Here is a 50,704-nt window from a genome sequence, read left to right as displayed (position 1 = left end):
CGGTCTCGGAGGGGGTCGGGGCGGCGGAGTCCATGGTCGCGAATCTAGCCCGGACGGCCGACACGGAGGGGCCCGCCGCACCGCTCGCCGGCGCGAGTCGACCCCGCCGGCGGCGCCCGTGTAACGATCTGGTGAACCGCGCGCGACCCGGCGGAGTGGCGGCTCCGGCGCTCGGATACTCTCTCCCCTGGCGGGACCCGAGCCGCCGCAGGGAGAGTGGTGGCGTGCCCAGGGACAGGACCGGCGCCGTCGTGCGGGCTCCCCGTCACAGTGCCGTCCCGCTCCCGCCCGCGGCCTCCCGCGCAGCCTCCTCGAGCGGCGTCCTCGCCGAGACCGGCCCCGTCGAGCCGACCGCCGTCGCACCCTCGCACCGCCGGCCGATGGGCGACTCCGGCCACGATCTCTTCCCCTTCGTGCTCGACGCGGCGGCCCTCGGCCGCGACGACGGTGCCGCGCTGCTCGAGCGCTACGCGGCGTGGGGCGGCAACGGCGTCGTCGTCACCGACTCGAGCCTCGCGGAGGGCGTCGGCGGCTGGCCCGCCGGACACCGCGACCGGGACCGCTTCCTCCTGATCGGCCGCTTCGCCGCTCCGGTCGGCGCGCCCGCGACGCCGCGTGCGCTCGTGGACCGTGTCGAGGGGGCGCTGCGCCGCCTGCGCACCGATCGCCTCGACGTGCTGGCGGTCCGCCCCGACGGGGCCGGGCGCCTCGACGAGCTCCTCAGCGCTGTCGACGTGCTGCTGGCGCGCGGGCTGGTGCGGTCGGTGGTCGCCTCCGGGTTCTCCCCGGAGGAGCTGTTCGAGGCGCGCGTCCTGGCCGCCCACGGGCTGCCCCGCCTCGCCGGCGCGGAGGTCCGCTGGAACCTGCTCGAGCGGCCCGGCTCGGAGGGCGATCTCGGCCTCGTCGCCGCCGGCCAGGGACTCGCCCTGCTCGCGACCGTCCCCCTCGCCCACGGGTTCCTCCGCGGCGCCGAGCGCACCCGCCGCGAGCTCGGCCGCCTGCCCGACGGGGCACTCGCCGCCGCCCACCTCGGGCGCCGCGGACGCCGGGTCCTCGCCGTCCTCGACGCGATCGGTGCCGAGCTCTCGGCCGCTCCCGCCGCCGTCGCCCTGGCCTGGCTGCTCGGCCGGCCGCGGCTGACCGCCGCGACGGTCGCCCCGCGCTCACCCGCCGACGTGGACGCGCTGGTGCGCGCGGTCTCGCTCGAGCTCGACCCCGGACACCTGGCCGCGCTGGAGCGCGCGCGCCGCTGACCGCGCCCGTCCGCGACGCCCCCTGCACCTCTCCCGCCACGGCGCGACAGCCCGGCTCGGGGCGCCGTCGCGGTGGCCTAGGGTGGGCACGATGAATCACGGAGTCGCACTGCCCCTCGACCAGCCGGAGACGTCAGTCCGGGCCGCAGGCGGATCCACGGTCCGCCGCTCCGTCCTCCCGAGCGGTGTCCGCATCCTCAGCGAATCGGTGCCCGGCGCCCGCAGCGCCACGATCGGCTTCTGGGTCGCCGCGGGTTCGCGCGACGAGCGGCCCGGCCGCCCCGCGACTGCGGGCGAGCCCGCCGTGCCCTCCAACGTCGGCTCGACGCACTTCCTCGAGCACCTGCTGTTCAAGGGCACGCAGAAGCGGTCCGCCCTCGACATCGCCGTGTCCTTCGACTCCGTGGGCGGGGAGCACAACGCTCTCACCGCCAAGGAGTACACCTGCTACTACGCCAAGATCCAGGACCGCGACCTCCCGATGGCGGTCGAGGTGATCGCCGACATGGTGACCTCGAGCCTGATCGATCCGGACGAGTTCGAGACCGAGCGCGGGGTCATCCTCGAGGAGCTGGCGATGGCGGACGACGATCCGGCCGACGTGGCGGGCGAGAAGCTGTTCGAGGCCGTGTTCGGCGACCACCCCCTGGGCCGCCCGATCGGGGGCACCGCCGCGACCATCGGCGAGGCCACCCGGGACGCGGTCTGGGCGCACTACCGCGCCGCCTACCGCCCGCGAGACGTAGTGATCACCGTCGCCGGCGCCGTCGACCACGAGGCGCTCGTCGCGCTGCTCCAGCGGGTCCTCGTCGCCGACGGCTGGGACCTCGGCACGGCGGCCCCGCCCGTCGAGCGGCGCGTCGGCGGCCGTGCGTCCTACACCCGCGGCAGCGCCCTGTCGGTGGTGCACCGCCCCACCGAGCAGGCGAACCTGCTGGTCGGCTTCCCCGGTCTCGCCGCGGGCGACGAGCGGCGGATGACGATGGGCGTCCTCAACTCGATCCTCGGCGGCGGCATGTCCTCGCGGCTGTTCCAGGAGGTACGCGAGAAGCGCGGCCTGGCCTACTCCGTCTACTCCTTCGCCCCGTCCTACTCGGACGCGGGCCTCTTCGGGCTCTACGCCGCGTGCACCCCGGCGAAGGCGGGGACGGTCGCCGAGCTCCTGCTCACCGAGTTCCACCGCCTCGCCGAGGACGGCGTCACCGACGACGAGCTCGCCCGCGCCCGCGGCCAGCTCTCGGGAGCGGCGGCGCTCGCGCTGGATGACTCCGACACCCGGATGTCGCGCCTCGGACGCGCCGAGCTGACCTTCGGCGAGTTCGTCGACCTCGACGAGAGCCTGCGCCGACTCGCCCTCGTCGGCGCGGAGGACGTCCAGGCACTCGCGGCAGACTTGGCCCGGGGGCCGTCGTCGATCTCGGCCGTCGGCGCGGTCGACGAGTCGGCCTTCGCCGGGATCGCCGGGATCGAGAGCGCCTCCGCGATCTGATCCGATCGTCGAACGCCCGCTGACCGCGCACCGCCGCGCCGCACCAGGGAGGACCCCGTGTCCCACTACATCTACCTCGTCCGCCACGGCGAGCAGCAGGACGCCGAGCACGGCATGCCGGACGGCCCGCTCTCGGCCCGTGGTGAGCGCCAGGCGAGGCTCATCGCCGAGCGGCTCGGCGGAGTCCCCTTCACCGGAGCGTGGCACTCGCCGCTGCGCCGGGCCGAGGAGACGGCCGCGCGCTTCCAGACGCTTCTGCCGAGCCTGCCGCTCCAGCCGTCCTCGCTGCTGTTCGACTGCATCCCCTCGGGGCCGACCCCGGACATGCCCAAGGCGTTCGAGCCCTTCTTCGGCAGCGTCACCGCGGCCGAGATCGAGGCGGGGCACGCGCAGATGCAGGACGCGGTGGCCGAGTTCCTGGCGCCGTCGCGCGAGGACCGCCACGACCTCCTCATCACCCACAACTTCGTGATCGGCTGGTTCGTCCGCCACGTGTTCGACGCTCCGGACTGGCGGTGGCTGGGGCTCAACCAGGCCAACTGCGGGCTGACGATCATCCGCGTCCGCTCCCGCAAGCCGCCGGTGCTCGTCGTGCACAACGACCTCTCGCACCTGCCCGTGGAGCTGCGCACCGGCCTGCCCGAGGCCCAGCCGTACTGAGCTGCGGGCTACGCTGAGTCGGTGACTACCTCCGTCGCCGTGGTCGGCGCGTCCGGCCGACTCGGCTCGTTCACCTGCTCGCTCATCGAGGCGTCGAGCGAGTTCTCGCTCGTCGCGCGGCTCGGCTCGCGGAGCGATCCCGCCGAGATGCTCGCGGCCGACGTCGTCGTCGACATGACCGTGCCGGCCGTCAGCCAGCAGATCGTCGACTTCGCCGTGGCCAACGGGAGGAAGGTGCTCGTCGGCACCTCCGGCTGGACCGGCGACCGGATCGCGGCCCTCCGGCGCAGCGTCGCCGAGCAGCCGGAGGCCGGCGTCGTGATCATCCCCAACTTCTCGCTGGGCTCGGTGCTCGCGACCGCGCTGGCCACCGTGGCCGCGCGCTTCTTCGACGCCGCCGAGATCGTCGAGACCCACGGCGCCCGCAAGGTCGACTCGCCCTCCGGGACCGCGGTCCGCACGGCCGAGCTGCTGCTGCGCGCCCGGGCCGAGCTCGGTCCGGTGCAGGCTCCGCACACCGACCAGCGGGCCCGCGGCCAGCAGGTCGCGAGCGTCCCGGTCCACAGCCTCCGCCTGCCCGGAGTGGAGGCGCGCCAGGAGGTCGTCTTCGGCGGCACCGGCGAGACGGTCACCATCCGGCACGACACCACCTCGCAGGCGTCCTACGAGCAGGGCGTCCTGCGCGCTCTCGACGCGGTCCGGACGACCTCGGGCGTGGTAGTGGGCCTCGACGCGCTGATCGACCTGCGCGCCGCCTTCGACGCCGCGCCTCTCGCCGAGCGGCCGGTCGACGAGCAGCCCGTCGTCGACCGGACTCCGTCCGGCCAGGCCGCTGCAGCGACGAGCACCCCGTGAGGACCCGCGTCGGCGTCGTCCTGATGGCGGTCCTGCTGGCCCTCTATCTGTTCGTCTGCCTGCAGTACTCCGTCGTCGCCTTCGCCGCGGCGACGGTGCCCGGCATCGTGATGGGCGTCGGCCTGCTGATCCTCGGCGCCGTCGGCGTCTGGGGGCTCGTGCGCGAGCTGCTGTTCGGGCTCCGCGCCGAGAAGCTGGCCCGTCGGCTGGAGGGCGAGAACGCGCTGCCGCAGGAGGTCCTCGACTCGCGGGCCAGCGGGCGTCCGCTCCGGGAGGAGGCGGACGCGCTGTTCCCGCAGTACGCGGAGGAGGTCGACGCGCAGCCCGGGAGCTGGCGCGCCTGGTACCGCCTCGGCCTCGCCTACGACGCCAGCGGCGACCGCAAGCGCGCCCGAGGCGCCATCCGCAGGGCCATCGCGCTGGAGCACGAGGCTCCGGCCTGACCGCTCGGCCGCGACTCGAGCGCGGCTCTCCGGGCGAGGACCGCTCGGGCGCCCGGGATCAGGCGAGCACCCACTCCAGCGCCGCGCCGACCGTGCGGTGGCGGAACTCGAAGCCGTCGTCGAGCAGCCGCTGGGGGACCAGGCGCTGGCTCGAGAGCAGGAGCTCGTGCCCGGCGTCGCGCAGCGCGAGCTCGATGATCTTCTCGGGGACGGCCAGCTTGAACGGGCGGTGCAGCTGCTCGGCGAGGGTGCGCATCACGTCGTTCGCGGTCGCCGGCACCGGTCCGGCGAGGTTCACCGGGCCCGAGAGCGAGGACGTGAGCAGGTGGCGGATCGCCGCGGCCTCGTCGTAGAGGCTGATCCAGGGCCAGGCCTGATTGCCGCTGCCGAGGGGTCCGCTGAGACCGAGCTTCGTCAGGGGCAGGAGCGGCTTGAGCGCGCCGCCGTCGCCGAGGACGAGCCCGGTGCGAGCGGTGACCACCCGCGTGGCCTCGGGCGCGAGGTGGGCGGCCTTCTCCCAGCGGTCGACGACATCGGCGAGGAATCCGTCGCCACGCGAGGACTGCTCGGTGAGCTCCTCGCCCGGGCGGTCTCCGTAGTAGCCGACCGCGGAGGCGTTGATCAGCGTCGTCGGCGGGGTCGAGGACATCCGCATCGCGTCGGTGAGGGTCTGCGTGGACTGGATCCGCGAGTCGAGGATCTCCCGCTTGTAGGACGCGGTCCACGGCAGGCGGCTGATCGAGGCGCCGGAGAGGTTGATCACGGCGTCGACGCGGTCGAGCACGCTGAAGTCGAGCATGTGCGAGGTGGGCGCCCAGTGGAACTCGTCCGGACTCGACGGCGCGTGGCGCACCAGGCGCAGGATCTCGTGCCCCTCGGCGCGCAGCTGGCGGGTCAGCTCGGAGCCGATCATCCCGCTGGCGCCCGAGATCAGGACGCGGAGCCGGGGAGCGGACGCGTCCGGCCGGGCCGAGGGCAGCTCGGACGGCGTCGACACGTGCTCGCCCGGCGTGCGCGCGGCGCGTCGCGGCGAGCCGGAGTCCGTGGTCCCGTCGTGGTCGGAGTGCCGTGCGGATGAGTCGCTCATGGTGCCTCCCGGAGCCGGTCGCGGGCCGCCCGCGAAGCGGACCCAGCCTAGAGCCTCACGCCCGGGAGCCGGCCGAGCGCCCGACCAGGCCGGCCCGCGCGAGCACGAGGTAGAGCTCGCAGCCCAGGCAGAGGCCGAACACGGCGTTGAGGAAGGCGGCGAGGAAGGCGACGGCCGCGGCGACCGGAACCGATCCCGGGACGCCGGCGACGTGCAGGAGGACGCCGGCGCCGGTCACCACCAGGCCGATCAGCTGGGCGAAGCGCGGCGGGCGGGCGTCCTCCCACTCGCGCGGCGGTGCCAGGTGCGGCCGGACCACCCGGCGGAACAGCACCGCCCAGGGGCCGGAGCCGACGCCGCGCGCGGCCGACCAGGCGAAGAGGGCGGCGAGCGCGAGCAGCAGGAGGAAGCCGGGCTGGGAGAGCCGGCCGTCGAGGTCGGCCCGGGCCGCGGCCGCGAGCCCGAGGCCCACGGCCGTGAGGAGGAGTGCGGCGGTGACTCCGGCGGCGACCCTCGGGCCGCGGGGATCGACGGTGCCGGACGGGGGAGTGGCGCCGGTGGTGGAGGGGGAGCGGGTGCTCATCATGTCTCCTGGAGTCGGTCGAGCTCGATGGTCAGGGCGGCGCGGGTCGGAGCGCCGCCGATGCGGCTGCGCGGCACTCCGTCTCGATCGAGCAGGAGGAGCGTGGGCGTCTGCCGGACGCGGAAGCGCGCCGCGAGGTCGGGGCGGTGCGTCAGGTCGACGTCGAGGTGCGCCAGCCCGGGCCGCTGCTGGGCGAGCTCCCCGAGCATCCGTCGCACTGCAGGGCACCGCGTGCAGACGTCGGTCGAGAACTGCACGACTGTGGCCCGGGTCCCGAGCACTGCGCCGGGGACGAGCTCGCCGGGGTCGATCGCGGGGTCCTGGCGCGAGGGGGCGCTCGCGACGCGCCCTGAGCGGGCCCGATGGACAGCCCCGAGGACGACGCCCAGCACGACGAGGCCGAGCAGTGCGGCGAGGATCGTCACGGGCTCCATCCGAGAAGCGTAGGTCGGCGCGGGCGCTGCGCGGACGACTGTTTCGGGATGTGACGACGGCCGCGGTCGGAGCGTGGTCTAGGTTCGATCCGTGACCGAACAGAGCAGCCTCAGCGCAGACCCGAGTAGTCCCGTCTTCCGCAGCGATGTCGTCGTCGAGCTGGTCCGCGCGAGCGCCCACGACTCCGACGTGCTGTTCGCGGCCCGCGTCTCGACCCAGGGCGAGAAGACGCTCGCCGAGGCGCTCGACGGCGAGGAGTCCGACGCCGAGTTGCAGCGCAAGCGCGACCGCGGCCTGATCAACTACCTCATGCGCGACCGCCACGGCTCGCCGTTCGAGCACAACTCGATGACCTTCTACGTGCAGGCGCCGATCTTCGTCTTCCGCGAGTTCATGCGGCACCGCATCGCCTCCTACAACGAGGAGTCGGGCCGCTACCGCGAGCTCCGTCCGGTCTTCTACGTGCCCGGCCCCCGCCGCAACCTCGTGCAGGTCGGCAAGCCCGGCGCCTACTCCTTCGAGCCGGGCACCCCGGAGCAGGCCGAGCTCGTCGCCGAGGAGACGCGCCGCGTCAGCACGCAGGCCTACGAGTCGTACCGGCGGATGCTCGGCGAGGGCGTCGCCCGCGAGGTCGCCCGGATCGTCCTCCCGCTGAACATCTACTCGTCGATGTACGTCACGCTCAACGCCCGCTCGCTGATGAACTTCCTCTCCCTGCGCACCAAGCGCGAGGACTCGACGTTCCCCTCCTTCCCGCAGCGCGAGATCGAGATGGCGGCCGAGCAGATGGAGACGCACTTCCAGGAGCTGATGCCCCTCACGGCCGCCGCCTTCACAGCGAACGGCCGCGTCGCCCCGTAGCCCGCCGCCCGGCGAGGACGAGCGGGCCGTCCCGCCTGATCCGCCTGCTGCCGTCCGCGCGGGCGGCTCCGGGAACCTCCTCCCGGCGGCGCGGCGGCGACCCGCTACCCTGGCAGCGTGTCAACTCCGGAGAATCCCTTCGGCCAGGTCCTGGTCGCCCTGGTCACCCCGTTCACCGCCGACGGCGAGGTCGACTGGCCCGGTGTCGAGAAGCACATCGACGACTGCATCGCAGCGGGCGCGGACGGCATCGTGGTCACCGGGACCACGGGCGAGACCAGCACCCTGACCGACCCGGAGAAGATCCGCCTCGTCGAGGTCGGCCGCTCGGTCGCCGGGGGCCGCGCCAAGATCATCACGGGAGGCGGCTCGAACGAGACCGCCCACGCCATGCAGCTCGCCCGTCAGAGCGAGAAGGCCGGCGCCGACGGCAACATGATCGTCACCCCGTACTACAACAAGCCCACGCAGGCGGGCGTGCTCACCCACTTCCGGATGATCGCGGATGCGACGGACCTGCCGGTCATCCTCTACGACATCCCCGGCCGCACCGGCGTGCCGATCCGCTACGAGACGATCCTGCGGGCGGCCAAGCACCCGAACATCCTGGCCGTGAAGGACGCGAAGGGCGATCTCTCCGAGGTCAGCCGCGTGCTCAACCAGACCGACCTGATGTACTTCTGCGGCGACGACGCGAACGTGCTCCCCGAGCTCGCCATCGGCGCCACGGGGCTCATCGGCGTCACCGCGAACATCGCCGCCGCGCCGTACCGCACGATCGTCGACGCCGTGAACGCGGGCGACCTCCACGCGGCCACCCGCGCGCACCAGCAGCTCGAGCCGCTCGTGCGCGCCGTGATGACGCACGTCCCCGGGACCGTCGCCGCGAAGTACATCCTGCACGGCCTCGGCCGCATCTCCTCGCCGCGCGTGCGGCTGCCCCTGGTCGGCCCGGAGGAGTCGGAGGCGGCGCTCATCGAGGACGAGCTCGGCCTGGTCCGCGACATCCCGGGCGTCGACTTCCGCAACTTCCGGCCCGACCGCAACGCCGCGGCCGGCGGCGCCCTCCCGAAGGTCGCCGGCACCACCCGCTGAGCCCGAGCGGCACGTCCCGAGAAAGCACCGCTGGAGAAGGAGGGCGCATGCCCGGTCCCGTGATCATCCCCGCCCCGCTCGCTCCGGGAACGCTCCGGATCATCCCTCTCGGCGGCCTCGGCGAGATCGGCCGCAACATGACCGTCTTCGAGATCGACGGCAGGCTCCTGGTCGTCGACTGCGGCGTGCTCTTCCCGGAGGAGGACCAGCCGGGCGTCGACCTGATCCTCCCGGACTTCACGCCCATCCGGGACCGGCTCGACGACATCGTCGGAGTGGTCCTCACCCATGGCCACGAGGACCACATCGGCGCCGTCCCCTACCTGCTCCGGCTGAAGCGCGACATCCCGCTGATCGGCTCCACCCTCACGCTCGCCCTCGTCGAGGCGAAGCTCAAGGAGCACCGGATCACGCCGTACACGCTCACGGTGAAGGAGGGCGACGTCGAGAACCTCGGGCCCTTCGAGCTCGAGTTCGTCGCCGTGAACCACTCGATCCCGGACGCGCTGGCCGTGTCGATCGTCACCGACGCGGGCTCGGTGCTGCACACCGGCGACTTCAAGATGGACCAGCTGCCGCTCGACGGCCGGATCACCGACCTGCGCGCCTTCGCCCGCCTCGGCGAGGAGGGAGTCGACCTGTTCATGGTCGACTCCACCAACGCCGACGTCCCCGGCTTCACGCCGAGCGAGCGCGACATCGGCCCGGTCATCGAGAGCGTCATGGCCAGGGCGACCCGCCGCGTCATCGTCGCGAGCTTCTCCAGCCACGTGCACCGGGTGCAGCAGGTGCTCGACGCGGCCCACGCCACGGGCCGCCGCGTGGCGCTGCTCGGCCGCTCCATGGTCCGCAACATGCGCATCGCCGCGGATCTCGGCTACCTGCACGTCCCTCCGGGAGTCCTGGTCGACATGAAGAAGTCGGGCGACGTCCCCGAGGACAGGATCGTCTACATGTCCACCGGGTCGCAGGGCGAGCCGATGGCCGTCCTCAGCCGGATGGCCAACCTCGATCACCAGATCGAGCCGGGGGAGGGCGACACGGTGATCCTCGCCTCCAGCCTCATCCCCGGCAACGAGAACGCGGTGTACCGGGTCATCAACGGGCTCACGCGGCTCGGAGCGACCGTCGTGCACAAGGGCAACGCGAAGGTGCACGTGTCCGGGCACGCCGCGGCCGGCGAGCTCCTCTACTGCTACAACATCCTCAAGCCGCTAAACGTGATGCCGGTGCACGGCGAGTACCGGCACCTGGTCGCGAACGCGCAGCTTGCGCGCGAGACCGGGATCGCGGAGGAGAACACGATCATCGCCGAGGACGGCACCGTGATCGACCTGCTCGACGGCAGGGCGACCGTCGTCGGACGGCTCGACCTGGGGTTCGTCTACGTCGACGGATCGTCGGTGGGCGAGATCACCGACGCCGACCTCAAGGACCGGCGGATCCTCGGCGAGGAGGGCTTCATCTCGATCATCGTGGTGGTGGAGGCGGGCACGGGGCGGATCGTCGTCGGCCCCGAGATCCACGCGAAGGGCTTCGCGGAGGACGACAGCGTCTTCGACGAGGTCAAGCCGCGGATCGCGGCCGCGCTCGAGGAGGCGGTGCGGAACGGGGCGAGCGATCAGCACGCGCTCTCGCAGGCCGTCCGTCGCGTCGTCGGCCGCTGGGTCAACACCTCCTACCGCCGCCGGCCCATGATCGTGCCGCTCGTCATCGAGGCCTGAGCCTCCCGGCCGGCGGCCGATCGGCGCCGGCCGTCGCGGCGCGGGTCACCGGCCCTGACGGGGGCGGCGGGTACGGTGGCCTCATGGCGACCAGTACCAAGACGACCTCGCGCGGGCGCGGCAGCGCGACTCCGCGCTCCGGCGCGCCGCGATCCGGCCGGGGCTCGGGCAAGGCGGCCGCCGAGACGAAGACGGTGGCCTTCGAGTCCGCCCCGCGCACCAACCCCGCCGTGCGGCTCTGGATGGCGCTGGCCCACCTCGCGGGCGGCGCCGCCCGCGCCCTCGGTCCCGAGCGGCTGGCGAAGGAGGAGCGCCGCGACGGCGTCCCCTTCCTGCTGCTGCTGCTGGCCGTCGCGGGCGCGGTCGTCGAGTGGTTCCTCGCGACCGACCCGGTCGCCCTGGTGCTCGACGCGTGGAGCTTCGGCGGCTTCTTCGGCCGTGTCGCCTACGTGCTGCCGGTCGTCCTGCTCCTCTTCTCCCTCTGGCTCTTCCGGCACCCCCGGTCCGTCGACGACAACGGACGGATCGGCGTGGGCGTCATCACGCTGCTCGTCGCCTCCGCCGGCATCTGCCACGCGCACCTCGGCCTGCCGCAGCCCGGCCAGGGCATCGAGACCATGGCGGCAGCGGGAGGCGTCCTCGGCTGGCTGGTGGGCGCTCCGCTCGCGGCGATCGCCACCGTCCCCGGCGCGACCGTGCTGCTGTCGCTCGTGATCCTGCTGTCGCTGTTCATCATCACCAAGACCCCGCCGAACCGCATCGGCGCGCGCTCGCGGGAGCTCTACGGCTACCTCTTCGGCGCCCCCGTGCTCGACGACGAGGAGCGCGCCCGCCTCAAGGCCGAGCGGGCCGCCGCCAAGGCCGCGGCGAAGGCGGAGGCCGAGCAGGAGGAGGACGCGCAGCAGGACGGCGGAGAGCTGCCCTGGTGGCGGCGCACCGAGTCCGGGCGCGAGGACGAGCCGACCGTGCAGACCGAGCTCCCGATCGACTCCTTCACCGAGGTGCTCGAGGGCACCGCGCCCGCCCGCGGCCGCGCGAAGGGCTTCGACACCGCGCTCGAGGAGCGCGACGACGAGGCCCACCCGCCGACCCGCTCCTACGCCACCGAGGTGCTGGCCGAGGCCGAGACCGCCGAGGCGGCGCTCGCCCGCTTCGAGCAGACGGGCGCTCCCCGCGGCGCGACCGGCGTGGTCGACGACGACGCGACCGAGGTCATCCGGCTCGACCGCCTCGATGTGGCGCCCGCCGTCCCGATCCCGCCCGTCATCGAGACCGGCCCGATCGCGCCCCTCGCCGAGGAGGATCCGACCGCCGGCTTCGACTCCTCGTTCGAGGACGACGCGCCGTACCGCCTCCCCTCGGCGGCCGCCCTCTCGACGGGCACGCCCTCCAAGGCGCGCTCGGCGGCCAACGACGAGATGGTCCGCGCCATCACCGAGGTGCTGCAGCAGTTCAACGTGGACGCGACGGTCACCGGCTTCTCCCGCGGCCCGACCGTCACCCGCTACGAGATCGAGCTCGGCCCCGGCGTCAAGGTCGAGCGCGTCACCGCGCTCAGCAAGAACCTCTCCTACGCCGTCGCCAGCAACGAGGTCCGGATCCTCTCCCCGATCCCGGGCAAGAGCGCGATCGGCGTCGAGATCCCCAACACGGACCGCGAGATCGTCTCGCTGGGCGACGTCCTCCGCTCGCCGGCCTCGACGACGTCCACGCACCCGATGACCATCGGCGTCGGCAAGGACGTCGAGGGCGGCTACGTCGTGGCGAACCTCGCCAAGATGCCGCACCTCCTGGTCGCCGGCTCCACCGGCTCCGGCAAGTCCAGCTTCGTCAACTCGATGATCACGAGCCTGCTGATGCGCGCGCGCCCGCAGGACGTGCGGATGGTCCTGATCGACCCCAAGCGCGTGGAGCTCACCATCTACGGCGGAGTGCCGCACCTGATCACTCCGATCATCACGAACCCCAAGAAGGCCGCCGAGGCGCTGCAGTGGGTCGTGAAGGAGATGGACATGCGCTACGACGACCTGGCTTCGTTCGGGTTCCGTCACATCGACGACTTCAACGCGGCCGTCCGCGCGGACGAGATCAAGCTCCCGGCGGGCAGCAGCCGCGTCCTCAAGCCGTACCCGTACCTCCTCGTGGTGGTCGACGAGCTCGCCGACCTGATGATGGTCGCCCCGCGCGACGTCGAGGACTCGATCGTGCGGATCACCCAGCTCGCGCGCGCCTCGGGCATCCACCTCGTGCTTGCCACGCAGCGGCCGAGCGTCGACGTGGTGACCGGCCTCATCAAGGCGAACGTGCCCAGCCGCCTCGCCTTCGCGGTGACCAGCGTGACCGACTCGCGGGTCATCCTCGACCAGCCGGGAGCCGACAAGCTCATCGGGCAGGGCGACGGCCTCTTCCTCCCCATGGGCACCAACAAGCCGATGCGCGTGCAGGGCGCCTGGGTCCGCGAGGACGAGATCGCGAAGGTCGTCGAGCACGTCACCCGTCAGGCGCAGCCCGAGTACCGCCAGGACATCACCGTGCAGGCGCAGCGCAAGGAGATCGACTCCGACATCGGGGACGACCTCGAGCTGCTGGTCGCGGCGGCCGAGCTCGTCGTCAGCACGCAGTTCGGCTCGACCTCGATGCTGCAGCGCAAGCTCCGCGTCGGCTTCGCCAAGGCCGGCCGACTGATGGACCTGCTCGAGTCGCGCGAGGTCGTCGGCCCCTCCGAGGGGTCGAAGGCCCGCGACGTGCTGGTCACCGCCGAGCAGCTGCCGGGCGTCCTCGCGCGGATGCGCGGCGAGGACCCGGGCGAGGGGCCGGCCGCGCCGTCCTCGGTCGCCCCGGATCCGTATGCGGATCCGCTGGCCGAGCCGACGGGGCCCGCCGCCACCGACTACCACGACGACGACGAGGGGTCCGGCGAGGACGCCTGGACGCTGACGGGACGCGAGTGACCGTCCCGGTCGCCCGCACTGCGAGGAACGGCGGAGCACGATGACCCACCCCACCGCACCGGCTCCGGCCGCGTCGGGCAACTGGAACCTGCCGAACGCGATCACGGTCCTCCGGATCCTGCTGGCGCCCGTCTTCTTCTGGCTCCTGCTGGCCGACGGGGGGCAGGACGGCGGGATCCGGATCGCCGCGGCGCTCCTCTTCATCGTCGCGATCGCCACGGACGGCATCGACGGGCACATCGCCCGGAGCCGGGGCCTCGTGACCGATCTCGGCAAGCTCCTGGATCCGATCGCCGACAAGGTGCTGACCGGTGCGGCGCTCGTCGGGCTCTCGATCCTCGCGGAGCTGCCGTGGTGGGTGACGATCGTCATCCTGGTGCGCGAGATCGGCATCACCGTCTTCCGGATGGCCGTGCTCTCGGACCGGGTGATCCCGGCGTCACGGGGCGGCAAGCTCAAGACGATCGTGCAGTCGATCGCGATCTCCCTCGCTCTGCTGCCGCTCTGGGCCGTCCTCGGCGAGTGGGTCCACTGGCTGAACGGGATCACGATGACAACCGCGGTGGTGCTCACGGTCGCCACCGGGATCGACTACCTCGCCGACGCCGCCCGCCAGAGCCGGGCCGCCCGGTCGACGCGGTGACGGCCGCGCAGCTGATCGCCGAGCTCCGGCGGCGGGGTGTCGACCTCGCCGTCGCGGAGTCGCTCACCGGCGGCGCGCTCAGCTCCGCCCTCGTGGAGGTGCCCGGCGCCTCCGCCGTGTACCGCGGGGGAGTGGTGAGCTATGCCACCGACCTCAAGGACCGGCTCCTCGGGGTCGACGCGCGCGTCCTCGGCGAGCGGGGGCCCGTCGATCCCGGAGTCGCCGTGCAGATGGCGCGCGGAGCGTCCTCGCGGCTCGCAGCCGACGGGCGTCCGACGCTCGGCCTGGCGACGACGGGGGTCGCCGGTCCGGATCCGCAGGGGGATGCGGCCGTCGGCACCGTCTTCGTGGCGGCCGTGCTCGGCGAGGACGAGCTCGTCCGTGAGCACCGGTTCGACGGCGACCGCGCCGCGATCCGCGCCGCCTCGGTCGACGCGGCTCTCGCCCTCGGCGCGGAGCTGATCTCCCGCGGCCCATGAGGCGGATACCCAGCCGGGGCCCTTCGGGAATCGGAATGCGCCGCATTGCGGCCCGGTTACAACTGGTGTCGCTCACACGCAAAGTCCAGTCATCCGGTATTAGAGTCGACACCATACGAACCGGGTAGTGAACAGCTATCCGGTTCTCTCGTCCCAGCCCCCCGATCACCCGCTCCGGAATCTCCGGCGCTCGTGCTCGCGGTGCAGGTGCACGACATGCGGTTGACGTGGAGAAGGAGGGTCCAGTGGTTCTAGTTCGTCAGGAGATCGGCGATGTCCTCAGGGACTTTCGCCTGCAGAAAGGTCGTACGCTCCGTCAGGTGGCGAGCAAGGCGAGCGTTGCGCTCGGCTACCTGAGCGAGGTCGAACGCGGTCAGAAGGAGGCCTCCTCGGAGATCCTCGCCTCTGTCGCCGACGCCCTCGACACCCCCATCTCGGTGATCATGCGCGAGGTCGGCGATCGTCTCGCCGTCATCGAGGGCATCGACACCATCCCCGACACCATCCCGGCCGACATGGTCGCAGGCTTCGACGCGGACCTCGTCACGCAGTAGTCGGCCCCCGTCCCCTCCACTCACCGCACCCGCTCCACGCGAAGGGCGCCCAGGCTCCGGCCGGGCGCCCTTCGGCGTTCCCGGGGGAGTGCGGCCTCCGGGCAGCGGCTACCGTGGACGCATGCGCTTGAGCGAGTTCCGGCAGCTGGTGGACGACGAGTTCGGCGGCGCCTATGCCCGTGTCCTGGTCTCGGACCTCGTGCTGACCGAGCTCGGGGGCCGCACCGCCGAGCGCGCCCTCGCGGACGGAGCGGAGCCGCGCGAGGTCTGGCTCGCCCTCTGCCGCGCCAACGACGTCCCGGAGGCCCGGTGGCACGGCGTGGATCCGCGGAAGCGCCACCGCTGACGCTCCCGTCGCCGAAGCCGTGTTCGACACGCCGACGGCTCGTGCTCGAATCCGTGTTCGAACGGGTCTAGGCTCCTCCACAGAAGCAGGAACGGCCCCGTCTCCACGGAGTCGCTCTCGCTCGGCCCCGATGTCGGTGGTCGGGCGTACCGTCGGAGACACCTGAACGGACCTGCTTCACCGCCTTGTCGCAGCCGGCCGGCACTGTCACTCCGACAGCCACCGGCATGTCGCGACAGCCTGTAGGCGACACCACCACGAACACGAGAGCGAGACGGCCATGCCCAGTTCCTCCGACCGCGAGAAGTCCCTCGAGACCGCACTCGCCCAGATCGACCGCCAGTTCGGCAAGGGCGCCGTCATGCGCCTCGGAAGCGACGACCGCGCTCCCGTCGAGGTGATCCAGACCGGTTCGATCGCGCTCGACGTCGCGCTCGGGATCGGCGGGCTCCCCCGCGGCCGCATCGTCGAGATCTACGGCCCAGAGTCCTCCGGAAAGACCACCCTCACGCTGCACGCGATCGCGAACGCGCAGCGCAACGGCGGCATCGCCGCCTTCATCGACGCGGAGCACGCGCTCGACCCCGAGTACGCCAAGAAGCTCGGCGTCGACATCGACTCCCTCCTCGTGTCGCAGCCCGACACCGGAGAGCAGGCGCTCGAGATCGCCGACATGCTCGTGCGCTCGGGCTCGATCGACCTCATCGTGATCGACTCCGTCGCGGCCCTCGTGCCGCGTGCCGAGATCGAGGGCGAGATGGGCGACTCCCACGTCGGCCTGCAGGCCCGCCTCATGTCCCAGGCGCTGCGCAAGCTGACCGGCGGACTGAACACCACGAACACCACGATGATCTTCATCAACCAGCTGCGCGAGAAGATCGGCGTCTTCTTCGGAAGCCCCGAGACCACGGCGGGCGGCAAGGCGCTCAAGTTCTACGCGTCGGTCCGCCTCGACATCCGCCGCATCGAGACGCTGAAGGACGGCACCGACGCGGTCGGCAACCGCACCCGCGTCAAGGTCGTGAAGAACAAGATGGCCCCGCCCTTCAAGCAGGCCGAGTTCGACATCCTCTACGGCGTCGGCATCTCCCGCGAGGGCAGCCTGATCGACTTCGGTGTCGAGCACGAGATCGTCCGCAAGTCGGGCGCCTGGTACACCTACGACGGCGACCAGCTCGGCCAGGGCAAGGAGAAGGCGCGCCAGTTCCTCATCGACAACCCCGATGTGGCCGCCGAGATCGAGAAGCGCATCCTGGTCAAGCTCGGCGTGATCGTCGACCCGAACGCGGCCGTCGAGGCCGCGCCGGTCGCGATCGAGACCAAGCAGCCCGTGCGCAAGGGCGCCTAGCCCGTGGCGGAGAAGGCCGCGGAGGGGGCGAAGGGCCGCCCCGTGGCCTTCCTGCCCTGGGTCGACCGGGGTGCGGCGGGCGACGACGGCTGGGCTCCGGCGGCGCCGGACGCCGACGGGGCCGGGTCGCTTCCGGATCCGTCCGGAGCCGGAACGCCGCGTACCAGTGCTGCCGTGGTGGCCGCAGGCGGGTCGGAAGGCTCCGCCGTCGGGGGCGCCGCGTCTCCGGCCTCCGAGCGGATCGCCGAGCTCTCGGCTCATGTCGCCCGGCGCGCGCCGGCGTTCGTTGAGAACGCGGACGACGAGGACGACGACGACGCGATCGAGATCCCGGAGGAGATCGATCCCGAGCAGGTCGCGGATCGGATCGTACGGGGGCTCTCCCGCAAGAGCCTCTCGGTCGCCGAGGTCGAGGCGCGCCTCTACACGGAGGGCGTCGCCGAGAAGGACGCTCTCGAGATCCTCGAGCGCTTCACGCGCTTCGGCTACCTCGACGACCTCCGCATGGCGGAGCAGCTGGTCGTCTCGCTCCGTGACCGCAAGAAGCTCGGCCGCTCCTCCATCCAGCAGGAGCTGCGCGCGCGGAAGATCGACCCCGAGGCGATCGCGTCAGCGCTCGACGAGCTGGACGGCGACGACGAGTACCGCACGGCGCTCGAGCTCGCGCGCAAGCGCCTGCCGAGCCTGCGCTCGCTCTCCGACGAGGTCGCCGAGCGCCGGCTCACGGGATTCCTCGCGCGCCGCGGCTACGCCGGCGGACTCGTGCAGCGCGTCGTCCGCGAGACGATCCGCAAGCCGGGGTCGAGCGTCCGCTTCCGCTGACACGGCGAGCCGGGAGCGGTCCGACCGGAGCGTAGAATCCCACACCATGAGCACGCTCGGTACCGCCCCGTCGCCCGTCGCCGAGACCCGGCCGAGGACCTACGAGGTCCGTACGTTCGGGTGCCAGATGAACGTGCACGACTCCGAGCGGCTGAGCGGTTCGCTCGAGGCGGCGGGCTACGTGTCCGCCGATGGAGCCGAGGCCGACGTCGTCGTGATCAACACCTGCGCGGTGCGCGAGAACGCCGACAACAAGCTCTACGGCAACCTCGGCCACCTCGCGTCGGTGAAGCGCCGACACGAGGGGATGCAGATCGCGGTCGGCGGCTGTCTCGCGCAGAAGGACAAGAACGTCATCCTCGACCGTGCCCCGTGGGTCGACGTGGTCTTCGGCACGCACAACATGGGCGCCCTCCCGAGCCTGCTCGAGCGCGCCCGCCACAACGACGAGGCGCAGCTCGAGATCCTCGAATCGCTCGATGTCTTCCCCTCCACGCTCCCCACGAAGCGCGACTCGACCTACAGCGGCTGGGTCTCGATCTCGGTCGGCTGCAACAACACCTGCACCTTCTGCATCGTCCCCTCGCTCCGCGGCAAGGAGAAGGACCGGCGTCCCGGCGACGTGCTCGCCGAGATCCGGGCGCTCGTGGACGACGGCGCGATCGAGGTCACCCTTCTCGGCCAGAACGTGAACTCCTACGGCGTCGAGTTCGGCGACCGCCAGGCGTTCTCGAAGCTGCTCCGCGCGGCGGGCACCATCGACGGGCTCGAGCGGATCCGCTTCACGAGCCCCCATCCCGCGGCCTTCACCGACGACGTGATCGACGCCATGGCCGAGACGCCGGCGGTGATGCCGCAGCTGCACATGCCGCTCCAGTCCGGCTCCGACCGCGTCCTCAAGGCGATGCGCCGCTCCTATCGCTCCGAGAAGTTCCTCGGGATCCTCGACCGGGTCCGCGATCGCATCCCGCACGCGGCGATCAGCACCGACATCATCGTGGGCTTCCCCGGCGAGACGGAGGCCGACTTCCAGGAGACCCTGCGCGTGGTCGAGGCGGCCCGCTTCGCCTCCGCCTTCACCTTCCAATACTCCATCCGGCCCGGCACCCCGGCCGCGACGCTGCCCGACCAGATCCCCAAGGCGGTCGTCCAGGAGCGTTACGAGCGGCTCGTAGCCCTGCAGGACGCGATCAGCGAGCAGGAGAACCGCACGGTCGTCGGCCGAGAGGTCGAGGTCCTCGTCGCGACCGGCGAGGGCCGCCGCGACACGGAGACGCACCGGCTGAGCGGACGCGCCGAGGACAGCCGTCTGGTGCACTTCGACGTGCCCGAGGGCTCCGAGCCGCCGCGTCCCGGAGACGTGGTCTCCGTCCGGGTCACCCGTGCCGCCCCCTTCTACCTCCTGGCGGATTCGCCCGACGGCGCGCCGCTCCGCATCCGCCGCACCCGCGCGGGCGACGCCTGGGACCGGGCGCAGACCGAGTCCTGCGGAGTTCCGGCCGCCCCGGGCGCGAGCGGGGCGCCCCGGGTCTCGCTGGGCCTGCCGTCGCTGCGCGTGCGCGACGCCGGCACGCTGACGACGCCGATCTACGACGCCCTCGATGGCGAGCGCTGAGACCGGAGCCCCCGATACCGCGCCGGAGCTGATCGCGGTCGTCGGCGCGACCGGCACGGGCAAGTCCGACCTCTCGCTCGATCTCGCCGAGGCGATCCGGCAGGACGGCGGCGCCGCTGAGATCGTGAACGCCGACGCGATGCAGCTCTACCGCGGGATGGACATCGGCACCGCGAAGCTGCGCGCCGACGAGCGGCGGGGCGTCCCGCACCATCTGCTCGACGTCCTCGACGTGACGGAGGAGGCGTCGGTCGCCCGCTACCAGAGCGAGGCGCGGCAGGTGATCGAGAGCGTGCTGGCGCGCGGGGCGACGCCGGTCCTGGTCGGGGGTTCCGGCCTGTACGTCTCCAGCGTCGTCTTCGAGTTCTCGTTCGCGGGCACCGACCCGGCCGTCCGGCGCCGGCTCGAGGAGACCGCCGAGCGGGAGGGCCTGGGCGCCCTCGTCGAGCGGCTGCGCCGGATCGACGCCGGAGTGGCCGAGCGGATCGGTCCGCACAACACCCGGCGCATCGTCCGCGCGCTCGAGATCGCGGAGCTGAACGGCGGGAGCACGCACAGCGCGCTGATGTCCGACGAGCCGGTTCCGTGGCGCCCCGCCTCGATCCTGTTCCTCGAGGCTCCGCGGGAGGAGCTGGTGCAGCGCCTCGACCGGCGGGTGGAGCGGATGTGGGCGGCCGGGATGCTCGACGAGGTCGAGCGGCTCGTCCCCCTCGGCCTGGAGCGCGGCGTCACAGCCGGGCGGGCCATCGGGTACGCCCAGGCGCTCGCCCAGCGTGCCGGCGTCCTCCGCGAGGAGGAGGCGATCGCGGCGACGCAGGCGCTCACGCGCCGCTACGCACGTCGGCAGAACAGCTGGTTCCGGCGCTACGCCGGCGCCCACCGGCTCCCGTACGACGCGCCGGACCTGGTGTCGCGGGCGCACGCCGCCGCCCAGGCCGCCGCTCCCGCTCCTCGCTAGGCTGTGCGCCATGACGATCGAGCTGCACTTCACCAAGGGCCAGGGCACCGGCAACGACTTCGTGCTCTTCAGCGACCCGGACGGTGAGGTCGACCTCTCGCCCGCGCAGATCGCGATGATCTGCGACCGCCACTTCGGCGTCGGCGCCGACGGCGTCATCCGTGCCGTCCGCTCCCGCGCGATCCCGGAGGGCGCCGCGGCTCTAGCCGAGGAGAGCGAGGCGGAGTGGTTCATGGACTACCGCAACGCCGACGGCTCGATCGCCGAGATGTGCGGCAACGGCATCCGCGTCTACGCCGCGTTCCTGCTCGCGGGCGGCCTCGCGGCGCTCGAGCCCGGCGACACCCTGCCGATCGGCACCCGCGCCGGCGTCCGCGACGTCACCCGCAGCGGTGCCGGGTTCCAGGTCGACCTCGGCCGCTGGGAGCTGGCGGGCGGCGAGCCCCTGGTGCGGGCGAAGGAGCTCAAGGTCGCGCGCCCCGGTCTCGGGATCGACCTCGGCAATCCGCACGTGGTCGTCGCCCTCAGCAACGACGAGGAGCTCGACTCCGCCGACCTCTCCTACATCCCGCAGCTCGACCCGGAGCCCGAGGACGGCGCGAACGTCGAGTTCGTGGTTCCCGGCGAGCCCCTGGTCCACGACGGGATCGGGCGGATCCGGATGCGCGTGCACGAGCGCGGCAGCGGCGAGACCCTGAGCTGCGGCACGGGTGCCGCGGCGGCGGCACTGGCGGTGCGCTACTGGGCGGGAGCGCGCGCTCCGCAGGCCTGGCGCGTGGAGGTCCCGGGCGGCACGCTCGGCGTGACGATGTTCGCGGCGGAGGAGGGCGAGCACGTCGGGCTCTCCGGCCCGGCCGACCTCGTCTTCACCGGGACGATCCGGATCGACTGAGGACCCGGTCAGGCCAGGCGGGTCGTCCGCAGCACGCGGAAGCCCTTCGCCGAGGAGACGCGCTCCACGTCGAGCCGCCCGGCGAACGCGGCGCCCAGCCAGGTCTGGAGCGAGTCGGAGCCGAGGTTTCGCTGCACGACGAGCCAGGCGTCCGCGCCCTCCTCGAGCCGCGGCAGCCAGCGTTCGAGCAGGAGGTGCAGCTCCTCCTTGCCGATGCGGATCGGCGGGTTCGACCACACGGTGCGGAAGCGGACGTCGTCGGGAACATCCTCGGGCAGCACGGCGTTGACATTGAGGACGCCAAGTTCCTCGCAGTTGCGACGGACCAGCTCGAGCGCCCGCTGGTTGACGTCGACCGCCCACACCCGGGCGTCGGGGGAGGCGAGGGCGAGCGCGAGGGCGATCGGGCCCCAGCCGCAGCCGAGGTCCAGCAGGTCCCCGTCAGCGGGGGCGTCGGGCACCGCGTCCAGCAGGACGCGCGTGCCGAGATCGACGTGACCGGGGCTGAACACCCCTCCTGCCGTCGTGACCTCGAGGTCGCGGCCGGCCAGGCGGGCCTGGATCCTGCGGGGCCGGAGGTCGCCGTCGGGAGTACTCGAGAAGTAGTGCTCGGCGGCCATGAGAAGTGAACCTATCAAGACCTGAGGAGTTAGTGTTATCCGGATGACGGAAGACCTGAACGAGACCGACACGACCGAGGCCGTGGACGTCGTCTCGAGGGTCCTGGCGAACGCGCAGTCGCGTTCGGCAGGGTACTCGCGCTTCGTCGCGGGTGGAGCCCAGGCGCTGCAGAGCGCCGGCCACGAGGGCGAGAACAGCGACGGCGAGCAGTTCGACCGCGACGACCGGCAGGCGCTGCGACGCGTCGCCGGCCTCTCGACCGAGCTCGAGGACGTCACGGAGGTCGAGTACCGCCAGCTGCGCCTGGAGAACGTCGTGCTCATCGGCGTGTACTCGCAGAATTCGCTGCAGGACGCGGAGAACTCGCTGCACGAGCTCGCCGCGCTCGCGGAGACGGCGGGAGCGACGGTCCTCGACGGCCTGCTCCAGCGCCGCCCGCACCCCGATCCGAGCACCTACCTCGGCAAGGGCAAGGCCCAGGAGCTCGCGGGGCTCGTCGCGGCCCTCGGCGCGGACACGGTCGTCGCCGACACCGAGCTCGCACCGAGCCAGCGGCGTGCGCTGGAGGACGTGGTGAAGGTCAAGGTGATCGACCGCACCGCGGTGATCCTCGACATCTTCAGCCAGCACGCGAAGAGCCGTGAGGGCAAGGCGCAGGTCGAGCTCGCGCAGCTCGAGTACCTGCTCCCGCGACTGCGCGGCTGGGGCGAGTCCATGTCCCGCCAGGCCGGCGGCCAGGTGGGCGCGGGAGCCGGAATGGGCTCGCGCGGTCCGGGTGAGACGAAGATCGAGCTCGATCGTCGCCGCATCCACACCCGCATGGCGCGCCTGCGCAAGCAGATCACGGCGATGAAGCCCGCCCGCGAGGCCAAGCGCGCGAACCGCAAGCGCAACGCCGTCCCCTCGGTGGCGATCGCGGGGTACACGAACGCCGGCAAGTCGAGCCTGCTGAACCGGATGACGCACGCGGGCGTCCTCGTCGAGAACTCGCTCTTCGCGACCCTCGACGCCACCGTCCGCAAGGCCCAGACGAAGGACGGGCGCCTCTACACGCTCGCCGACACGGTCGGCTTCGTGCGAGCGCTTCCGCACCAGCTCGTCGAGGCCTTCCGGTCGACGCTCGAGGAGGTCGCGGACTCCGATGTGATCGTCCACGTCGTGGACGCCTCCCACCCCGATCCGGCCGGACAGATCGCCACCGTGCGCGACGTGATCGGCGAGGTGGGCGCCCGCAGCATCCCCGAGATCATCGCCTTCAACAAGGCCGATCTGGTGGACGAGGGCACGCGGCTGGTGCTGCGCGGTCTCGCTCCCGACGCGGTCTTCGTGTCGGCGCGCAGCGGCGAGGGCATCGACGAGCTGGAGGCGCGGATCGCCGAGATCCTGCCCGAGCCGGACGTCGAGATCGACCTGCTCGTGCCGTACGACCGGGGCGACGTGATCTCGCATCTGCACCGCAGCGGCCGGATCCTGTCGACGCAGTACGTCGAGGGCGGCACCCACGTGGTCGCCCTCGTGCACGCCGACCTGGCGGGCTCGCTCACCGAGTTCGCGGTTCCGCGCGCGGCCGTCCAGGCCTGATCGCCACCACCCGAGCGCCCGTCTCCCCGTCCGGGAGGCGGGCGCTCGGCGCATCCGTGAGGGGGTGCGGCGTCCCGCATCATCGACCCACTCCGGCGGCCGGAGGGTTCGGCGATCTCGTGTCGGCAGCTCTCCTCCGCCTTCCCGTGACCGCGACGGAGGGGCGCGCGCCCCGATCACCCGTGCCCGTCGAATGCAGGAGGGGCCCGACCGGCTGCACGCCGGTCGGGCCCCTCCTGCACGCCCGGTGTCAGACGGAGCGGAGGACCGCCACGATCTTCCCGAGCACCTCGGCCTCGTCGCCGAGGATCGGCTCGAAGTTGGAGTTGCGGGGCAGCAGCCAGGTGTGGCCGTCGCGCTGGCGCAGCACCTTGACGGTGGCCTCGCCGTCGAGCATGGCCGCCACGATCTCGCCGTTCTCGGCGGTGCGCTGCGAGCGGACCACGACCCAGTCGCCGTCGCAGATCGCGGCGTCGATCATCGACTCGCCGACGACCTTGAGCATGAAGAGCTCGCCCTTGCCGACGAGCTGCCGGGGAAGCGGGAACACCTCGTCGATCTGCTGGTCGGCCATGATCGGCACGCCCGCCGCGATCCGGCCGACGAGGGGGACCATCGCCGCGTCGCCGACCGTCGCGGTCGACTCGAACGACCCGTCGTCGTCCGTCGAGCTGGGGACGTCGATGAGGATCTCGAGGGCGCGGGGCCGGTTCGGGTCGCGGCGCAGGTACCCGCTGAGCTCGAGCTGGTTGAGCTGGTGGGTGACGCTCGACAGCGAGGCGAGGCCGACCGCGTCGCCGATCTCGCGCATGCTCGGCGGGTAGCCGCGGCTCGACACCGAGCGCTGGATCGCGTCGAGGATCGCGAGCTGCTTGGCGCTCAGGCTCTTCCGGCGCCGGCCCGCGGCCGCCTTCGTCTTGGCGGCCGGGGTCCCGGCCCTCTGCGCGTCGCTCACGATGCTCCCTCTTCCCGGTGCGCACGCCGCGTGCGCGCCCGCCCGGTCGCGACCCGACAAGGAATGTCGGTGGTCGCTGCTGTACTACGACCAGGCTCTCGAAACTGTATCCGCCGGAACTCACGACTCGGAACATTCGTTCGAGTGTGTCGCGCGCGAGTCCGCCCGCGGATCAGCCGGAACGGTCCCTTGACCGCTCCGTCGTTCGAAGATATGTTCGGTACAGGCGTTCGGGGCGGCCCTCCCGGCCGAGGGCCTCCCCGAATCCCTGTTGAAAGGAGCGATCCCATGACCGCACAGCTCACCTCCCGCCCGCTCCAGCGCTCGTCCGCGGCTCGGCCCGTCGAGGTCCTGCCGTCCGCTCCCGAGCCGATGAGCGCGTTCGGCGAAGCGCGGATCGTTCGCACCCGTCTGCGCCTCACGCGCCGCGGCCGCGCCGTGGTGGCCGCTCTGGGGGCCCTGCCGATCGTGGCGGGCGCCTTCGCCTTCGGGCTCAACGGCGGTGGAGCGGTCGCGTCGAGCGACGCCGCTGCGGTCGAGTTCCAGTACGTCACCGTTCACGCGGGCGAGTCGCTCTGGTCGCTCGCCGAGGAGCTCGCCCCGCAGGCGGACCCGCGCGACGTGGTCGACGACATCCTCTCCCTCAACCAGCTCTCGAGCGCGGGCGTCGAGCCCGGGCAGCGCCTCGCGGTCCCGGCCGAGTACGACACCGCTCGCTGAGCCGGGCTGCCCGGACGTCCGCGCCGGGTGCTTCGCTACCATTCCCTGGTGACGACTCTCGATGACCTGCCCCTCCGCGACGACCTCCGAGGCAGGCACCCGTACGGTGCACCCCAGGCGGTCGTGCCCGTCGCCCTCAACGTCAACGAGAACACCCACCCGGTCCCGGACGACGTGATCGCCGACATCGTCGGGCGGGTCACGGAGGCGCTGCGCACCGTCAACCGGTATCCCGACCGCGAGTTCCGAGAGCTGCGCGACTCCCTCGCCGGCTACCTCGGTCACGGGCTCACCGCGGACGGCGTGTGGGCTGCGAACGGATCGAACGAGGTGCTCCAGCACGTCCTTCAGGCGTTCGGCGGTCCCGGGCGCTCGCTGCTGGGGTTCGCGCCCACCTATTCGATGTACTCGATCCTCGCGTCGGGGAGCGGAACGGAGTGGATCCCCGCTCCGCGCGAGGCGGAGTTCGAGATCGGAGCCGAGTACGCCGCGGAGCAGGTGCGCCGGGCCCGGCCCGACATCGTCTTCCTCTGCGCTCCGAACAACCCGACCGGGACGCCGCTCGACCTCGCCGTGATCGAGGCGGTCTACGACGCGACCGACGGCATAGTCGTCGTCGACGAGGCGTACGCCGAGTTCGCGGGCAGGGGCGCGCCCACCGCGCTGAGCCTCCTCCCCGGGCGACCGCGCCTGCTCGTGTCCCGCACCATGAGCAAGGCCTTCGCCTTCGCCGGCGTCCGCCTGGGCTACCTCGCCGCCGACCCCGCGGTGATCGACGCGCTCCGCCTCGTCCGCCTCCCGTACCACCTGTCGGCCCTCACCCAGGCCGCCGCGACCGCCGCCCTCGCTCACGCCGACGAGATGCTCGCCATGGTCGGCGAGATCATCGTGCAGCGCGACCGGATGATCGACGGCCTGCGCGCCCTCGGCTACCGCCCGGACGCGACCGGCAGCAACTTCGTCCTCTTCGGCGGCGTCGCGGATCCGGCCGCCGTGTTCGAGGGCCTGCTCGCCCGCGGCGTGCTCATCCGCGACGTCGGCATCCCGAACCACCTCCGCGTCAGCGCGGGCACCGAGGAGGAGACGACCGCGTTCCTCGAGGCGCTCGCCTCCCTCCCCGCACCGTCGGCCGACGCCACGGTGGCGCTCTCGCGTGAGTGAGCTCCGCCCGGGGGCGGTGACGCGGCGCGAATAGACTGGGAGGCATGACCTCCCCGAGCGCCGCACCCGGGCGCACCGCCTCCCTCAGCCGTGCCACCAGCGAGTCGAGCATCGAGCTCTCCCTCGACCTCGACGGCACGGGCGTCGCCGATCTCGAGACCGGCGTGCCCTTCTTCGACCACCTGCTGACGGCGTTCGCGAAGCATTCGCTCACGGACCTGCGCGTCCGGGCCCGCGGCGACATCGAGATCGACATCCACCACACCGCGGAGGACATCGGCATCGTGCTCGGCACGGCCATCCGACAGGCTCTCGGCGACAAGGCCGGGATCTCCCGCTTCGGCGACGCGCTCGTCCCCCTCGACGAGGCGCTCGTGCAGGCCGTCGTCGACATCTCGGGGCGCCCCTACCTCGTGCACACCGGCGAGCCGGAGGGCTTCGCGCTGCACCTGATCGGCGGCCACTTCACCGGGTCGATGGTGCGCCACGTCTTCGAGGCGATCGCGTTCAACGCCGGCCTCACCGTGCACGTCACGGTGCTCGGCGGCAGGGACCCGCACCACATCGCCGAAGCGGAGTTCAAGGCGTTCGCCCGCGCCTTCCGTCAGGCCAAGGCCCTCGACCCGCTCGTCTCCGGCGTGCCGTCGACGAAGGGCGCGCTGTGAGCTCGGCCCGCCCCTCCGTCGTGGTCTACGACTACGGCTCGGGGAACGTGCACTCCGCCGTCAAGGCGCTCGAGCTCGCCGGGGCCGACGTCGAGCTGACGGGGGACCGGCAGCGGGCGCTGGAGGCGGACGGCCTCCTCGTGCCCGGCGTCGGCGCCTTCGACGCCGTGATGTCGGCGCTGACCCGCGCCCGCGGCGGCGAGATCATCGAGAAGCGCCTCGCCGGCGGGCGCCCCGTCCTGGGCATCTGCGTCGGGATGCAGGTGCTCTTCGAGCGCGGCGTCGAGCGCGGGGTCGAGAGCGAGGGCCTGGGCGAGTGGCCGGGGACGGTGGACCTCCTCCCGGCCGAGGTCGTCCCGCACATGGGCTGGAACACCGTCTCCGCTCCCGAGGGCTCGGTGCTCTTCGACGGCATCGCCGAGGAGCGCTTCTACTTCGTGCACTCCTACGGCGCCCGCGAGTGGTCGCTCGACGTGATGCCCCCGTTCCCGCGTCCCGCGGTCACCTGGGCCGATCACGGAGGCCCCTTCATCGCCGCGGTTGAGAACGGGCCGCTCTCGGCCACGCAGTTCCACCCCGAGAAGTCGGGGGCCGCCGGGCTCCGGCTGCTGGCCAATTGGCTGGGCACCCTCCGCACGAACTAGGATCGGCCGGTGGTCGGCGCCTCCAGGGGCCGGCACCGGCTCCGAGACTGAGGATGACGATGAGCGAGTTCACCAAGGCCCCGGGCCTGGTCCTCCTGCCCGCGATCGACGTGGCGGGCGGCAGGGCCGTGCGGCTCACGCAGGGCGAGGCCGGGACCGAGACCAACTACGGCGACCCGATCGACGCCGCGGGCGACTGGGCCGACCAGGGCGCGGAGTGGATCCACCTCGTCGACCTCGACGCCGCCTTCGGCCGCGGCGACAACCACGGCATCATGAAGAAGGTCATCCGGCAGGTGAAGGGCGTCAACGTCGAGCTCTCCGGCGGGATCCGCGACGACCGCAGCCTCGAGTCCGCGCTGAGCGCCGGCGCGAAGCGCATCAACCTCGGAACCGCGGCGCTCGAGAACCCCGAGTGGGCCGCGAGCGTCATCGCGCAGTACGGCGACCAGATCGCCGTCGGGCTCGACGTCCGGGGCACCACGCTCGCCGCGCGCGGCTGGACCAAGGAGGGAGGCGACCTCTGGCAGGTCCTCGACCGCCTGGAGGAGGCCGGCTGCACCCGCTACGTCGTCACCGACGTCACCAAGGACGGCACGCTCAAGGGCCCGAACCTCGAGCTCCTCGAGCAGGTCATGGCCCGCACCCACCGCCCCGTGATCGCCTCGGGCGGCATCTCGAACCTCGACGACATCGCCGCTCTGCGCGACCTCGTGCCCCAGGGGCTCGAGGGCGCGATCGTCGGCAAGGCGCTGTACGCGGGCGCGTTCACGCTCGCGGAGGCCCTGGATGTCGCATCCGAGTGAGCCCCGCCCGCTCCCGGCGCATCTGACCGACTCGGCCGGCACCCCCTGGGCGGGCCGGCACTTCGAGCCGAGCGCAGCGCCGGAGGACGACGGGAGCGCCCCGGAGGCGCTGGTCGCCGCGCTCGAGTCCTTCACCCGCGGCACTCGCGGCCCGGAGGCCGTGGTCGACGCGATCCGCACGTCCCGCCTGCTCATCCCTCTGGTCGCCCGCCTCGGCGAGGAGGCCGAGGGGGTCGGGGGACTCCGGGCGGACAAGACGCAGGAGCTCGCGATCGTCACGGTCGCCGGACCCGACGGCCGCACGGTGCTCCCCGTCTTCAGCGGCGTCGAGAGCATGCGCCGGTGGGACCCGGCCGCCCGTCCCGTCCCTGTCGACGGGCGCCGCGCGGCCCTGGCGGCCGTCGCGGAGGGCACCGAGGTGATGGTCCTCGACCCCGCGTCCGAGCGGGAGTTCGCGGTCCGGCGCCCGGCCCTCTGGGCGATCGCGGAGGGCGGCGACTGGCGGCCGGCCCCTGCCGATGCGGAGGTGCTCCTGGCTCTGCGCGCGGCTGCGGAGGGGGAGCGGGCGGTCGCCTCGCTCGAGGTGCGCGCGGGAGACCCGGAGCAGCGCCTCGCGGGGCCCGAGCTCGTGGTGGTCCTGAGCCTGCGCCCGGGGCTCGATCAGGACGCGCTCGGCGCCCTCGTCGCGCGATTGGGGGAGCGGTGGGCGGCCGACGAGACCGTCGCGCAGCGCGTCGACTCGATGACGCTGCAGCTCGCCGCCGCCCGCTGACTCCCGATCAGGTGACCGGGCCGGTCCACTTCTCGCCCGGGCCCTTGCCGATCGGGTCGGCGATCGGGGACGCCTCACGGAACGCGAGCTGGAGGGTGCGTAGGCCGTCGCGCAGGCTCCGGGCGTGCATGTCGCTGATGTCGGGCGCCCCGGCCGTGACCAGGCCCGCGAGCGCGTTGATGAGCTTGCGCGCCTCGTCGAGGTCGACCTGCGCTCCGGGCTCGTCGGCGAGCCCGCACTTGACGGCGGCCGCGCTCATCAGGTGCACGGCGGCGGTGGTGATGATCTCCACCGCCGGGACCTCCGCGATGTCGCGCGCGGCCTCCACGTCGGAGGCTCCGCCGTCCTCGCCGAATCGTCGCGTGTAGTCGTCGTCGTACTGGGCCATGGGTCCTTCGTTCGTCGTCCGTGGTGGAGGGGCGCGGCCGCCGGAGCAGAGGATCGAGGGGCGGCCGGATCCGGACTGTCGGGCGGGCCGCCGGTCTGCTATGGTTGTCCGGGCTCCGAGGCATGTCCTCGGTTCGAAAGTGGAGATTCTCCCACCCGCGCTTGACCGCTTCACAAGGTTACCGGGTCAGAAGCACTCCGCCCCCGAGGGTCGTCAGACCACCGGAGGCAGGGCTGCGGCTCTCGAGGTCCGCCTCGGGAACCGCGTCACAGGGTGCGAGCGCCGTGCTGCAGGCACGACGTGGACGGGACGATCACCTCTCTCGGGTGCGCTGGAGAAGACTCCGGCAGCGCAGCTGCACTCACCGAGATCAGAGGAGAAACGCAATCAGCGATCCCCGTACCAACGACCGTATCCGCGTCCCCGAGGTCCGCCTCGTGGGTCCCGCAGGAGAACAGGTCGGCGTCGTCAAGATCGAGGTCGCCCTGCGACTCGCGCAGGACGCAGACCTGGACCTGGTCGAGGTCGCCCCCAACTCCAAGCCGCCCGTGGCCAAGATCATGGACTACGGGAAGTTCAAGTACGAGCAGGCTCAGAAGCTCAAGGAAGCCCGTCGCAACCAGGCGAACACGATCCTCAAGGAGGTCCGTTTCCGCCTGAAGATCGACAAGCACGACTACGAGACCAAGCGCAAGCGCGCCGAGGGCTTCCTGAAGGCCGGCGACAAGGTCAAGGCGATGATCCTCTTCCGCGGTCGCGAGCAGTCGCGCCCCGAGATGGGCGTCCGCCTGCTCCAGCGCTTCGCGGAGGACGTCGCCGAGTTCGGCCAGGTCGAGTCCACCCCGACCATCGACGGTCGCAACATGGTGATGGTCATCGGCCCGCTGAAGAACAAGTCCGAGGCGAAGGCCGAGGCCAATGCGGTCCGCGCCGCTCGTCGCGAGGCCAACACCCCCGAGGACACGGCCGAGGCCGAGTCCGTCTAGTACTTCGCCGCCCCGGCCTCGGGGCCGGTGGACGCCCCGCTCGCGGGGCACCGGTTTCGCCCCGCCGAGCGCGGAGTGACGTTCACAAGGAGAGAACATGCCCAAGATGAAGACCCACTCGGGTGCCAAGAAGCGCTTCAAGGTGACCGGCTCCGGCAAGGTCATGAAGCAGCAGGCCGGCATGCGTCACAACCTGGAGTCCAAGTCCAGCGTTCGCACGCGCCGCCTCAACCAGGACCAGGTCCTCGCCCCGCAGGACGCCAAGGTCGCCAAGAAGCTTCTCGGTCTGTAGCCCACCGCCGGCGCAGCCCGCTGCGCCGCGTGGTCGCTACTCAGCCGACACGGATCGATAGGAAGAAACAGCAATGGCAAGAGTGAAGAGGGCCGTCAACGCCCACAAGAAGCGTCGCGTCATCCTCGAGCGCGCCTCGGGCTACCGCGGCCAGCGGTCGCGCCTCTACCGCAAGGCGAAGGAGCAGGTCACCCACTCCCTCGTCTACTCGTACCGCGACCGCCGCGCCAAGAAGGGCGAGTTCCGTCGTCTCTGGATCCAGCGCATCAACGCCGCGTCCCGCGCGAACGGCCTGACCTACAACCGCTTCATCCAGGGCCTCGCCCTGGCCGGCGTCCAGGTCGACCGCCGCATCCTCGCGGACCTCGCGATCACCGAGCCGGCCACGTTCGCCTCGCTCGTCGCGACCGCGAAGAGCGCGCTGCCCGCCGACACCTCGGCGCCCAAGGCCGCAGCGTAGTCAGCACGGATTCCCGGAGGGGGTCGCGACCGAGAGGTCGCGGCCCCCTCCGTCGTCCGCAGGCCCTCCCGCGCCGTGTCTGCGGGGGCGGCGATCACCGCGCCGATAGGCTCGCCGCATGCTCGACAACCCCCGCTCTCCCCGTGTCCGCTCCGTGGCGAAGCTCACCCGCCGCCCGGCCCGGCTCGAGACGGGGCTCTTCCTCCTCGAGGGCCCGCAGGCACTCTCCGAGGCGTTGCAGTACCGCCCGGAGCTGATCGTCGAGTCGTTCGCGACTCCGACCGCTCTGGAGCGCCACCCCGAGATCGTCGCCGCCGCCGCCGAGGCGGAGGTGGAGATCGAGTACGTGACCGAGGACGTCCTCGACGCGATGGCCGACACCGTCACTCCGCAGGGCTTCGTCGCGGTCTGCCGTCAGTTCCCCACGTCGCTCAAGGACGTCGTCGCCTCCGAGCCGCGCCTCGTGGCGGTGCTCGAGGAGGTCCGCGATCCGGGCAACCTCGGCACGATCATCCGTGCCGCCGACGCCGCCGGCGCCGACGCGGTCGTGCTGTCCGGCCGCTCGGTCGACCTCTACAATCCCAAGGTCGTGCGCTCCACGACCGGCTCGCTCTTCCACCTCCCGGTCGCGGTCGGCGCCGACCTCGCCGATGTGCTGGGCCGGCTCCGCGGCGTGGGACTGCGCTCCGTCGCGGCCGACGTGAAGGGGGAGGACCTGCTCGACGTCCGCGCACGCGGGGACCTCGCCCAGCCGACCGTCTGGGTCTTCGGCAACGAGGCGCGCGGCCTCGAGGACGAGTCGCTCGCCCTCGTCGACGGCGTGGTCGCGGTGCCCATCTACGGGGCGGCGGAGTCGCTCAACCTCGCGACCGCGGCCTCCGTCTGCCTGTACGAGAGCGCCTTCGCGCTGCGTTCCTGAGAGGAACCGGGCCGAGGGTGCCGCGAACCTGGAGAACAGGGTGCGTTGTTACCCTTCGGTTAAGAATTCCCTCATGATTTGACCGGCCCATCCCCGTGTGCTTCTCTGACGGCATGGTCACAGCCCCGCAAGACGAGCGCGCCGCCGCTCCCGCCGGTGAACCCCTCGTCGTCCTCTCCGGGGTGCAGAAGCACTACGGCGACTTTCAGGCTCTGAAGGACATCGATCTGACGGTGCACCGGGGCGAGGTCGTCGTGGTCCTCGGTCCCTCCGGATCCGGCAAGTCGACGCTCTGCCGCACGGTCAACCGGCTCGAGACGATCTCGGGCGGCACCATCACCATCGACGGTCAGAAGCTCCCGGAGGAGGGCAAGGGCCTCGCCGCGCTCCGCGCCGACGTCGGGATGGTCTTCCAGTCGTTCAACCTCTTCGCGCACAAGACGATCCTCGAGAACGTCACCCTCGGCCCGATCAAGGTCCGCGGGCTCTCCCGCAAGGACGCGGAGGCCCAGGCCACGGCACTGCTCGACCGGGTCGGCGTCGGCCACCAGGCCGCCAAGACCCCGGCCCAGCTCTCCGGCGGGCAGCAGCAGCGCGTCGCGATCGCGCGGGCGCTGGCGATGAAGCCCAAGGTGATGCTGTTCGACGAGCCGACCTCGGCGCTCGACCCCGAGATGATCAACGAGGTCCTGGACGTGATGGTCGGGCTCGCCAAGGACGGGATGACGATGATCGTCGTCACCCACGAGATGGGCTTCGCCCGGAAGGCCGCCGATCGCGTCGTGTTCATGGCCGACGGCGAGATCCTCGAGGACACCGACCCTGAGTCGTTCTTCACCGCGCCCCGCACCGACCGGGCCAAGGACTTCCTCTCCAAGCTCATCACGCACTAGAAGGCCGATCAGCAGCCACCAGGCAGGTCGGACCCGTGACCCGGGAGCCGACCCGACATCGCCCGCTTCGGCGGGCCGAACCCCAGGAAGGACGATCATGCGCACCAGGCTCATGTTCATGACCGCGGGACTCGCGGCAGCGACCCTCGCCCTCGCCGGCTGCTCCGGCGACTCCGGAACCGCCGGCGGCGGCGCCGGTGGAGGCTCCGAGGGAGGGACCTCCGCGTACGAGGTCGCCTCCGACGTCACTCTCGAGGGCAGCCCGACCTTCGACGCGATGACCGCGGACGGCAAGGTCGTCATCGGCGTCAAGGAGGACCAGCCCGGGCTGGGCTACCTCGACGCGGCGACCGGCGAGCGCTCCGGCTTCGACATCGAGATCGCGAAGTGGACCGCGGCCTCGCTCGGCTTCGCGGCCGACGCCATCGAGTTCAAGGCGATCCCGTCGGCCAACCGCGAGGCGTCGATCGTGAACGGCGACATCGACTACTACGTCGGCACCTACTCGATCACCGACAAGCGCAAGGAGCAGGTCGGCTTCGCCGGACCCTACTTCGAGACCGGCCAGCAGCTGCTCGTCGCGGCCGACAACGACACGATCACCGGACCGGACGACCTCACCGCCGACACCACCGTGTGCTCGGCCACCGGCTCCACCCCGATCCAGAACATCCGCACCAACTACCCCGAGGTGAAGACCGAGGAGTTCGACACGTACTCGCAGTGCGTGGACGCCCTCTCCGACGGCACCGTCGACGCCGTCACCACCGACGGCGCGATCCTGATCGGCTACGCCGCTCAGAAGCCCGACGAGCTCAAGGTCGTCGGAGAGCCCTTCAGCACCGAGCTCTACGGCATCGGCCTGCCGAAGGACGACGACGCCCTGCGCCACTTCGTCAACGGCATGCTGACCGACGGCGGCGAGAACTGGAGCGCCATCTACGACGAGACGCTCGGCCAGTCCGGCACGACCGTCACCCAGCCGGCGGTGAACGACTACTAGGAGGCGCCCCGGGCGGCCCGACCGCCGCCCGGGGGTCCCCTCTCCTCGACCACCACCACCGCTCCGACAGAAGGGCCAGCCGCATGGATGTCCTGTTGAACAACCTCGACGTCTACGTCCCGGCCTTCGGCAACACCCTGATCCTCTTCAGCGTCTCGCTCGTGTTCGCCCTGCTGATCGGCACGGTGGTCGGCGCGATGCGCGTCTCGCCCGTCCCGATCGCCCGCGCGGTCGGCACGGTGTACGTGAACACCATCCGGAACACCCCGCTCACGCTGGTGATGTTCTTCTTCGCCTTCGGCTACCCCAAGCTCGACCTGCCGCAGGTGGACTACACGAACCTCGCGATCTGCGCCCTCAGCCTCTACACCGCGACCTACGTCGCGGAGGTGCTGCGGTCGGGCATCAACACCGTGCCGATCGGCCAGGCCGAGGCGGCCCGTGCGATCGGCCTCGACTTCGGCCTCACGATGACGCAGGTCGTCCTGCCCCAGGCCTTCCGCTCCGTGATCCCGCCGCTCATGAGCGTCCTGATCGCGCTGCTGAAGAACACCACCGTCGCCGCCGGCTTCTCGGTCGCGGAGGCGGGCACCATCGTCCGCGTGCTCAACGAGCGCGGCGAGAACAGCCTCATCGTCGTCCTCTGGGTGGCCCTGGTCTTCGTGGTCCTGGTCACCCTGCTCTCGCTCGTCCAACGTCAGCTCGAGAAGAAGTGGAGGGTCGCCCGATGAGCTCCGTCCTCTTCGACAACCCCGGCCCGCGGGCCGTCGTGCGCAACCGCGTCATCGGCGTCGTCGTCGTCCTGCTGATCGCGGCGTTCCTCGGCTTCGTGGTCTGGCGCTTCGCGGAGTCCGGCCAGTTCGACGCCTCCAAGTGGCGGGCGTTCGGCTACCCGCTGGTCTGGCAGAGCATCGGCGGCGCCCTCGGCCGCACGCTCGCGGCCTTCGCCACGGCGGGCGTCGCCAGCCTCGTCCTCGGCCTCCTCCTGGCGATCGGCCGGCTCTCGGACCGGCGCTGGATCAACGTCCCCGTCACGCTCTTCATCGAGCTGTTCCGGGCGATCCCCGTCCTGATCCTGATGATGCTGATGTACTACGGCCTGCCGTTCGCGGGCCTCAAGCTCAGCCCCTACCTCGCCGTCGTCATCGCCCTGACCCTCTACAACGGCTCCGTCTTCTCCGAGATCTTCCGCGCCGGCATCGAGGCCCTCCCGCGAGGACAGAAAGAGGCGGGCTACGCGATCGGCCTGCGCAAGTCCGGCGTGATGCGGCTCATCCTGTTCCCCCAGGCGATCCGCTCGATGCTGCCCGTGATCATCGCCCAGCTCGTCGTCGCCCTCAAGGACACGGCGCTCGGCTCGATCATCACCTACAACGAGCTGCTGTACTACGCGCGCTACCTGGGCAACCAGTCGAGCCTCGACAGCCCGATCATCCCGGCGGCGATCGTCATCGGAGCGATCTACATCGGCATCTGCCTCCTCCTCTCGGGGCTGGCGAAGTGGATCGAGATCCGCACGAAGAGCGGCGGACGCGGCGGCCGCACCATCGGCGGCCACCCCGCAGCCCGCGCGCAGACGGACACGCAGCTGATCGCTGTGCAGGACTGAACTGTGAGGATCGCCCGAGGGCGATCCTCACCGCGGTCGGCTTCCTGACGGGGTCGGGTTCCGCAGAGCGTCCTGCGTCCGGCTACGGAGAATCGCTGACACGCGATTCTCCTGTTCGCCTCGAGGGTCCGGCGATCGCTCAGCGCATCGAGCGGTGGTGCTCCGCTCCGGCGTCGTCGACGCGGAGGCGGTGGCGATCGGGGAGCCGCGATCGGTCCGGGCGTCTTCCCGTCCGGCGGTGCCCCGCCTCCTGCCGGTGGAGCGGCCTCCGACCCCGGCGTAGCGAGAACCCGCCCCTGCTGGTCGAGCAGCGCCGGTGGCGGGGCTTCGAGAGCCGTCGGCGCAGACGGGGGCCGGCCGCGGGCGAGCGCGACGAGCACCGCGCGCGGGCGGCGGGAGGGGGCGGAGGCCCTCGCCTACACTGGGGGATCGTGTCAGACAGCAACCCGATCACCGACGAGGCCGTCTCCGCGGCGGTCGCCGACGCCCTCGCCGCCATCGGCGCGGCGGGCGACTCCACCGCTCTGAAGTCCGCCCGAGCCGCCCACCTCGGCGAGGGGTCCGCCCTCGCCCGCCTCAACGCGCAGATGCGCTCCGTCCCGCCCGAGCACAAGGCGGCGTCCGGCAAGCTCGTCGGCGGTGCCCGCAAGCAGGTGGGCGACGCCTACGCCGCCCGCGAGGCCGAGCTCGTCGAGGCGGAGGACGCGGCCGCGCTCGAGGCCGAGCGCGTGGACGTCACCGCCGGCGCCAGCTTCGTGCGCCGCGGCGCCCGCCACCCCCTCTCGCTCCTCCAGGAGTCGATCGCCGACGTGTTCGTCGGGATGGGCTGGGAGATCGCGGAGGGGCCGGAGCTCGAGAACGAGTGGTTCAACTTCGACGCCCTGAACTTCGACGAGGACCACCCGGCCCGCGCCATGCAGGACACCTTCTTCGTCGACCCCGTCGACTCGCACCTGGTGCTGCGCACGCACACCTCGCCGGTGCAGATCCGCTCGATGCTCGAGCGCCCGCTGCCGCTGTACGTGATCGCTCCGGGCCGGGTGTACCGCACTGACGAGCTCGACGCGACGCACACGCCCGTGTTCACGCAGTTCGAGGGCCTCGCCGTCGACCGCGGCCTGACCATGGCGCACCTGCGCGGCACCCTCGAGCACGTCGCGCGGATCCTCTTCGGCGACGACGCGCGCATCCGCCTGCGGCCGAACTACTTCCCCTTCACCGAGCCCAGCGCCGAGCTGGACGTCTGGCACCCGACCTTCGTCGGTGGTGCCCGCTGGATCGAGTGGGGCGGCTGCGGCATGGTCAATCCGAACGTGCTGCGCGCGGCCGGGATCGACCCCGAGGAGTACTCCGGGTTCGCCTTCGGCATGGGGATCGAGCGGACCCTGATGTTCCGCAACGACGTGAAGGACATGCGCGACATGGTCGAGGGCGACGTCCGCTTCAGCGAGCAGTACGGGATGGTGATCTGATGCGCATCCCGCTGAGCTGGCTGGGGGAGTACGTGGACCTCGAGCAGGACGTCACGACGAAGTCCGTGCACGCGGCCCTGGTGTCGGTCGGCCTGGAGGAGGAGGACGTCCACCGCTTCGAGGTGACCGGCCCCGTCGTCGTCGGTGAGGTGCTCGACCTCGCTCCGGAGCCGCAGAAGAACGGCAAGACCATCAACTGGTGCCACGTCCGCGTGGCCCCGGAGGGCGGGCGTGCCGCCGACGGCGGAGAGGACGTCCGCGGCATCGTCTGCGGAGCCCACAACTTCGCGGCCGGCGACAAGGTCGTCGTGTCACTGCCGGGCGCGGTCCTGCCCGGGCCGTTCCCGATCTCCGCGCGGAAGACCTACGGGCACGTGTCCGACGGGATGATCGCCTCGAGCCGCGAGCTCGGCCTCGGGGACGACCACGACGGCATCCTCCGCCTCGCCTCACTCGGGCTCGACCCGGAGCCGGGCACGGACGCCGTCGCGCTCCTCGGTCTCGACGACGCCGCGGTCGAGGTCAACGTGACGCCCGACCGCGGCTACGCCTTCTCGATCCGCGGCATCGCCCGCGAGTACGCCCACGCCACCGGAGCCGCCTTCCGCGACCCCGCTCAGGCGCTCCCTCCGCACGAGCGCACGGAGACGGCGCCCGTCTTCCCCGTGTCCGTGGCCGACGAGGCGCCGATCCGCGGCCGTGTCGGCGCCTCCGTGTTCGTCACGCGCGTCGTCCGGGGCGTCGACGTCTCGCGACCGACGCCGCCGTGGATGCTCGCGCGACTGCGCCTGGCCGGCGTCCGCTCGATCTCGCTCGTCGTGGACATCACCAACTACGTGATGTTCGAGCTCGGCCAGCCGCTGCACGGCTACGACCTGGCGACCCTGCAGGGAGGCCTCGTGGTGCGCCGCGCCGCGCCGGGGGAGACCCTCGAGACGCTCGACGGCCAGACCCGGCACCTGCACGCGGAGGACCTCGTCATCGCCGACGACGGCGGGGCGATCGGCCTCGCCGGAGTGATGGGGGGCGCGCGCACCGAGATCTCGGACGCCACGTCCGACGTCCTGCTCGAGGCGGCGAACTTCGACCCGGTCTCGATCGCCCGGACGGCTCGCCGGCACAAGCTGCCGAGCGAGGCGTCGCGGCGCTTCGAGCGCGGCGTCGACCCCGAGGTGGCCTCGGTCGCCGCGGCCCGCGCGGTGCAGCTGCTGGTGGAGCTCGCCGGCGGCACGGCGGACGAGCTCGGCTCGGTCCTGGCCGACCCGCGCACGGCGGAGCCGGTCGAGCTGCCGGACGGCTACGTCGCAGGCCTCATCGGGGTGGAGTACACCCCGGAGGAGATCCGCGGCGCGCTCGTCGAGATCGGCGCTTCCGTCGAGGCCGGCGGAGCGGGCCTGCTGGTGACTCCGCCGAGCTGGCGCCCGGACCTCGTCGACCGCGCCTCGCTCGCGGAGGAGGTCGCCCGCATCACCGGGTACGACCGCATCCCGGCGATCCTGCCCGTCGCGCCTCCCGGCCGCGGTCTGACCCCGGGCCAGAGGCTGCGCCGCACCCTCGCCCAGGCGCTCGCCGCCGCGGGTCTGACCGAGGTGCTCTCGTACCCGTTCCTCTCGCGCTCGATCAACGACCGGCTCGGCTCGGTCGACGGGGAGCCGCAGGAGCAGATCACGCTCGCGAACCCGCTCGACGCGACCGCGGGCCAGCTGCGGATCTCGCTGCTGCCGGGTCTCGTGCAGGTCGCGGCCCGCAACCGCTCGCGCGGCCTGACGGATCTCGCGGTCTACGAGCTCGGCTCCGTCTTCCTCCCGGCCGTCGGCGGCCCGTTCGGCTCCGGGGCGCTCCCTGCGGGCGGGGCGCGTCCGTCCGCGGAGGTCGAGGCCGAGCTGAACGCGGGCATCCCACCGCAGCCGCGGCACCTCGCGGCGCTGCTCACGGGTGCCGCCGTCGTGCGCCAGCCCGGTGTCGCCGGCCGTGACGTCGACTGGCGCGACGCCCTCGACGTGGTCCGCGAGGTCTCCGCGGCGACCGGCACCGAGCTGGTGCTGCGCCAGGGGGCACATGCAGCGCTGCACCCGGGCCGCACCGCCGAGGTCGTTCTCGACGGCGCGGTCATCGGGCACGCGGGGGAGCTGCTCCCGGCGCTCGCCGAGGAGCTCGACCTCCCGCGCCGCGTCGCCGTGGTCGAGCTCGACCTGGAGCCGCTGCTCGCGCGGGCCGGGAGGGTCGTCGTGGCCCGTCCGGTGGGCGCGCTGCCCGCCGCGACCCAGGACCTCTCGCTCGTCGTGCCGGTCGGCACCGCGGCCGCCGAGGTGCGCGCCGCCGTCGCCGAGGGGGCGGGCGAGCTGCTCGAGGCGATCCGCCTGGTCGACGACTACCGCGGCACCGGGCTCGCCGAGGGGACGAAGTCGCTGACGTTCGCGCTGCGCTTCCGTGCGCCGGACCGCACGCTCACCGCGGCCGAGGCGACGGCCGCGAAGGAGAGCGGCGTGGCCGTCGCGGCGGAGCGCTTCGGCGCCCGACTCCGCGAGTGAGGCCGGGGGTCCCGTCCGGCTCGGCCGGGCGGGGCCCCGCACCCGCACCGGCTAGGCTCTCGGGCATGACTTTCTCCGTGGCGGTGGCCGGTGCGAGCGGCTACGCGGGCGGCGAGCTGCTGCGACTGCTCGCCGACCACCCCGAGTTCGAGGTGCGCACGGTGACGGCGCACGCCAACGCGGGTCAGCCCCTCATCGCCGTGCACCCGCACCTCCGCTCGCTCCGCGACCTCGTCCTCGTCGACACGACGACCGGGAACCTCGCCGGGCACGACGTCGTCTTCCTCGCCCTCCCGCACGGGAAGTCGGGCGAGATCACCGCGACCCTCCCCGAGGACGTCCTCGTCGTCGACTGCGGCGCCGACCACCGACTGACCGACCCGCAGGACTGGGCCGACTTCTACGGGGGCGACTTCGCCGGGGCCTGGCCCTACGGGCTCCCGGAGCTGCTGATCGGCGGCGGCGGACGCAAGCAGCGCGAGGCGCTCGCCGGAGTGCGGCGCATCGCCGTCCCCGGCTGCAACGTCACGGCGATCACGCTCGGCCTGGCCCCCGGTCTGCACGCCGGAGTGATCGAGTCGTCGGACCTCGTCGCGGTCCTCGCCGTCGGCCCCTCGGGTGCGGGCAAGAGCCTGCGGACCGACCTCCTCGCCAGCGAGCTCCTCGGCTCCGCGCACGCCTACGGCCTCGGCGGAGCGCACCGTCACAATCCCGAGATCCGGCAGAATCTCCTGCTCGCCGGAGCCGGACCCGTCTCGATCTCGTTCACGCCGGTCCTCGTGCCGATGTCCCGGGGCATCCTGGCGACCTCGACCGCGCGCCTCGCCCCCGGCGTCTCGGCGCAGGACGTGCGCGCCGCGTGGGAGACCGCCTACGGCGACGAGACCTTCGTCCAGCTGCTCCCGGAGGGCTCCTTCCCCCGGACGGCCGACGTGGTGGGGGCGAACACCGCTCTGATCGGACTCGCCGTGGACGAGCGGGCCCGCCGCGTCGTGGTCGTCTCGGCCATCGACAACCTGGTCAAGGGCACCGCGGGCGCGGCCGTCCAGTCCACCAACATCGCCCTGGGACTCCCGGAGTCCCTCGGCCTGAGCGTGAACGGAGTCGCGCCGTGAGCGTCACCGCAGCCGCAGGGTTCCGGGCGGCCGGAGTCGTCGCCGGGCTGAAGTCGACCGGAGCGCGCGACGTCGCGCTCGTGCAGAACCTCGGCCCGCTGCAGAGCGCTGCCGCGGTCTTCACGAGCAACCGCTGCAAGGCGAACCCCGTCCTCTGGAGCGAGCAGGTGATGCGCGACGGCGTCGTCTCGGCGATCGTCCTCAACTCCGGCGGCGCCAACTGCTACACGGGTGCTCAGGGCTTCCAGGTCACCCACCGCACCGCGGAGCTCGTGGGCGAGAGCCTCGAGGTGTCCGCCGGCGACGTGCTGGTGTGCTCCACCGGGCTGATCGGCGACCAGCTCGACCTCGCGAAGCTCACCACCGGCGTGACCGGCGCCTCCGCCGAGCTCGCCGGGGGACCCGAGGCGGGCGAGGCGGCCGCCCGCGCGATCATGACCACCGACACGGTCCCGAAGCAGGCGGTGGTCCGCTCCGAGCAGGGCTGGAGCATCGGCGGCATGGCCAAGGGCGCCGGGATGCTCGCGCCGGGTCTGGCGACGATGCTGGTCGTGATCACGACTGACGCGGCCCTCGAGTCCGCCGCTCTCGACACCGCCCTGCGTGCCGCGACCCGCGTCACCTTCGACCGCCTCGACTCGGACGGCTGCATGTCGACGAACGACACCGTCGCACTGCTCGCGAGCGGCGCCAGCGGCGTCGAGGCCGACGCCGACGAGTTCACCGCGGCCCTGACCGCGGTCTGCCGCGACCTCACCCTGCAGCTGCAGGCCGACGCGGAGGGCGCCGCCCACGACGTCGCGATCCGCGTGCTGAACGCCGCGACCGAGGACGAGGCCGTGGTCGTCGCCCGCGCCGTCTCCCGCAGCAACCTGTTCAAGGCCGCGATCTTCGGCAAGGATCCCAACTGGGGCCGCGTCCTCGCCGCCGTGGGCACGACCGATGCGCAGTTCGACCCGTACGGCATCGACGTCGCGATGAACGGGGTGCAGGTCTGCCTCGCGGGCGAGCCGCACGAGAGCCGCGACCTCGTCGACCTCGCCCCTCGGGAGGTCGCCGTCGACATCGACCTGCACGCCGGCGACGCGACGGCCACGATCTGGACCAACGACCTCACGCACGACTACGTGCACGAGAACTCCGCGTACTCGAGCTGAGGCGGCCATGAGCGACGACACCACCCTCTCGGCCGAGAGCCGCGCCGAGCGCGACGCCGCGCCCGGGAAGGCCGCGACGCTCATCGAGTCGCTGCCCTGGCTGCAGAGCTTCCATGGGCGCACGATGGTGATCAAGTTCGGCGGCAACGCGATGGTGTCGGAGGAGCTGCAGCGCTCCTTCGCCCAGGACATGGTCTACCTGCGCTACGCCGGGATCCGCCCCGTGGTCGTCCACGGCGGCGGGCCCCAGATCTCGCGGATGCTCGACCGGCTCGGGATCGAGAGCGAGTTCCGGGGCGGCTACCGGGTCACGAGCCCCGAGGCGATGGAGGTCGTGCGGATGGTGCTCACCGGCAGCATCAGCCGCGACATCGTCCGCCGGATCAACGAGCACGGCCCCCTCGCCGCCGGCATCTCCGGTGAGGACGCGGGCCTCTTCGTCGGCCGCCGCCGCGGTGTCGTGATCGACGGCGAGGAGCACGACCTCGGACTCGTCGGAGACGTGATCGCCGTGGACCCCGCCGCCGTCCTCGCTCAGCTCGAGGCCGGCCGGATCCCGGTCGTGTCCTCGATCGCCCCCGACTCGGACGACCCCACGCAGTCGCTGAACGTCAACGCCGACGCCGCCGCCGCCGCGCTGGCCGTCGCGCTCGGCGCCGAGAAGCTCGTCGTCCTCACCGACGTGGCCGGCCTCTACTCCGACTGGCCCGACCGCGAGTCGCTCGTCTCGCACATCCGCTCGGACGACCTCGCGGCTCTGCTGCCCTCGCTCGAATCGGGCATGATCCCCAAGATGACCGCCTGCCTCGACGCCGTGCGCGGGGGAGTGCCCAAGGCCGCCATCATCGACGGCCGCATCCCGCACTCGATCCTGCTCGAGGTGTTCACCTCGGAGGGCATCGGCACCGAGGTCGTCGCCTCGCTCGACCCCCGCGACCGGGAGCGAATGTCGGGCCGCTGATCCTCAGCGGCCCCGGCTCCGAGCGCCCGTCCCGTCCGGGACGCGCGCACCGTCGGCCCTCGCGGCCGGACCGCTCCGATCGAAAGGCCACCATGTCCATCCCCACGACCGCGTCCCGCACCGGCTCGGCGCGCGACCGCTACTCCGCCGCGATGATGCAGACCTTCGCGCCGCCGCTCGCCGTGCTCGAGCGCGGCGAGGGCTGCCGGGTCTGGGACGTCGACGGGCGGGAGTACCTCGATTTCCTCGGCGGCATCGCCGTCAACTCGCTCGGCCATGCGCATCCCGTGTTCGTCGAGGCCGTGACGCGCCAGGCCGGTGCGCTCGCCCACGTCTCCAACTACTTCGCGACCGCCCCGCAGATCGAGCTCGCCGAGACCCTGCGCCGCCTCACCGGGGCCGGGGAGACGGGCCGCGTCTACTTCGCCAACTCGGGCACCGAGGCCAACGAGGCGGCCTTCAAGCTGGCGCGGCTGAACGCGGCCGGCGGCCGGCACCGCGTCCTGGCGCTGCAGAACGCGTTCCACGGGCGGACGATGGGCGCGCTCGCTCTGACCGGCAAGGCGGCCATGCGCGCGCCGTTCGAGCCGATGCCGGGAGGGGTCGAGCACCTCGAGGCGAGCATCGAGGCCCTCGAGGCGGCTCTCGACGAGTCCGTCGCCGCGTTGATCGTCGAGCCCATTCAGGGGGAGGCGGGCGTCATCCCGCTGCCGGCCGGCTACCTCGAGCGCGCGCGGGAGCTCACCCGCGAGCACGGCGCGCTGCTCATCGTCGACGAGATCCAGACCGGGGTCGGGCGGACCGGACGCTGGTTCGCCTACCAGGAGGCGGGGATCCTGCCCGACGCCGTCACCCTGGCCAAGGGGCTCGGCGGAGGCTTCCCCGTCGGAGCGCTGGTGACCTTCGGCGAGGCGTCCGACCTCCTGCAGAAGGGCCACCACGGCAGCACCTTCGGCGGCAATCCGCTCGCGACCGCCGTGGCCGGAGCCGTGCTCGCCGAGATCGAGCGCGCCGACCTTCTCGGCAACGCGCGGGAGCGCGGGGCGCAGATCGTCGACGCGCTGACCGCTCTCGACTCGCCCCTGATCGGAGGGGTCCGCGGCGCGGGCCTCCTCCTGGGCATCGCCCTGACCCGGCCGGTGGCCGCCGAGCTCGCCGCCGCCTGCCTCGACGCCGGCCTGATCGTGAACGCGGCGAACGACTCGAGCATCCGGCTCGCGCCTCCGCTCGTGGTGACCGCCGCCGACGTCGCCGAGTTCGCCGAGCGCTTCGGCCGCGCACTGCAGACCCTCTGACCCCGTACCTCCACCGAAAGCGACCAGCACCGTGACCCGCCACTTCCTCCGCGACGACGACATCACTCCCGCCGAGCAGGCCGAGATCCTCGACCTCGCCCTCGAGCTCAAGCGCGACCGCTTCTCCCGGAAGCCCCTCGCCGGGCCGCAGACCGTCGCCGTGATCTTCGACAAGTCCTCCACGCGCACCCGTGTCTCCTTCGCGGTCGGCATCGCCGATCTCGGCGGCAGCCCCCTGATCATCTCGACCGCGAGCAGCCAGCTCGGCGGCAAGGAGACCGCCTCCGACACGGCGCGGGTGCTGGAGCGCCAGGTCGCCGCCATCGTGTGGCGCACCTACGCGCAGTCGGGCCTGGAGGAGATGGCGCGCAGCACTCGCGTGCCGGTCGTCAACGCGCTCTCGGACGAGTTCCACCCGTGCCAGCTCCTCGCCGACCTGATGACCATCCGCGAGCACCGCGGTCACCTCGCCGGCCTCACGCTCACGTTCTTCGGCGACGGAGCGAGCAACATGGCGCACTCGTACCTCCTGGCGGGGGCCACGGCCGGCATGCACGTCCGCATCGTCTCTCCGGAGTCGTACTCGCCGGACGCGGCGGTCCTGGCCGATGCGCAGCGCATCGCCGCGACCACCGGCGGATCGGCGATCACCACGACCGACCCCGACGAGGGCGCGGCCGGCTCCGACATCGTGATCACGGACACATGGGTGTCGATGGGCAAGGAGGACGAGAAGGCGGCGCGCGTCGCGACCTTCGGCGCCTACCGGGTCGACGCGGCCACGATGGCCGCCGCCGCTCCCGATGCGCTGTTCCTGCACTGCCTGCCGGCGGATCGCGGCTACGAGGTGACCGCCGACGTGATCGACGGCCCGCAGAGCGTGATCTGGGACGAGGCGGAGAACCGCCTGCACGCGCAGAAGGCCCTGCTCGTGTGGCTCCTGGAGCGCGCCGGCACCGCCGACGCCGCTCAGTAGACTCGACAGCCGAACCCGAGGAGAACCATGACGGAACGACCCTCCGCCCGCGCGGGCGAGGCCGGAGCCCTCTGGGGCGGCCGCTTCGCCGGCGGCCCCTCGCCCGAGCTCGCCGCGCTCTCGAGGTCGACCCACTTCGACTGGCAGCTCGCCCCCTACGACCTCGCCGGCTCCCGCGCCCACGCCCGGGCGCTCGCCGGAGCGGGCTACCTCGACGACGCCGAGCTCACCGCGATGCTCGCGGCGCTCGACCGGCTCGAGGCTGCCGTCGCCGACGGGAGCTTCGCCGCCGACGAGTCGGACGAGGACGTGCACGGCGCCCTCGAGCGCGGCCTGATGCTCGAAGCCGGTCCCGAGCTCGGCGGCAAGCTCCGCGCGGGGCGCTCGCGCAACGACCAGATCGCCACCTTCGTCCGGATGTACCTCCGCGACCACGCGGCGCTCGTCTCGGAGCTGGTGGTGCAGCTCATCGACGCCCTCGCCGCGCAGGCGTCGGCGCACCCGACGGCGATCATGCCCGGGCGCACCCACCTCCAGCACGCTCAGCCCGTGCTCCTCGCGCACCATCTGCTCGCCCACGGCTGGGCGCTGCTGCGCGATCTGGAGCGCCTGCGGGACTGGGCCGTCCGGGCGGACGTCTCGCCCTACGGCTCGGGCGCCCTCGCCGGCTCGACCCTCGGCCTCGACGCCGAGGCGGTCGCCCGCGATCTCGGCTTCGCGTCGAGCGTGCCGAATTCGATCGACGGGACGGCCAGCCGCGACCTCGTCGCCGAGTTCGCCTTCGTCACCGCCATGATCGGGATCGACGTCTCGCGCATCGCGGAGGAGGTCATACTCTGGAACACACGGGAGTTCGCCTTCGTCACGCTCGACGACGGCTACTCGACCGGGTCCTCGATCATGCCGCAGAAGAAGAACCCCGACATCGCCGAGCTCGCCCGGGGGAAGTCCGGCCGCTTGATCGGCAACCTCACCGGGCTGCTCGCGACCCTCAAGGCGCTGCCGCTCGCCTACAACCGCGACCTGCAGGAGGACAAGGAGCCGGTCTTCGACTCGGTGACGACCCTCGAGGTGCTGCTGCCCGCGTTCAGCGGCATGATCGCGACCCTCACCTTCCACACCGACCGGATGGCGGAGCTCGCGCCCCAGGGCTTCTCCCTCGCGACCGACGTGGCCGAGTGGCTCGTGAAGAAGCACGTGCCCTTCCGGGACGCCCACGAGATCACCGGTGAGCTGGTCAAGCTGGCGGAGTCGCAGGGGAGGGGGCTCGAGGATCTCGACGACGCCGCGCTCGCCTCGGTGTCGCCGCTGCTCACTCCAGACGTGCGGTCCGTCCTCAGCATCGAGGGATCGGTGGCGAGCCGGGACGGTGTCGGCGGCACGGCTCCCGACCGCGTCGCGGAGCAGCTCGCCCGGCTGACCGAGCGCGTCCGGGTCGTGCGCGGATCCCTCCGAGGGGAACGCCCGTGACTCTTCGAGGAGCGCCGGGCGACGACGGCCGTCCGCCGCTGCGCCCCTGGCAGCAGCGGATTCTGGTGCTGGTCGCCGCAGTCGTCATCGTCGCGGTGATCGTGATCACCCTCGTGTCGGGCCAGAGCTTCTTCTGAGCGCCGACCTCCCCGACCTCGCGCGCTCGGCTCTCGAGGTGGCACCGGAGCTGCTCGGCCGCGTCCTTCTGCACCGCACGCCGGAGGGCGTGGTCGGCGTCCGGCTGACCGAGGTCGAGGCGTACCTCGGAACCGGTGAGGATCCGGGCTCGCATGCGCACCGCGGACCGACACCCCGGACGGCTCCCATGTTCGGTCCGCCCGGATCCGTGTACGCGTACTTCACGTACGGGATGCACACCTGTGTGAACATCGTCTGCTCCCCGGCGGGCACGGCGTCGGCGGTGCTGCTGCGCGCAGGCGAGGTCGTATCGGGGGAGGATCTCGCGATGATCCGGCGCGGACCCGTTCGCAGCCGGGATCTGGCCCGCGGACCCGCACGGCTGGCGAAGGCCCTCGGAGTCCGTCTCACCGAGTCGGGCGACCCGCTCGAGGCGGCGTTCGAGCTGCTGCCGGGGGAGAGGCCGTCCTCCGTGGCGGCGGGCCCGCGCACCGGCGTCTCGGGCCCGGGCGGCGGGGACGACTTCCCGTGGCGCTTCAGCATCCCGGGCGACCCCACCGTCTCGCCCTACCGGAGAGCAGTGCCCCGGCGGCGGCCCGGAGCTCAGCCCGCGAGGTAGAGCCGGGCGAGCACGCCGAGAGCCGCCGACCAGGCGAGGCTCGCCAGCGTGCCGATGATGAACCGCTCGCGCGCCTCCGGGGAGGCGAGCTCGCTGAAGCGGCCGACGCCCTTGATCGCCACCACGACCGCGATCCCCTCGGGGAGACCGCTCATCAGTGCGCCGGCCGTCGCGATCCGCTCGAGGACCCCTATCGTCGTCCCGCCGCGGAGCACCTCGATCGGCTGGCCGATCGCCGAGGGCGCGCTCCCGGCGGCGGGGCGGGAGGATCCGGCGACCATGATGCCGCCGTGGCTGCCGCTGCGGGAATCGGCCGTCGCGAGCCGGAGGGTGAGCAGCACGATCGGCCCGCCGCCCGCGACCGCCAGCGCGAAGGCCAGCACCGCCACCAGGACGGAGTGGATCGGGGGCGCGGACGGTCCGGCGACCGCCGTGAGGAGGAAGGCGGCGGCCGCCGCCGCGAGGGGGATCCAGGCGAGCTGCGGACGGCGCAGGCGCACGGCCAGCATCGCACCGGCGAGTCCGGCGAGCAGCACGAGCACCACGCCCGTCCACGAGGCGGACTGCAGCGCGGAGGCGAGGAGCAGGGCGGGGGATCCGGGGGGTGCCGTCATCGGGGTGTCCTCTCGTCGGTGGGGTCGAGCGTACGGTCGACCACCGTCAGCAGGCGCGCGAGCGCATCACGGGCGGGAGCGTCGACTCGAGCACTCGCCGCGCGGACCCGGAGGCTGACCGCCTGCGGGCTGACGGCGAGGCGCTCGGCCGCATCCTTCTGGGAGAGGCCGCTCTCGAGCAGGTCGACGATCTGCCAGCCGGCCTCGGAGCGCGCGTCGCGCAGCAGGAGGAGCGGATCGATCAGCGCCTGGACGTCCGCCGGTGCCGGCGCCGCCGTTCCCGGTGCGTCCGGATCGAGGGAGAAGCGCGTCGGCCGGCCCTTCGCCGCCTCGACCGCCCGGCGCGCCGCGAAGTACGCCTCCCCGGTCGCCGCTCTCGTGGTCGCGGGGAGTGGCCGGTCGACGGGGCCGATCCCGAGGCCGATGCTCCAGTGGCCGGTCCGGTGCAGCTCGAGCACGAGTGTGACGACGGCATCGGCCCGGTCGAGCACGCACTGGAACTCGTCGCCCGCCGTCCGCTCCGGGGGCAGGACGAACGACGCCCGACCGTCGTCGATCAGGCTCGCGATCGCCTGGTCCACGCGGTCGTGGTCGTGCCTGCTGTCGCGCTGATCCGCGGTGATGACGAACATCGGACCTCCTCGATCAAGTATCGGCACTTGATCGCCCGGGATCAAGCCTGTGCGCTTGACTCCCGGAGACCGGCTCCTTCCCGCCGCGGTAGCCTGGTCGGGTGATCGACCAGCACCTCCCCGGGTCCGCGACGAGCCCGCAGCTCGACCCCGCCTTCGACTCCGTGTGGGACGAGCTGGTCTGGCGAGGCTCGGTGCACGTGTCGACAGATGCGGGAGCGTTGCGCGAGCTGCTGTCGGGGGAGCCGATCACCTACTACTGCGGGTTCGACCCGACCGCGCCCAGCCTCCACCTCGGGAACCTGGTGCAGCTGATCGTCATGCGCCGGCTCCAGCTGGCCGGGCATCGGCCGCTCGGGCTCGTCGGCGGCTCGACCGGGCTGATCGGGGATCCGCGTCCGACGGCCGAGCGGACGCTGAACTCGCGCGAGACGGTGACGGCGTGGGTCGAGCGCCTCCAGGCGCAGGTGTCCCGGTTCGTTCCCGCGGGCGGCGATAACGGGCTGCGCCTGGTCAACAACCTCGACTGGACCGCTCCGCTGTCGGCGATCGACTTCCTGCGGGAGATCGGGAAGCACTTCCGTGTGGGGACGATGCTCAAGAAGGACGCGGTCAGCGCCCGCCTCAACTCCGACGCGGGGATCAGCTACACCGAGTTCAGCTACCAGATCCTGCAGGGACTCGACTACCTGGAGCTCTACCGGCAGTACGGGTGCGTCCTGCAGACCGGCGGCAGCGACCAGTGGGGCAACCTGACGAGCGGGACCGACCTGATCCACCGCACGGAGGGCGTGTCGGTCCACGCGATCGGTACACCCCTGGTGATGAACTCCGACGGCACAAAGTTCGGCAAGAGCGAGGGCAACGCCGTCTGGCTCGACTCCGAGCTCACCAGCCCGTACGCGTTCTACCAGTTCTGGGTCAACACGGACGACCGTGACGTCGCCGACCGCCTGCGGATCTTCACCTTCCTGCCGCGCACGGAGATCGAGCGCCTGGAGAAGGCCGCCGCCGACGAGCCGTTCCGCCGGGAGGCGCAGCGCGCGCTCGCCTGGGAGGTCACGTCGCTGGTGCACGGAGCGGAGGCGACGCGGTCGGTGATCGACGCCTCGGCCGCGCTCTTCGGCAAGGGCTCGCTCGAGGGGATCGACCCGGTCATCCTCCGCGGCGCGCTCGAGGCGGTGCCCTCGATGGAGGCGACACCGGAGACGCCGGCGCTGCAGGCGTTCGTCGAGACCGGACTCGTCGCCAGCACGGGGGAGGCGCGGCGGGCTCTCGCCCAGGGCGGGCTCTCGGTGAACAACACCGCCCTCCCGTCCGAGACCGTCACGCTCGGCGAGCTCCCGTTGATCGACGGGATCGCCGTCCTCCGTCGCGGCAAGAAGAGCTTCGCCGGGGCCTTCGTCCGCTGACCGCGTGCACGCTCTCCGCGAGCGGACGCGGGCGATGACGGCATCGGCGGTCTCATCAGCTCATCAGCTCGGTAGCCGGTAGCCGGTAGCCGGTAGCCGGTAGCCGGTAGCCGGTAGCCGGTAGCCGGTAGCCGGTAGCCGGTAGCCGGTAGCCGGTGCCGGGTACCGAGTCGGACACTCAGCGACGCACGGCCCCTGAATCGCGACACGCCCGGGACGCAGGCGATTTGCCGCTCGGCCGAGGCCCGACGTAATGTAACTCCTCGTCACCCCAAAGGAGCGGCAAGCGGGAGTCAGGCGCAGAGCGTCGAGACCAGCTGGCCCACCTCAAGCGGGGACCATCCCCTCGCTCCCAGGCCTGTTAGAGATTCGTCTCTTGAAGACTGCGGGATCGCGAGCGTAAGATGCAAAGCCTCCACGGGACACGGTCCCGGCTTCGTTGCAAGGCCTCACGGCCGAGCCCGGTGCAGCGGTGCGGTCCTCGATCGTGCAGCGAACACCACGAAGAAGCCGGACTTGACACGGCCTGCGGATGTGCTAAGTTAGTCGAGTTGCCACGGAGGCAATCGGGACTTCGGTTCTGACAAGTCTAACCGGTCTCGGCAAGCAAGACAAATCGAGTGGCTCACGCCCTCGTACAGCAAACTTCGATCACTTCCGTTGTGAAGCACCGTTCTGGTGTGGAGGCGGGATGTGTCCGATTCTTGAGAACTCAACAGCGTGCACTATGTTCAATGCCAATTT

Annotated in this window: 52 protein-coding genes; 44 read left to right on the top strand and 8 right to left on the bottom strand. The window is 72.2% G+C overall.

Going from position 1 to position 50,704, the window contains the following annotated elements:
- Positions 1–224 precede the first annotated feature (224 nt).
- The 5 genes from C5B95_RS14860 to C5B95_RS14840 all read left to right on the top strand — a co-directional run bounded on the left by C5B95_RS14860 (position 225) and on the right by C5B95_RS14840 (position 4,700).
- Positions 225–1,253, top strand: a complete 1,029-nt coding sequence (locus C5B95_RS14860) for an aldo/keto reductase (protein WP_146076624.1) — start codon at positions 225–227, stop codon at positions 1,251–1,253.
- A 91-nt stretch (positions 1,254–1,344) separates the two neighbouring features.
- Positions 1,345–2,742, top strand: a complete 1,398-nt coding sequence (locus C5B95_RS14855) for a pitrilysin family protein (protein WP_104349512.1) — start codon at positions 1,345–1,347, stop codon at positions 2,740–2,742.
- A 57-nt stretch (positions 2,743–2,799) separates the two neighbouring features.
- Positions 2,800–3,402, top strand: coding sequence for a histidine phosphatase family protein (locus C5B95_RS14850; protein ID WP_104224462.1), 603 nt, complete (start codon positions 2,800–2,802; stop codon positions 3,400–3,402).
- Between the two features lie 21 nt (positions 3,403–3,423).
- On the top strand, positions 3,424–4,257 hold the full coding sequence (gene dapB, locus C5B95_RS14845; RefSeq protein WP_104335549.1) for a 4-hydroxy-tetrahydrodipicolinate reductase: 834 nt from the start codon (positions 3,424–3,426) through the stop codon (positions 4,255–4,257).
- Positions 4,254–4,700 (top strand): tetratricopeptide repeat protein, encoded by a 447-nt coding sequence (locus tag C5B95_RS14840; RefSeq protein ID WP_104233263.1) that lies wholly within the window; start codon positions 4,254–4,256, stop codon positions 4,698–4,700. The genes dapB and C5B95_RS14840 overlap by 4 nt, the downstream gene beginning before the upstream one ends.
- 58 nt (positions 4,701–4,758) lie before the next feature.
- Here C5B95_RS14840 and C5B95_RS14835 read toward each other — a convergent pair whose 3' ends face one another.
- From C5B95_RS14835 to C5B95_RS14825, 3 genes are read right to left on the bottom strand one after another with little or no spacing between them, the layout of a single operon-like run.
- Positions 4,759–5,787, bottom strand: a complete 1,029-nt coding sequence (locus C5B95_RS14835; RefSeq protein WP_104238626.1) for a TIGR01777 family oxidoreductase — start codon at positions 5,785–5,787, stop codon at positions 4,759–4,761.
- Positions 5,788–5,842: 55 nt separating this feature from the next.
- A complete protein-coding gene (locus tag C5B95_RS14830) occupies positions 5,843–6,370 on the bottom strand; it encodes a DUF4395 domain-containing protein (protein ID WP_104233265.1) in 528 nt (175 codons plus the stop codon).
- Entirely contained in the window at positions 6,370–6,804 is a 435-nt protein-coding gene (locus C5B95_RS14825) for a thioredoxin family protein (protein WP_104267086.1), read from the bottom strand. The genes C5B95_RS14830 and C5B95_RS14825 overlap by 1 nt, the downstream gene beginning before the upstream one ends.
- A gap of 91 nt (positions 6,805–6,895) precedes the next feature.
- Between C5B95_RS14825 and thyX the strand changes: the two genes are divergently transcribed.
- The 13 genes from thyX to dapF all read left to right on the top strand — a co-directional run bounded on the left by thyX (position 6,896) and on the right by dapF (position 21,093).
- On the top strand, positions 6,896–7,666 hold the full coding sequence (thyX, locus tag C5B95_RS14820) for an FAD-dependent thymidylate synthase (RefSeq protein ID WP_104224468.1): 771 nt from the start codon (positions 6,896–6,898) through the stop codon (positions 7,664–7,666).
- A 117-nt stretch (positions 7,667–7,783) separates the two neighbouring features.
- Positions 7,784–8,761, top strand: a complete 978-nt coding sequence (gene dapA / locus C5B95_RS14815; protein ID WP_104224469.1) for a 4-hydroxy-tetrahydrodipicolinate synthase — start codon at positions 7,784–7,786, stop codon at positions 8,759–8,761.
- 47 nt (positions 8,762–8,808) lie between these two features.
- Positions 8,809–10,485 carry a ribonuclease J gene (locus tag C5B95_RS14810; RefSeq protein ID WP_104224470.1) on the top strand — a complete coding sequence of 559 codons (1,677 nt, stop codon included), beginning with the start codon at positions 8,809–8,811 and terminating at the stop codon, positions 10,483–10,485.
- Between the two features lie 83 nt (positions 10,486–10,568).
- The gene (locus C5B95_RS14805) at positions 10,569–13,436 is read left to right on the top strand and encodes a DNA translocase FtsK (protein ID WP_104313490.1); all 2,868 of its coding nucleotides are present in this window, start codon (positions 10,569–10,571) and stop codon (positions 13,434–13,436) included.
- A 40-nt stretch (positions 13,437–13,476) separates the two neighbouring features.
- Positions 13,477–14,079 carry a CDP-diacylglycerol--glycerol-3-phosphate 3-phosphatidyltransferase gene (pgsA, locus tag C5B95_RS14800; RefSeq protein ID WP_104349511.1) on the top strand — a complete coding sequence of 201 codons (603 nt, stop codon included), beginning with the start codon at positions 13,477–13,479 and terminating at the stop codon, positions 14,077–14,079.
- Positions 14,076–14,558: a CinA family protein gene (locus tag C5B95_RS14795; protein ID WP_104313488.1), complete on the top strand. Its 483-nt coding sequence runs from the start codon at positions 14,076–14,078 to the stop codon at positions 14,556–14,558. The genes pgsA and C5B95_RS14795 overlap by 4 nt, the downstream gene beginning before the upstream one ends.
- Before the next feature lie 245 nt (positions 14,559–14,803).
- A complete protein-coding gene (locus tag C5B95_RS14790; protein WP_068207524.1) occupies positions 14,804–15,112 on the top strand; it encodes a helix-turn-helix domain-containing protein in 309 nt (102 codons plus the stop codon).
- Between the two features lie 121 nt (positions 15,113–15,233).
- Positions 15,234–15,458 (top strand): DUF3046 domain-containing protein, encoded by a 225-nt coding sequence (locus C5B95_RS14785; protein ID WP_104224474.1) that lies wholly within the window; start codon positions 15,234–15,236, stop codon positions 15,456–15,458.
- Positions 15,459–15,738: 280 nt separating this feature from the next.
- Complete coding sequence (gene recA / locus C5B95_RS14780) at positions 15,739–16,806, top strand: recombinase RecA (protein ID WP_104224475.1); 1,068 nt, start codon at positions 15,739–15,741, stop codon at positions 16,804–16,806.
- 3 nt (positions 16,807–16,809) lie between these two features.
- The gene (locus tag C5B95_RS14775) at positions 16,810–17,628 is read left to right on the top strand and encodes a regulatory protein RecX (RefSeq protein ID WP_104349510.1); all 819 of its coding nucleotides are present in this window, start codon (positions 16,810–16,812) and stop codon (positions 17,626–17,628) included.
- Between the two features lie 46 nt (positions 17,629–17,674).
- Positions 17,675–19,243 (top strand): tRNA (N6-isopentenyl adenosine(37)-C2)-methylthiotransferase MiaB, encoded by a 1,569-nt coding sequence (gene miaB, locus C5B95_RS14770; protein WP_104349509.1) that lies wholly within the window; start codon positions 17,675–17,677, stop codon positions 19,241–19,243.
- Positions 19,230–20,201: a tRNA (adenosine(37)-N6)-dimethylallyltransferase MiaA gene (miaA, locus tag C5B95_RS14765; RefSeq protein WP_104267094.1), complete on the top strand. Its 972-nt coding sequence runs from the start codon at positions 19,230–19,232 to the stop codon at positions 20,199–20,201. Before miaB ends, miaA begins: the two co-directional genes overlap by 14 nt.
- Positions 20,202–20,211: 10 nt before the next feature.
- The gene (gene dapF, locus C5B95_RS14760) at positions 20,212–21,093 is read left to right on the top strand and encodes a diaminopimelate epimerase (RefSeq protein WP_104226308.1); all 882 of its coding nucleotides are present in this window, start codon (positions 20,212–20,214) and stop codon (positions 21,091–21,093) included.
- An 8-nt stretch (positions 21,094–21,101) separates the two neighbouring features.
- Here the strand turns inward: dapF and C5B95_RS14755 are convergent, their stop codons facing one another.
- A complete protein-coding gene (locus C5B95_RS14755) occupies positions 21,102–21,713 on the bottom strand; it encodes a class I SAM-dependent methyltransferase (protein WP_104224480.1) in 612 nt (203 codons plus the stop codon).
- 43 nt (positions 21,714–21,756) lie between these two features.
- On the opposite strand from C5B95_RS14755, the gene hflX reads away from it, so the two are divergent.
- Positions 21,757–23,295, top strand: coding sequence for a GTPase HflX (gene hflX / locus C5B95_RS14750; protein WP_104267095.1), 1,539 nt, complete (start codon positions 21,757–21,759; stop codon positions 23,293–23,295).
- A 250-nt stretch (positions 23,296–23,545) separates the two neighbouring features.
- Here the strand turns inward: hflX and lexA are convergent, their stop codons facing one another.
- Positions 23,546–24,250, bottom strand: a complete 705-nt coding sequence (gene lexA, locus C5B95_RS14745; protein ID WP_104267096.1) for a transcriptional repressor LexA — start codon at positions 24,248–24,250, stop codon at positions 23,546–23,548.
- A 288-nt stretch (positions 24,251–24,538) separates the two neighbouring features.
- Here lexA and C5B95_RS14740 point away from each other — a divergent pair, with 288 nt between their 5' ends.
- Genes C5B95_RS14740 through C5B95_RS14715 form a run of 6 tightly spaced genes read left to right on the top strand, consistent with a single transcriptional unit; the run spans position 24,539 to position 29,018 of the window.
- A complete protein-coding gene (locus tag C5B95_RS14740) occupies positions 24,539–24,970 on the top strand; it encodes a LysM peptidoglycan-binding domain-containing protein (protein ID WP_308470716.1) in 432 nt (143 codons plus the stop codon).
- Positions 24,971–25,018: 48 nt separating this feature from the next.
- Entirely contained in the window at positions 25,019–26,131 is a 1,113-nt protein-coding gene (locus C5B95_RS14735) for a histidinol-phosphate transaminase (protein ID WP_181068100.1), read from the top strand.
- Between the two features lie 44 nt (positions 26,132–26,175).
- Positions 26,176–26,796 (top strand): imidazoleglycerol-phosphate dehydratase HisB, encoded by a 621-nt coding sequence (gene hisB / locus C5B95_RS14730; RefSeq protein WP_104224484.1) that lies wholly within the window; start codon positions 26,176–26,178, stop codon positions 26,794–26,796.
- A complete protein-coding gene (gene hisH / locus C5B95_RS14725; protein WP_104224485.1) occupies positions 26,793–27,440 on the top strand; it encodes an imidazole glycerol phosphate synthase subunit HisH in 648 nt (215 codons plus the stop codon). Before hisB ends, hisH begins: the two co-directional genes overlap by 4 nt.
- Before the next feature lie 59 nt (positions 27,441–27,499).
- Complete coding sequence (priA, locus tag C5B95_RS14720) at positions 27,500–28,246, top strand: bifunctional 1-(5-phosphoribosyl)-5-((5-phosphoribosylamino)methylideneamino)imidazole-4-carboxamide isomerase/phosphoribosylanthranilate isomerase PriA (protein ID WP_104224506.1); 747 nt, start codon at positions 27,500–27,502, stop codon at positions 28,244–28,246.
- Positions 28,230–29,018 carry an SseB family protein gene (locus C5B95_RS14715; protein WP_104267098.1) on the top strand — a complete coding sequence of 263 codons (789 nt, stop codon included), beginning with the start codon at positions 28,230–28,232 and terminating at the stop codon, positions 29,016–29,018. Before priA ends, C5B95_RS14715 begins: the two co-directional genes overlap by 17 nt.
- 7 nt (positions 29,019–29,025) lie before the next feature.
- On the opposite strand, the gene C5B95_RS14710 is transcribed toward C5B95_RS14715, so the two are convergent.
- Positions 29,026–29,406 (bottom strand): DUF1844 domain-containing protein, encoded by a 381-nt coding sequence (locus C5B95_RS14710; RefSeq protein WP_104313470.1) that lies wholly within the window; start codon positions 29,404–29,406, stop codon positions 29,026–29,028.
- 437 nt (positions 29,407–29,843) lie between these two features.
- Between C5B95_RS14710 and infC the strand changes: the two genes are divergently transcribed.
- The 18 genes from infC to C5B95_RS14625 all read left to right on the top strand — a co-directional run bounded on the left by infC (position 29,844) and on the right by C5B95_RS14625 (position 47,302).
- Positions 29,844–30,392 (top strand): translation initiation factor IF-3, encoded by a 549-nt coding sequence (gene infC / locus C5B95_RS14705; protein ID WP_374952931.1) that lies wholly within the window; start codon positions 29,844–29,846, stop codon positions 30,390–30,392.
- Positions 30,393–30,489: 97 nt separating this feature from the next.
- Positions 30,490–30,684 carry a 50S ribosomal protein L35 gene (gene rpmI, locus C5B95_RS14700; RefSeq protein ID WP_055793295.1) on the top strand — a complete coding sequence of 65 codons (195 nt, stop codon included), beginning with the start codon at positions 30,490–30,492 and terminating at the stop codon, positions 30,682–30,684.
- Positions 30,685–30,757: 73 nt separating this feature from the next.
- Positions 30,758–31,144 carry a 50S ribosomal protein L20 gene (gene rplT / locus C5B95_RS14695; RefSeq protein WP_104224487.1) on the top strand — a complete coding sequence of 129 codons (387 nt, stop codon included), beginning with the start codon at positions 30,758–30,760 and terminating at the stop codon, positions 31,142–31,144.
- Positions 31,145–31,262: 118 nt separating this feature from the next.
- On the top strand, positions 31,263–32,063 hold the full coding sequence (locus C5B95_RS14690) for an RNA methyltransferase (protein ID WP_104224488.1): 801 nt from the start codon (positions 31,263–31,265) through the stop codon (positions 32,061–32,063).
- A 113-nt stretch (positions 32,064–32,176) separates the two neighbouring features.
- On the top strand, positions 32,177–32,956 hold the full coding sequence (locus tag C5B95_RS14685; protein ID WP_104224489.1) for an amino acid ABC transporter ATP-binding protein: 780 nt from the start codon (positions 32,177–32,179) through the stop codon (positions 32,954–32,956).
- A 97-nt stretch (positions 32,957–33,053) separates the two neighbouring features.
- Positions 33,054–33,959 carry a glutamate ABC transporter substrate-binding protein gene (locus tag C5B95_RS14680; protein WP_181068099.1) on the top strand — a complete coding sequence of 302 codons (906 nt, stop codon included), beginning with the start codon at positions 33,054–33,056 and terminating at the stop codon, positions 33,957–33,959.
- 83 nt (positions 33,960–34,042) lie between these two features.
- Positions 34,043–34,690 (top strand): amino acid ABC transporter permease, encoded by a 648-nt coding sequence (locus tag C5B95_RS14675; protein WP_104224491.1) that lies wholly within the window; start codon positions 34,043–34,045, stop codon positions 34,688–34,690.
- Positions 34,687–35,568 (top strand): amino acid ABC transporter permease, encoded by an 882-nt coding sequence (locus C5B95_RS14670; RefSeq protein ID WP_104224492.1) that lies wholly within the window; start codon positions 34,687–34,689, stop codon positions 35,566–35,568. The genes C5B95_RS14675 and C5B95_RS14670 overlap by 4 nt, the downstream gene beginning before the upstream one ends.
- Positions 35,569–35,999: 431 nt before the next feature.
- A complete protein-coding gene (pheS, locus tag C5B95_RS14665) occupies positions 36,000–37,040 on the top strand; it encodes a phenylalanine--tRNA ligase subunit alpha (protein ID WP_104250188.1) in 1,041 nt (346 codons plus the stop codon).
- Positions 37,040–39,571, top strand: a complete 2,532-nt coding sequence (gene pheT / locus C5B95_RS14660; protein WP_104349507.1) for a phenylalanine--tRNA ligase subunit beta — start codon at positions 37,040–37,042, stop codon at positions 39,569–39,571. The genes pheS and pheT overlap by 1 nt, the downstream gene beginning before the upstream one ends.
- 65 nt (positions 39,572–39,636) lie before the next feature.
- Entirely contained in the window at positions 39,637–40,686 is a 1,050-nt protein-coding gene (argC, locus tag C5B95_RS14655) for an N-acetyl-gamma-glutamyl-phosphate reductase (protein ID WP_104226315.1), read from the top strand.
- On the top strand, positions 40,683–41,843 hold the full coding sequence (gene argJ, locus C5B95_RS14650) for a bifunctional glutamate N-acetyltransferase/amino-acid acetyltransferase ArgJ (RefSeq protein ID WP_104292057.1): 1,161 nt from the start codon (positions 40,683–40,685) through the stop codon (positions 41,841–41,843). Before argC ends, argJ begins: the two co-directional genes overlap by 4 nt.
- A gap of 7 nt (positions 41,844–41,850) precedes the next feature.
- On the top strand, positions 41,851–42,804 hold the full coding sequence (argB, locus tag C5B95_RS14645) for an acetylglutamate kinase (RefSeq protein WP_104224497.1): 954 nt from the start codon (positions 41,851–41,853) through the stop codon (positions 42,802–42,804).
- 92 nt (positions 42,805–42,896) lie between these two features.
- Positions 42,897–44,099 (top strand): acetylornithine transaminase, encoded by a 1,203-nt coding sequence (locus C5B95_RS14640; protein WP_104257206.1) that lies wholly within the window; start codon positions 42,897–42,899, stop codon positions 44,097–44,099.
- A gap of 31 nt (positions 44,100–44,130) precedes the next feature.
- Complete coding sequence (gene argF, locus C5B95_RS14635) at positions 44,131–45,075, top strand: ornithine carbamoyltransferase (RefSeq protein ID WP_104308522.1); 945 nt, start codon at positions 44,131–44,133, stop codon at positions 45,073–45,075.
- 27 nt (positions 45,076–45,102) lie between these two features.
- Positions 45,103–46,545: an argininosuccinate lyase gene (gene argH / locus C5B95_RS14630; protein WP_104250193.1), complete on the top strand. Its 1,443-nt coding sequence runs from the start codon at positions 45,103–45,105 to the stop codon at positions 46,543–46,545.
- The gene (locus tag C5B95_RS17630; protein WP_181068098.1) at positions 46,542–46,682 is read left to right on the top strand and encodes a hypothetical protein; all 141 of its coding nucleotides are present in this window, start codon (positions 46,542–46,544) and stop codon (positions 46,680–46,682) included. Before argH ends, C5B95_RS17630 begins: the two co-directional genes overlap by 4 nt.
- Positions 46,679–47,302: a DNA-3-methyladenine glycosylase gene (locus C5B95_RS14625; RefSeq protein WP_104226321.1), complete on the top strand. Its 624-nt coding sequence runs from the start codon at positions 46,679–46,681 to the stop codon at positions 47,300–47,302. Before C5B95_RS17630 ends, C5B95_RS14625 begins: the two co-directional genes overlap by 4 nt.
- On the opposite strand, the gene C5B95_RS14620 is transcribed toward C5B95_RS14625, so the two are convergent.
- Both C5B95_RS14620 and C5B95_RS14615 read right to left on the bottom strand, forming a co-directional pair.
- A complete protein-coding gene (locus C5B95_RS14620) occupies positions 47,287–47,916 on the bottom strand; it encodes a hypothetical protein (protein ID WP_104327405.1) in 630 nt (209 codons plus the stop codon). The two genes, C5B95_RS14625 and C5B95_RS14620, sit on opposite strands and share 16 nt — an antisense overlap.
- Positions 47,913–48,548 (bottom strand): DNA-binding protein, encoded by a 636-nt coding sequence (locus tag C5B95_RS14615; RefSeq protein WP_104349506.1) that lies wholly within the window; start codon positions 48,546–48,548, stop codon positions 47,913–47,915. The genes C5B95_RS14620 and C5B95_RS14615 overlap by 4 nt, the downstream gene beginning before the upstream one ends.
- A 101-nt stretch (positions 48,549–48,649) precedes the next feature.
- On the opposite strand from C5B95_RS14615, the gene tyrS reads away from it, so the two are divergent.
- Positions 48,650–49,960, top strand: a complete 1,311-nt coding sequence (tyrS, locus tag C5B95_RS14610) for a tyrosine--tRNA ligase (protein WP_104250196.1) — start codon at positions 48,650–48,652, stop codon at positions 49,958–49,960.
- The last annotated feature ends 744 nt before the right edge of the window (positions 49,961–50,704 follow it).

It is taken from the genome of Rathayibacter sp. AY1A7 (assembly GCF_002930845.1).
Classification (GTDB): domain Bacteria; phylum Actinomycetota; class Actinomycetes; order Actinomycetales; family Microbacteriaceae; genus Rathayibacter.
The sequence above is the reverse complement of the archived record's forward strand: the minus strand, read 5'-3'. Positions and strand labels throughout refer to the sequence as shown.

Coding starts and splice junctions, on each gene's coding strand:
- C5B95_RS14855 (WP_104349512.1), top strand. CDS start 1,345: ATGAATCACGGAGTCGCACTGCCCCTCGACCAGCCGGAGACGTCAGTC.
- C5B95_RS14835 (WP_104238626.1), bottom strand. CDS start 5,787: ATGAGCGACTCATCCGCACGGCACTCCGACCACGACGGGACCACGGAC.
- C5B95_RS14830 (WP_104233265.1), bottom strand. CDS start 6,370: ATGAGCACCCGCTCCCCCTCCACCACCGGCGCCACTCCCCCGTCCGGC.
- C5B95_RS14825 (WP_104267086.1), bottom strand. CDS start 6,804: ATGGAGCCCGTGACGATCCTCGCCGCACTGCTCGGCCTCGTCGTGCTG.
- C5B95_RS14810 (WP_104224470.1), top strand. CDS start 8,809: ATGCCCGGTCCCGTGATCATCCCCGCCCCGCTCGCTCCGGGAACGCTC.
- C5B95_RS14805 (WP_104313490.1), top strand. CDS start 10,569: ATGGCGACCAGTACCAAGACGACCTCGCGCGGGCGCGGCAGCGCGACT.
- pgsA (WP_104349511.1), top strand. CDS start 13,477: ATGACCCACCCCACCGCACCGGCTCCGGCCGCGTCGGGCAACTGGAAC.
- C5B95_RS14785 (WP_104224474.1), top strand. CDS start 15,234: ATGCGCTTGAGCGAGTTCCGGCAGCTGGTGGACGACGAGTTCGGCGGC.
- recA (WP_104224475.1), top strand. CDS start 15,739: ATGCCCAGTTCCTCCGACCGCGAGAAGTCCCTCGAGACCGCACTCGCC.
- miaB (WP_104349509.1), top strand. CDS start 17,675: ATGAGCACGCTCGGTACCGCCCCGTCGCCCGTCGCCGAGACCCGGCCG.
- miaA (WP_104267094.1), top strand. CDS start 19,230: ATGGCGAGCGCTGAGACCGGAGCCCCCGATACCGCGCCGGAGCTGATC.
- dapF (WP_104226308.1), top strand. CDS start 20,212: ATGACGATCGAGCTGCACTTCACCAAGGGCCAGGGCACCGGCAACGAC.
- C5B95_RS14755 (WP_104224480.1), bottom strand. CDS start 21,713: ATGGCCGCCGAGCACTACTTCTCGAGTACTCCCGACGGCGACCTCCGG.
- hflX (WP_104267095.1), top strand. CDS start 21,757: ATGACGGAAGACCTGAACGAGACCGACACGACCGAGGCCGTGGACGTC.
- C5B95_RS14740 (WP_308470716.1), top strand. CDS start 24,539: ATGACCGCACAGCTCACCTCCCGCCCGCTCCAGCGCTCGTCCGCGGCT.
- hisB (WP_104224484.1), top strand. CDS start 26,176: ATGACCTCCCCGAGCGCCGCACCCGGGCGCACCGCCTCCCTCAGCCGT.
- priA (WP_104224506.1), top strand. CDS start 27,500: ATGAGCGAGTTCACCAAGGCCCCGGGCCTGGTCCTCCTGCCCGCGATC.
- C5B95_RS14715 (WP_104267098.1), top strand. CDS start 28,230: ATGTCGCATCCGAGTGAGCCCCGCCCGCTCCCGGCGCATCTGACCGAC.
- C5B95_RS14710 (WP_104313470.1), bottom strand. CDS start 29,406: ATGGCCCAGTACGACGACGACTACACGCGACGATTCGGCGAGGACGGC.
- rpmI (WP_055793295.1), top strand. CDS start 30,490: ATGCCCAAGATGAAGACCCACTCGGGTGCCAAGAAGCGCTTCAAGGTG.
- rplT (WP_104224487.1), top strand. CDS start 30,758: ATGGCAAGAGTGAAGAGGGCCGTCAACGCCCACAAGAAGCGTCGCGTC.
- C5B95_RS14690 (WP_104224488.1), top strand. CDS start 31,263: ATGCTCGACAACCCCCGCTCTCCCCGTGTCCGCTCCGTGGCGAAGCTC.
- C5B95_RS14685 (WP_104224489.1), top strand. CDS start 32,177: ATGGTCACAGCCCCGCAAGACGAGCGCGCCGCCGCTCCCGCCGGTGAA.
- C5B95_RS14680 (WP_181068099.1), top strand. CDS start 33,054: ATGCGCACCAGGCTCATGTTCATGACCGCGGGACTCGCGGCAGCGACC.
- C5B95_RS14675 (WP_104224491.1), top strand. CDS start 34,043: ATGGATGTCCTGTTGAACAACCTCGACGTCTACGTCCCGGCCTTCGGC.
- C5B95_RS14670 (WP_104224492.1), top strand. CDS start 34,687: ATGAGCTCCGTCCTCTTCGACAACCCCGGCCCGCGGGCCGTCGTGCGC.
- pheT (WP_104349507.1), top strand. CDS start 37,040: ATGCGCATCCCGCTGAGCTGGCTGGGGGAGTACGTGGACCTCGAGCAG.
- argC (WP_104226315.1), top strand. CDS start 39,637: ATGACTTTCTCCGTGGCGGTGGCCGGTGCGAGCGGCTACGCGGGCGGC.
- argB (WP_104224497.1), top strand. CDS start 41,851: ATGAGCGACGACACCACCCTCTCGGCCGAGAGCCGCGCCGAGCGCGAC.
- C5B95_RS14640 (WP_104257206.1), top strand. CDS start 42,897: ATGTCCATCCCCACGACCGCGTCCCGCACCGGCTCGGCGCGCGACCGC.
- argH (WP_104250193.1), top strand. CDS start 45,103: ATGACGGAACGACCCTCCGCCCGCGCGGGCGAGGCCGGAGCCCTCTGG.
- C5B95_RS14620 (WP_104327405.1), bottom strand. CDS start 47,916: ATGACGGCACCCCCCGGATCCCCCGCCCTGCTCCTCGCCTCCGCGCTG.
- C5B95_RS14615 (WP_104349506.1), bottom strand. CDS start 48,548: ATGTTCGTCATCACCGCGGATCAGCGCGACAGCAGGCACGACCACGAC.